The sequence below is a fragment of the Hahella sp. KA22 genome (assembly GCF_004135205.1).
Classification (GTDB): domain Bacteria; phylum Pseudomonadota; class Gammaproteobacteria; order Pseudomonadales; family Oleiphilaceae; genus Hahella.
Genome location: NZ_CP035490.1, coordinates 4,104,620 through 4,162,290, shown reverse-complemented (window position 1 = coordinate 4,162,290; position 57,671 = coordinate 4,104,620). Strand labels below are relative to the sequence as shown.

Annotated in this window: 49 protein-coding genes and 1 pseudogene (2 of these 50 running past the window's edge); 24 read left to right on the top strand and 26 right to left on the bottom strand. The window is 53.0% G+C overall.

Translation table 11 applies throughout. The features are described from left to right. From EUZ85_RS18380 to phnR, 5 genes are all read right to left on the bottom strand, one after another. Nucleotides 1-996, bottom strand: partial view of a 2-aminoethylphosphonate--pyruvate transaminase gene (locus tag EUZ85_RS18380; RefSeq protein ID WP_127970662.1) — the 5' portion only. It extends 114 nt beyond the left edge of the window; only the first 996 of its 1,110 coding nucleotides appear in the window; it begins with the start codon at nt 994-996; its stop codon lies off the left edge, out of view. A gap of 53 nt (nt 997-1,049) precedes the next feature. Beyond that, nucleotides 1,050-2,771 (bottom strand): putative 2-aminoethylphosphonate ABC transporter permease subunit, encoded by a 1,722-nt coding sequence (locus tag EUZ85_RS18375; RefSeq protein WP_127970661.1) that lies wholly within the window; start codon nt 2,769-2,771, stop codon nt 1,050-1,052. Then, nucleotides 2,768-3,850, bottom strand: a complete 1,083-nt coding sequence (locus EUZ85_RS18370) for a putative 2-aminoethylphosphonate ABC transporter ATP-binding protein (RefSeq protein ID WP_127970660.1) — start codon at nt 3,848-3,850, stop codon at nt 2,768-2,770. Before EUZ85_RS18370 ends, EUZ85_RS18375 begins: the two co-directional genes overlap by 4 nt. Before the next feature lie 1,182 nt (nt 3,851-5,032). After that, nucleotides 5,033-6,061: a putative 2-aminoethylphosphonate ABC transporter substrate-binding protein gene (locus EUZ85_RS18365; protein ID WP_127970659.1), complete on the bottom strand. Its 1,029-nt coding sequence runs from the start codon at nt 6,059-6,061 to the stop codon at nt 5,033-5,035. A gap of 152 nt (nt 6,062-6,213) precedes the next feature. After that, nucleotides 6,214-6,930, bottom strand: coding sequence for a phosphonate utilization transcriptional regulator PhnR (phnR, locus tag EUZ85_RS18360; RefSeq protein ID WP_127970658.1), 717 nt, complete (start codon nt 6,928-6,930; stop codon nt 6,214-6,216). Between the two features lie 315 nt (nt 6,931-7,245). Here phnR and EUZ85_RS18355 point away from each other — a divergent pair, with 315 nt between their 5' ends. Beyond that, nucleotides 7,246-7,851 (top strand): hypothetical protein, encoded by a 606-nt coding sequence (locus tag EUZ85_RS18355; protein ID WP_127970657.1) that lies wholly within the window; start codon nt 7,246-7,248, stop codon nt 7,849-7,851. A 341-nt stretch (nt 7,852-8,192) separates the two neighbouring features. After that, on the top strand, nt 8,193-10,193 hold the full coding sequence (locus EUZ85_RS18350; RefSeq protein WP_305000033.1) for a catalase: 2,001 nt from the start codon (nt 8,193-8,195) through the stop codon (nt 10,191-10,193). A gap of 585 nt (nt 10,194-10,778) precedes the next feature. On the opposite strand, the gene EUZ85_RS18345 is transcribed toward EUZ85_RS18350, so the two are convergent. Continuing rightward, the gene (locus tag EUZ85_RS18345; RefSeq protein ID WP_127970655.1) at nt 10,779-11,273 is read right to left on the bottom strand and encodes a hypothetical protein; all 495 of its coding nucleotides are present in this window, start codon (nt 11,271-11,273) and stop codon (nt 10,779-10,781) included. Nucleotides 11,274-11,759: 486 nt separating this feature from the next. On the opposite strand from EUZ85_RS18345, the gene EUZ85_RS31175 reads away from it, so the two are divergent. Further along, nucleotides 11,760-13,085 carry a glycosyl hydrolase family 18 protein gene (locus tag EUZ85_RS31175; RefSeq protein ID WP_164887289.1) on the top strand — a complete coding sequence of 442 codons (1,326 nt, stop codon included), beginning with the start codon at nt 11,760-11,762 and terminating at the stop codon, nt 13,083-13,085. A 35-nt stretch (nt 13,086-13,120) separates the two neighbouring features. On the opposite strand, the gene EUZ85_RS18335 is transcribed toward EUZ85_RS31175, so the two are convergent. Beyond that, a complete protein-coding gene (locus EUZ85_RS18335; RefSeq protein WP_127970654.1) occupies nt 13,121-14,446 on the bottom strand; it encodes a site-specific integrase in 1,326 nt (441 codons plus the stop codon). Between the two features lie 341 nt (nt 14,447-14,787). Then, nucleotides 14,788-16,281, bottom strand: a complete 1,494-nt coding sequence (gene xylB, locus EUZ85_RS18330) for a xylulokinase (protein WP_127970653.1) — start codon at nt 16,279-16,281, stop codon at nt 14,788-14,790. Nucleotides 16,282-16,836: 555 nt separating this feature from the next. On the opposite strand from xylB, the gene EUZ85_RS31925 reads away from it, so the two are divergent. The 3 genes from EUZ85_RS31925 to EUZ85_RS18315 all read left to right on the top strand — a co-directional run bounded on the left by EUZ85_RS31925 (nt 16,837) and on the right by EUZ85_RS18315 (nt 18,973). After that, nucleotides 16,837-18,147 carry a PAS domain-containing methyl-accepting chemotaxis protein gene (locus EUZ85_RS31925; protein WP_127970652.1) on the top strand — a complete coding sequence of 437 codons (1,311 nt, stop codon included), beginning with the start codon at nt 16,837-16,839 and terminating at the stop codon, nt 18,145-18,147. 70 nt (nt 18,148-18,217) lie between these two features. Continuing rightward, nucleotides 18,218-18,601 (top strand): class I SAM-dependent methyltransferase, encoded by a 384-nt coding sequence (locus EUZ85_RS18320; RefSeq protein ID WP_127970651.1) that lies wholly within the window; start codon nt 18,218-18,220, stop codon nt 18,599-18,601. Further along, entirely contained in the window at nt 18,602-18,973 is a 372-nt protein-coding gene (locus EUZ85_RS18315) for a hypothetical protein (protein WP_127970650.1), read from the top strand. Between the two features lie 124 nt (nt 18,974-19,097). Here the strand turns inward: EUZ85_RS18315 and EUZ85_RS18310 are convergent, their stop codons facing one another. After that, nucleotides 19,098-19,802: a BLF1 family deaminating toxin gene (locus EUZ85_RS18310; RefSeq protein WP_127970649.1), complete on the bottom strand. Its 705-nt coding sequence runs from the start codon at nt 19,800-19,802 to the stop codon at nt 19,098-19,100. 496 nt (nt 19,803-20,298) lie between these two features. Here EUZ85_RS18310 and EUZ85_RS18305 point away from each other — a divergent pair, with 496 nt between their 5' ends. From EUZ85_RS18305 to EUZ85_RS18290, 4 genes are all read left to right on the top strand, one after another. Beyond that, entirely contained in the window at nt 20,299-22,893 is a 2,595-nt protein-coding gene (locus EUZ85_RS18305) for a di-heme oxidoredictase family protein (protein ID WP_127970648.1), read from the top strand. Nucleotides 22,894-23,201: 308 nt separating this feature from the next. Next, nucleotides 23,202-24,386 (top strand): glycosyl hydrolase family 28 protein, encoded by a 1,185-nt coding sequence (locus EUZ85_RS18300; RefSeq protein WP_127970647.1) that lies wholly within the window; start codon nt 23,202-23,204, stop codon nt 24,384-24,386. 153 nt (nt 24,387-24,539) lie between these two features. Then, nucleotides 24,540-24,986, top strand: coding sequence for a GNAT family N-acetyltransferase (locus EUZ85_RS18295; RefSeq protein WP_127970646.1), 447 nt, complete (start codon nt 24,540-24,542; stop codon nt 24,984-24,986). Nucleotides 24,987-25,034: 48 nt separating this feature from the next. After that, nucleotides 25,035-25,862 (top strand): HEAT repeat domain-containing protein, encoded by an 828-nt coding sequence (locus tag EUZ85_RS18290; RefSeq protein WP_127970645.1) that lies wholly within the window; start codon nt 25,035-25,037, stop codon nt 25,860-25,862. A gap of 68 nt (nt 25,863-25,930) precedes the next feature. Here the strand turns inward: EUZ85_RS18290 and EUZ85_RS18285 are convergent, their stop codons facing one another. Both EUZ85_RS18285 and EUZ85_RS18280 read right to left on the bottom strand, forming a co-directional pair. After that, nucleotides 25,931-27,520 carry a PAS domain-containing methyl-accepting chemotaxis protein gene (locus EUZ85_RS18285; RefSeq protein WP_127970644.1) on the bottom strand — a complete coding sequence of 530 codons (1,590 nt, stop codon included), beginning with the start codon at nt 27,518-27,520 and terminating at the stop codon, nt 25,931-25,933. Between the two features lie 120 nt (nt 27,521-27,640). Beyond that, the gene (locus EUZ85_RS18280) at nt 27,641-29,254 is read right to left on the bottom strand and encodes a bifunctional diguanylate cyclase/phosphodiesterase (RefSeq protein WP_127970643.1); all 1,614 of its coding nucleotides are present in this window, start codon (nt 29,252-29,254) and stop codon (nt 27,641-27,643) included. A 208-nt stretch (nt 29,255-29,462) separates the two neighbouring features. On the opposite strand from EUZ85_RS18280, the pseudogene EUZ85_RS32035 reads away from it, so the two are divergent. Continuing rightward, nucleotides 29,463-29,594, top strand: a pseudogene (locus EUZ85_RS32035) (luciferase family protein); the annotation flags it as partial. A gap of 65 nt (nt 29,595-29,659) precedes the next feature. Beyond that, nucleotides 29,660-30,016: a DUF3703 domain-containing protein gene (locus EUZ85_RS18275; protein WP_127970642.1), complete on the top strand. Its 357-nt coding sequence runs from the start codon at nt 29,660-29,662 to the stop codon at nt 30,014-30,016. A gap of 172 nt (nt 30,017-30,188) precedes the next feature. Here EUZ85_RS18275 and EUZ85_RS18270 read toward each other — a convergent pair whose 3' ends face one another. Further along, nucleotides 30,189-31,217: an IS630 family transposase gene (locus EUZ85_RS18270; protein ID WP_127970641.1), complete on the bottom strand. Its 1,029-nt coding sequence runs from the start codon at nt 31,215-31,217 to the stop codon at nt 30,189-30,191. A 326-nt stretch (nt 31,218-31,543) separates the two neighbouring features. Between EUZ85_RS18270 and EUZ85_RS18265 the strand changes: the two genes are divergently transcribed. Beyond that, a complete protein-coding gene (locus tag EUZ85_RS18265; RefSeq protein WP_164887288.1) occupies nt 31,544-32,149 on the top strand; it encodes a hypothetical protein in 606 nt (201 codons plus the stop codon). Between the two features lie 64 nt (nt 32,150-32,213). Then, nucleotides 32,214-32,414 (top strand): hypothetical protein, encoded by a 201-nt coding sequence (locus EUZ85_RS18260; RefSeq protein ID WP_127970639.1) that lies wholly within the window; start codon nt 32,214-32,216, stop codon nt 32,412-32,414. Between the two features lie 31 nt (nt 32,415-32,445). Here the strand turns inward: EUZ85_RS18260 and EUZ85_RS18255 are convergent, their stop codons facing one another. Then, nucleotides 32,446-32,631, bottom strand: coding sequence for a hypothetical protein (locus EUZ85_RS18255; protein ID WP_127970638.1), 186 nt, complete (start codon nt 32,629-32,631; stop codon nt 32,446-32,448). A gap of 480 nt (nt 32,632-33,111) precedes the next feature. On the opposite strand from EUZ85_RS18255, the gene EUZ85_RS18250 reads away from it, so the two are divergent. Next, on the top strand, nt 33,112-34,323 hold the full coding sequence (locus tag EUZ85_RS18250; protein ID WP_164887287.1) for a HAMP domain-containing sensor histidine kinase: 1,212 nt from the start codon (nt 33,112-33,114) through the stop codon (nt 34,321-34,323). A gap of 58 nt (nt 34,324-34,381) precedes the next feature. Here the strand turns inward: EUZ85_RS18250 and lptF are convergent, their stop codons facing one another. Continuing rightward, nucleotides 34,382-35,488 (bottom strand): LPS export ABC transporter permease LptF, encoded by a 1,107-nt coding sequence (gene lptF / locus EUZ85_RS18245; RefSeq protein WP_127970636.1) that lies wholly within the window; start codon nt 35,486-35,488, stop codon nt 34,382-34,384. 254 nt (nt 35,489-35,742) lie between these two features. Here lptF and EUZ85_RS18240 point away from each other — a divergent pair, with 254 nt between their 5' ends. Next, the gene (locus EUZ85_RS18240; RefSeq protein WP_127970635.1) at nt 35,743-35,976 is read left to right on the top strand and encodes a UPF0175 family protein; all 234 of its coding nucleotides are present in this window, start codon (nt 35,743-35,745) and stop codon (nt 35,974-35,976) included. A 95-nt stretch (nt 35,977-36,071) separates the two neighbouring features. Here EUZ85_RS18240 and EUZ85_RS18235 read toward each other — a convergent pair whose 3' ends face one another. After that, nucleotides 36,072-38,975 carry a DEAD/DEAH box helicase gene (locus tag EUZ85_RS18235; protein WP_127970634.1) on the bottom strand — a complete coding sequence of 968 codons (2,904 nt, stop codon included), beginning with the start codon at nt 38,973-38,975 and terminating at the stop codon, nt 36,072-36,074. A 261-nt stretch (nt 38,976-39,236) separates the two neighbouring features. Next, nucleotides 39,237-40,130 carry a LysR family transcriptional regulator gene (locus tag EUZ85_RS18230; RefSeq protein WP_127970633.1) on the bottom strand — a complete coding sequence of 298 codons (894 nt, stop codon included), beginning with the start codon at nt 40,128-40,130 and terminating at the stop codon, nt 39,237-39,239. A gap of 122 nt (nt 40,131-40,252) precedes the next feature. Here EUZ85_RS18230 and EUZ85_RS18225 point away from each other — a divergent pair, with 122 nt between their 5' ends. Then, nucleotides 40,253-40,804 carry an NAD(P)H-dependent oxidoreductase gene (locus EUZ85_RS18225; protein WP_127970632.1) on the top strand — a complete coding sequence of 184 codons (552 nt, stop codon included), beginning with the start codon at nt 40,253-40,255 and terminating at the stop codon, nt 40,802-40,804. A 260-nt stretch (nt 40,805-41,064) separates the two neighbouring features. Here the strand turns inward: EUZ85_RS18225 and EUZ85_RS18220 are convergent, their stop codons facing one another. The 6 genes from EUZ85_RS18220 to EUZ85_RS18195 form a co-directional block, all read right to left on the bottom strand. After that, the gene (locus EUZ85_RS18220; protein WP_127970631.1) at nt 41,065-42,852 is read right to left on the bottom strand and encodes an aminopeptidase P family protein; all 1,788 of its coding nucleotides are present in this window, start codon (nt 42,850-42,852) and stop codon (nt 41,065-41,067) included. Between the two features lie 126 nt (nt 42,853-42,978). Then, entirely contained in the window at nt 42,979-43,974 is a 996-nt protein-coding gene (locus tag EUZ85_RS18215) for an ABC transporter ATP-binding protein (RefSeq protein ID WP_127970630.1), read from the bottom strand. 24 nt (nt 43,975-43,998) lie between these two features. Beyond that, nucleotides 43,999-44,988 carry an ABC transporter ATP-binding protein gene (locus EUZ85_RS18210; protein ID WP_127970629.1) on the bottom strand — a complete coding sequence of 330 codons (990 nt, stop codon included), beginning with the start codon at nt 44,986-44,988 and terminating at the stop codon, nt 43,999-44,001. A gap of 70 nt (nt 44,989-45,058) precedes the next feature. Further along, nucleotides 45,059-45,991 (bottom strand): ABC transporter permease subunit, encoded by a 933-nt coding sequence (locus EUZ85_RS18205; RefSeq protein ID WP_127970628.1) that lies wholly within the window; start codon nt 45,989-45,991, stop codon nt 45,059-45,061. A 9-nt stretch (nt 45,992-46,000) separates the two neighbouring features. Then, the gene (gene oppB / locus EUZ85_RS18200; protein WP_127970627.1) at nt 46,001-46,921 is read right to left on the bottom strand and encodes an oligopeptide ABC transporter permease OppB; all 921 of its coding nucleotides are present in this window, start codon (nt 46,919-46,921) and stop codon (nt 46,001-46,003) included. Between the two features lie 86 nt (nt 46,922-47,007). Continuing rightward, the gene (locus tag EUZ85_RS18195; protein WP_127970626.1) at nt 47,008-48,624 is read right to left on the bottom strand and encodes a peptide ABC transporter substrate-binding protein; all 1,617 of its coding nucleotides are present in this window, start codon (nt 48,622-48,624) and stop codon (nt 47,008-47,010) included. Nucleotides 48,625-48,943: 319 nt separating this feature from the next. Here EUZ85_RS18195 and EUZ85_RS18190 point away from each other — a divergent pair, with 319 nt between their 5' ends. From EUZ85_RS18190 to EUZ85_RS18165, 6 genes are all read left to right on the top strand, one after another. Next, complete coding sequence (locus EUZ85_RS18190; protein WP_127970625.1) at nt 48,944-49,405, top strand: hypothetical protein; 462 nt, start codon at nt 48,944-48,946, stop codon at nt 49,403-49,405. A gap of 48 nt (nt 49,406-49,453) precedes the next feature. Beyond that, nucleotides 49,454-49,855, top strand: coding sequence for a hypothetical protein (locus EUZ85_RS18185; protein WP_127970624.1), 402 nt, complete (start codon nt 49,454-49,456; stop codon nt 49,853-49,855). 89 nt (nt 49,856-49,944) lie between these two features. Beyond that, nucleotides 49,945-50,325: a hypothetical protein gene (locus tag EUZ85_RS18180; RefSeq protein WP_127970623.1), complete on the top strand. Its 381-nt coding sequence runs from the start codon at nt 49,945-49,947 to the stop codon at nt 50,323-50,325. Nucleotides 50,326-50,411: 86 nt separating this feature from the next. Then, nucleotides 50,412-50,876, top strand: coding sequence for a hypothetical protein (locus EUZ85_RS18175; RefSeq protein WP_127970622.1), 465 nt, complete (start codon nt 50,412-50,414; stop codon nt 50,874-50,876). 308 nt (nt 50,877-51,184) lie between these two features. Then, the gene (locus tag EUZ85_RS18170) at nt 51,185-51,847 is read left to right on the top strand and encodes a hypothetical protein (RefSeq protein WP_127970621.1); all 663 of its coding nucleotides are present in this window, start codon (nt 51,185-51,187) and stop codon (nt 51,845-51,847) included. A gap of 73 nt (nt 51,848-51,920) precedes the next feature. Beyond that, nucleotides 51,921-52,553 carry a hypothetical protein gene (locus EUZ85_RS18165; protein ID WP_127970620.1) on the top strand — a complete coding sequence of 211 codons (633 nt, stop codon included), beginning with the start codon at nt 51,921-51,923 and terminating at the stop codon, nt 52,551-52,553. 420 nt (nt 52,554-52,973) lie between these two features. Here EUZ85_RS18165 and EUZ85_RS18160 read toward each other — a convergent pair whose 3' ends face one another. The 4 genes from EUZ85_RS18160 to EUZ85_RS18150 all read right to left on the bottom strand — a co-directional run bounded on the left by EUZ85_RS18160 (nt 52,974) and on the right by EUZ85_RS18150 (nt 54,957). Continuing rightward, nucleotides 52,974-53,225, bottom strand: coding sequence for a hypothetical protein (locus tag EUZ85_RS18160; protein WP_127970619.1), 252 nt, complete (start codon nt 53,223-53,225; stop codon nt 52,974-52,976). Beyond that, nucleotides 53,218-53,430, bottom strand: coding sequence for a hypothetical protein (locus EUZ85_RS32030; protein WP_164887286.1), 213 nt, complete (start codon nt 53,428-53,430; stop codon nt 53,218-53,220). Before EUZ85_RS32030 ends, EUZ85_RS18160 begins: the two co-directional genes overlap by 8 nt. Then, entirely contained in the window at nt 53,360-53,653 is a 294-nt protein-coding gene (locus tag EUZ85_RS18155; protein WP_127970618.1) for a hypothetical protein, read from the bottom strand. The genes EUZ85_RS32030 and EUZ85_RS18155 overlap by 71 nt, the downstream gene beginning before the upstream one ends. 440 nt (nt 53,654-54,093) lie before the next feature. Further along, complete coding sequence (locus EUZ85_RS18150) at nt 54,094-54,957, bottom strand: transcriptional regulator (RefSeq protein WP_241566802.1); 864 nt, start codon at nt 54,955-54,957, stop codon at nt 54,094-54,096. A 1,065-nt stretch (nt 54,958-56,022) separates the two neighbouring features. Here EUZ85_RS18150 and EUZ85_RS18145 point away from each other — a divergent pair. Beyond that, nucleotides 56,023-57,671 carry the 5' portion of a beta-ketoacyl synthase N-terminal-like domain-containing protein gene (locus tag EUZ85_RS18145; protein ID WP_127970617.1) on the top strand. The gene runs 3,436 nt beyond the window's last position, so only the first 1,649 of its 5,085 coding nucleotides appear in the window; the start codon lies at nt 56,023-56,025; its stop codon lies beyond the right edge, outside the window.

Sequence of the window (57,671 nt, the reverse complement as noted above, 5' to 3'; positions counted from 1 at the left end):
GGTCAGTTTGCCCGGATAGATCACGAAGCCGCGCTGCTTCAGTTCTTGATAGAAGCGTTTGAAATCAAAGCTGGGATCGTCAGGGGATAAAAAGGTGACGATGATCGGCGATAGCCAGCGTTCTTCCAGCAGTGTACGGAAACCCAATTGACGCATACCGGCGACGAGTTGGTCGCGATTACGGGTATAGCGGGCCAGACGTCCGGGGGCGTCGCCTTCTTCCTCATATTCCCGCAGCGCCTGGGCGAACGCCGCTACCGTATGGGTTGGCGGGGTATAGCGCCATTGTCCTGTTTTTTCCATATAAGCCCACTGGTCATGCAGATCCATGCTCAGCGAGTGAGCGTTGCCTTTGGCCAGCTCCAGCAAGTCCTGGCGAATCAACGCGAAGCCAAAGCCGGGAACTCCTTCGAAGCACTTGTTGGCGGAGGAGATCAATGCAGCGTAGCCCAGTCGCTTTGCGTCTGCGGGCAGGGCGCCAAAGGCGCTCATAGAGTCGATAATCAACTTGCGCCCGGCGGCGTTGACCACTTCTGCGATGGCTTCAACGGGATTCAAAATCCCCGAGCTGGTCTCGCAATGCACCACCGCCACAGCGGTGATGCTGGCGTCCTGACGCAGCAATTCCGCCACGGCGTTCGGGTCGGGAGGCAGGTAGTCGCCGGTGTCGATGCAGACGTAGGGGCGCTTGAGGTAGTCGCAGATTTTGGCGATGCGTTGTCCATAGGCGCCGTTCATCAGCACCAGTAGCTTATCCTGCGGACCAAGCAGGGTTCCCAGGGTCGCTTCCACGGCGAAAGTGCCGCTGCCCTGCAAAGGTACGCAAACATGGGTGTCCTGGGCATTGGCGACGGCCAGCAACTTATCCCGCACCGTCTGGGTGACCTGATTAAAGTCCTGATCCCAGGAGCCCCAGTCCGTCAGCATGGCTTCTTTTACCGTGCGGGAAGTGGTGATCGGGCCGGGGGTGAGCAGATAATAATTGGGTTGGTTCATAAATGAGCCCTCAAAAAACGAAAGAGAAAATCCTGGGGACGCCATCGCGGTCTTCAGGCGCAGCGCCATTTCTGGGTGCGTCGCAGTAACAGGCCGCCCAACAGCCATTGCAGAAGCTTGGCGACCAGACAGGTCAGCATGATCATGACCGCCATCGCCGCAGCGGGGGCGATGTCCCCGGCGTCGTCCATGTTCAGTACGGACACGGACGCCAGCATGGTGTTGTGGGAATACAGAAAGATGACGGCGGACACGGTGGTCATGGCGTTGACGAATAGATAGCCGCCAATCTCCAATACCGCAGGCAGACACACCGGCAAGGACACGCGCCAGAACGTTAACCATTGCGGCGCTTTCAACGAGGCGGACACGGCCTCGAACTCTGGATCGATTTGCTTCAAGGCGGTCACCGCGGTGAGATGACAGACCGTGTAAAAGTGCGCGATGGTGCAGATCACCAGGATCGCCATGGTGGCGTACAGGCCGTTCAGTGGGTTGGACGGCGCGTTGAAGAAAAAGATGTACGCCAGCCCCAGCGCCATGCCGGGCACCGCCAGCGGCAGGATGGCGATAAAGTGGAACAGGGCGCGCAAGGGGCGGAAACCTTGCAGCTTCTCCACCAGATAAGCATTGAAAAAGATAAAAATAGCGCCGAAAAATGCGGTATAGGTCGCCATTCGTAAGGAGTTCCAGTAAGCCTCCCAACCGCCTCCGTCCATCAGGTCGAACTGATAGTTCTTCAACGACAGACTCAGGTTGTAGGGCCAGAACGTCACCAGTGAGGCGTAGATCGCCATAGTGATGACTCCCAGGATCGTCGCCGTCAGCAGCAGCATGAAAAGCGTGCAGCCCTTATCCGCTAGGGGGCGACGGGGCGGCGTCCAGGGCGCCGCCTTTGAGGTCAACGCTGCGGATTGGCGTCGCTGCGCCCAACGGTCCGCCAGAAAAGTCAGGATCGCAGGCAGAAGCAAAATCACACTCACCACCGCACCCATCTGAAAATTCTGCTGACCGATCACCTGCTTGTAGATGTCCGTGGCGAGCATGTTGTATTGGCCGCCAATGACCTTAGGCACCCCGAAGTCCGTGATGACCAAAGTGAACACCACGAAGGCGGCGCTAATCAGGCCGTATTTGGCGCCGGGCAGGGTGACGGTAAAAAACGTGCGAAGGGGCGACGCACCTAGCGCGGAAGCGGACTCGTACAGGCGTCCGTCGGTATTGGACAGCGCCGTCACCAGGATCATCAGGGCATGGGGAAAGGTCCAGAAACAGGAGCCAATAACAATGCCGATCGGACCATAGATGCTTTCTCCCAACAGCCATGTTTTGATGACTCCTTGGTTGCCGAACAGATACACCAGACTGATGGCAGGCAATAACGAAGGCGCCAGAATCGGCGCCGCCAGCGCCATACGGAACGCGCCTTTGCCGGGCAAGCGGGTGCGAGTCAGCGAATAGGCGGCCAGGAACGCCAGGGTGATCACGATGACAGTGCTCAGTAAAGCGATCGTCAGCGAGTTGCCGATAGACGCCACCAGCGAGGGAGTATTCGCGTAGGCGATGAAATTTTCCAGGCCGACAAAATCTCCCGCCCGGTTTTGCAGACTTTTGGACAGCAACGCGTACAAAGGCGCGGCGACTGCCGTCAATAACGCCAGCAAACCTATCAGCATGGCGCCGCCAAGCGCCCATTCGTCGCGGCTACGACGTAGAGTGATGGATAGCGGGATGACGCTGGGGCGGGCTGGCAGGGTCATGGTCGCTCTACTCATGACGCCTCCGCAAACAATCGCAGACGATCACGAGGCAGTTGAAATTCCACGGACTGCCCCTGACGCAATCCCAGCTCCGCCATCTCATTCATGGAAATATCCGCCACCAATACGGCGTTCTGGCTGTCCAGGGCGAGGCGCGAGCGCACGCGGGAGCCAAGAAACTGGATGTCCAGCACGCTGCCGCTCAGTACATTATGGCGATCGCCGTTCAGACGCAGACGGATATCCTCGGGACGCACGGCGATTTTTACCGGCGCGGACTCCGACATATCCGCAGCGCGGGCGCACTGCAACGTCACCGGTCCCGTCTGTAGTGAATGATTCGGGCCGACGCGCCCTGGTAGAAAATTCATCTCTCCCACGAATTCCGCCACAAAGGGCGTGCGGGGATGGGTATAGATATCCTGAGGGGAGCCGATCTGTTCAATGCGGCCGTGGTTCATCACCACAATCCGGTCCGCCATGGTCAACGCTTCCTCCTGATCATGGGTGACCATAATGGTGGTCACGCCGAGCCGCGCCTGCAGTTGTTTGATCTCCTGTCGCAAATGCGCACGCACACGGGCGTCCAGGGCAGACAGGGGCTCATCAAGCAGCAATAAACCCGGGGAAGTGGCCAACGCCCGCGCGAGGGCGACCCGTTGTTGTTGTCCGCCGGACAGTTGCGAAGGGTACTTATCTTCACTGCCGTCCAGGCCTACTACGCTGAGCAGCTCACGCACCCGCTGACGTCGCTCATCCGCTTTCACGCCCTGAGACTTCAGGCCATAACCGACGTTATCCGCCACAGATAAATTGGGAAACAGGGCATAGGATTGAAACACGATGCCGAAATCCCGCGCTTTCACCGGCGCATGAGTGATGTCCCGCCCGCCCTGCGTCACTTGACCCGCACTGAGGACATCCAGTCCAGCGATAATGCGCAGCAAACTGGTCTTACCGCAGCCCGAAGGTCCCAGAAAGCAGATGAACTCACCTTCATTCACGGACAGCGAAACGGATCTCAGCGCCTGGAAATTACCGAAGTATTGATCGATATCGGTCAACTGCAGATAAGGTGCGGGGGACTTGGACATCTTTAATTACTCTTGTTCTGTCTATCAAAATTTAACCGGCGTCCGCTGAAACTAACTGGACACCCACTTTTAATCCCAAACTCGCCCGTTCGCGCTGAGCTTGTCGAAGCACTCTTATGGGGGGCCTGATTACTTCCGGTCATCATCAAGGTCATTACAGGGACACCCACTTTTAACCCTCAAACACACCCGTTCGCGCTGAGCTTGTCGAAGCGCTCTTATGGGTGTCCTTATTACTTCTGGTCATCATCAAGGTCATTACATGGACACCCACTTTAGGCCGCGTTTGTCTGCCGCCCTTCGACAGGCTCAGGACGAACGGTGGTGTTAAATAAACCCCCGCTTTTAATCCTAAATTCAGCGCGAACGAGGTGAGCTTTTAAATTGGATGTCCGGTTAAGAACACACCCTCGAAACAACTGCTTATCCCTAAAAACTCAATCCCAAACCCACCCGTTCGCGCTGAGCTTGTCGAAGCGCTCTTATGGGTGTCCTGCTAATTTCCGGTCATCATCAAGGTCATTACAGGGACACCCACTTTAGGCCGCGTTTGTTTGCCGCCCTTCGACAGGCTCAGGACGAACGGCGGTGTTAAACGGACACCCGCTTTTAACCCTCAAACACACCCGTTCGCGCTGAGCCTGTCGAAGCGCTCTTATGGGTGTCCTAATAGCTTCCAGTCATCATAAAGGTCATTACAGGGACACCCACTTTAGGCCGGGTTTGTCGGCCGCCCTTCGACAAGCTCAGGACGAACGGCGGTGTTAAACGGACACCCACTTTTAATCCCAAGCTCACCCGTTCGCGCTGAGCTTGTCGAAGCGCTCTTATGGGTGTCCTGACAACTTGCGGTCATCATCAAGGTCATTACAGGGACACTCACTTTAGGCCGCGTTTGTCTGCCGCCCTTCGACAGGCTCAGGACGAACGGCGGTGTTAAACGGACACCCACTTTTAACCCCAATCACATCCGTTCGCGCTGAGCCTGTCGAAGCGCTCTTATGGTCCAGTCATCATCAAGGCCATTACAGGGACACCCACTTTAGGCCGCGTTTGTCTGCCGCCCTTCGACAGGCTCAGGACGAACGGCGATGTTAAATGGGCACCCACTTTTAATCCCAAGCTCAGCACGAATGCGAGGGGCGTTTAAAGTGGGTGTCCTGTTAGCGCGGTTAGCGCTGATTACTTGGCTTCGCTCTTGCCGTCGAAGCGTTTTTGCCATTCCGCCAGGATGCGTTCGCGGTTGGCGGCGGCCCAGGTGAAGTTGTTGTCGATCATCAGGGCTTCGGCGTTTTCCGGGAAGTACTGCACCGGTTTGGCGACGCCGGGCATGGCGACGACGGCGTAGCCTTCGTTGTAGGTTTCATTGGCTTTGCGGGAGACGGTCCAGTCCACCAGGGTTTGGGCGGCGTCCATTTTCTTGGAGCCTTTCACGATAGCGGTGGCTTCCATGTCCCAGCCCAGGCCTTCCTGGGGGAAGATAATGTCCAGCGGCGCGCCGTCTTTCTTGGATTTTGCAGCGCGGAAGGCGAAGGAGATGCCGATGGGGGTTTCACCGGCCGCGGCCATTTTACAGGGTTTGGAGCCGGAGTGGGTGTAGCGGCTGATGTTCTGGTGCAGGTCGCTCATGTACTGCCAGCCTCTTTCCTCGCCGAACATCTGCAGCCAGCTGCTCACGTCCAGGAAGCCTGTGCCGGAGGAGTTGGGGTTAGGCATGATGATATGGCCCTGATATTCCGGCCTGGTCAGGTCTTTCCAGGAAGTAGGCTTGGGCAGATTGAGTTTCTCCGCTTCCACGGTGTTGAAACACACTGCCGCCATCCAGGCGTCCATGCCGGTCCATACAGGCTCCGCATTGTTATCGCGGAATTTAGGGGAGAGGGCGTCATAGCCTTTGGGCTTGTAGGATTGCAGCATGCCTTCGTCGTTAAGCAGCATCAGGCTGGTGGCGGCCAGGCCCCAGACGACGTCCGCCTGCGGGTTTTCTTTTTCCGCCAGCAGTTTGGCGGTGATGATACCGGTGGAATCCCTCACCCAGTTGATTTTGATGTCCGGATGCTCTTCGTTGAAGCGCGCCGCGTATTTCTTCAAATCTTCCGCTTCGATAGCGGTATATACGGTCAATTCAGTGGTCGCCGCCTGGGCCGCCAGGGAACACAGAGCTGCGCCGGCCAGGACGCTCACACGCTTCAACAGATACTTCAACGTCATTTTCAGTCTCCTTGGTGAGGGTTGGAGGTTGCTTCTGGTCTATACCAGAGGCAACGGTAGCGACTGAATGTTGCAGAAAGGTGACGTTTTGAAGAACTTTGTGATTAACCGGCGTATGCACCGTATTTGAGTGGCGAGCGGTTGCGAGAAGATTAGTCGTTGACGTCGATCTGGATCGTCACTGCGTCATGACGCCAGTATTCGTAGTCCAACTCCAATACCCGACCGGAGGCGTCGTAGTTGGTTCGCTCGATATGGAGGCCGGGCAGACCCGCCGCTGCGCCTAGTTCCCGGGCGGCGTCTTCATGCAGCGCAGTGGATTTAAAAATCAGGTTCATGCTGTGATAGGCCTGCCCATACTTGCTGCGCAGCAGGTGGGTTAATGACTGCGACATGTCTTCCTTTTCGATGCCGGGCAGCAGCGCCGTGTTGATATAGATGTGCTCGATCAGCACGGGGCGCCCGTCAATGGAGCGGCGGCGTTGCAAGAACAACAGGCGCGCGCCTTTGTCGACTTTCATCAGCTCCGCCATACGCGCGTCCGCAGGATTGACGGTGACGCCGATCAGGTCAGTGCTGGGTTCAAAGCCCTGACTGGACACGTACTCAATAAAACTCTGCCGCCGCGCCGGGTTGTACACCACCGCCGGCGGCGAGACGAACCAGCCGCGCCGGTTCTGGCGATAGATCAACCCTTCGGCTTCCAGGATCTGTAATCCCTGGCGTACCGTCATGCGAGTGAGATTGAAGCGTTCGCCGATATCCCGTTCAGAAGGCAGCTTCTCTCCAGGCAGGAGGGCCTGCTGGCGGATCAGATAGCTGAAGTGCTGTTGCAGGTAGCGGTAATGGTTGTCGATCTGCTTTTCCATCAAAGATTCTTCTGGTCTATTCCAAAAATACGACAAGGCTATTGAAGCTATATGACGATTCTATGACGGTCCGTCGAAGGTCAACGCCGCTAACCGGTGAGTCGACGTCGCTCTTTTCCGAATTCAGCGTTCCCGTCGCCTTTTGACTTTGTTTGCGAAGCTTAGCAGAAACCACAGGCTGCCGTCGCAACAGGAAAAGAACGATCAGGAGGCGGTAAGGGAACTTGCGACGCTGACGCCTGTCGGAAGTCTCGGCGTCGTTCCCAAGACGCGGTAACTCCAAGTGGAACGTTTTAATTTTCAAGGAAATAACGCATGACTGTTAATGCAGAACGAGTGGGCCAGGTGATCCGCAGCGGCGGGCTGGTCTGGTACAACGCAGCCAACGAGAAGCTGGTGTCCAAGCAAATCATTCAGGCCCCGCAACGGGACGGCATGATGGACAACTTCACTCACGCGAAAGTGGAGTTTGGCGACAATGAAGTGCTTCTGAAGTCTGTGCCGGGGCCGGAAGGGGCGGATGCGGTGAACATCAAATATCGTGATCGCCAGGCGACCTTCGCTGACCTGGAAGCCCCTGGTTATATCTATTCCGACAGCTTCTCCGGCTGTGTGTTCTATCTGTTCCGCGGACCGCTTGGATACCTGCACGCGGTGCACGCTTATCGGGGCGGCGGCAGGCTGGCGGACCCCACTGAATACTTCAAGGCCAGAGGCGGCAAGCTGCTGTATAAATGGGACAGCCTGGGCATGTTGACGCAGGACGAACTGATGAGTTACCAGACCGGCGCGGTATTGGCTTGCGTCAGCCGCGATACCATCGATGTGTTCGCTTTCGCCACCAAGAACCGTGAGGTGAAACGACTCATCGATCACACAGCCATCCCTGGCTGGGTGGCCAGCGCCGGGCTGCCGGTCTGAGCCTGCGTTGAATTAAAGCTCACTTGTTGCGCCGCTGCGTTAGCGGCGCTTTTTCATCAAACTTCCCATGCCAATTTCCCTCCTCGCCCAGGCATTTTCTGACCTGGTGCGGTTCTTGCCCCTGTTCAGGGTGAATTAAAGGCGGTTTTGTTTAACCATTCCAACAGGTTACCGCCAAGTTCTTGCAACCCCCGTACTTAATACGATTCTCGTACTTAGGGACAGACTTCAGGAAATTGATCATGGCGACAAAAAAATCCACATCCGTTAAAACAAGTAAAAGTTACAAAGAAAATGTAGGGAAGGGCGGAGAAACGCATCAAGAATCCCGGAGCGCACCTGTGCTCAAGACACCTCAAGGGACACCCATTGCAGACAACCAAAACTCTCTGCGCGCCGGCGCCCGCGGACCAGGCTTGCTGGAAGACCGGCAATTGCGGGAAAAGCTGTTTCATTTTGATCATGAACGTATTCCCGAGCGTGTTGTACATGCGCGGGGCTTCGGCGCTCACGGCTACTTCGAGGCGCTGGACACCCTGGATGGCGTGACCTGCGCCGATCTGTTCAAACGCAAAGGGCGTAAGACGCCGGTGTTCGCACGCTTCTCCACGGTGGCGGGTAACAAAGGCTCCGCCGATCTGGCCCGCGATGTGCGCGGCTTCGCCGTGAAGTTTTATACCCAGGAAGGCAACTGGGATTTGGTGGGGAACAATATTCCAGTGTTCTTCATACAGGACGCCATGAAGTTCCCCGATTTGATTCACGCCGCAAAGGCGGAGCCGGACCGCGGTTTCCCCCAGGCGCAAACGGCCCATGATAATTTCTGGGACTTTATTTCCCTGACCCCGGAAAGCATGCACATGGTGATGTGGATCATGTCCGACCGGACCATTCCCCGATCCCTGCGTTTTATGGAAGGCTTTGGCGTGCACACCTTCCGTTTTATTAACGCCGCAGGCAAATCCACCTTTGTTAAGTTTCACTGGAAGCCGGCGCAGGGCATGCAGTCCGTGACCTGGGACGAGGCGCTGCGCATCAACGGAGCCGACCCCGATTACCATCGTCGCGATATGTGGAATGCGATTCAGTCAGGGGACTATCCCACCTGGGAACTGGGCGTTCAGCTCTTTGACGACGCCTTCGCGGAAAAATTCGAGTTTGACGTGCTGGACGCCACCAAACTGATCCCTGAGGAACAGGTTCCAGTGAAAATCGTCGGCAGAATGGTGCTCAACAAAGCGGTCGATAACTTCTTTGCGGAAACGGAACAGGTCGCCTTCTGCACCCAGAATCTGGTCCCCGGCATTGATCAAAGCAACGATCCGCTGCTGCAGGGGCGCAATTTCTCTTATCTGGACACCCAACTTAAACGCCTGGGTAGCCCCAACTTCACGCACATCCCCATCAATGCGCCTAAATGTCCGGTGCACAACTTCATGCAGGACGGCCATATGGCCATGCACAACCGCGCGGGGCGCGCCAATTACGAGCCGAATAGCTGGGGCGGCGAGCAGGGCGGGCCGCGCGAGGATAGCGAAACGGGCTACGTCAGCTATTCTGAACCGATGACGGGGGAGAAAGTCCGGCAACGCAGCGAAACCTTCAGTGATCACTACAGCCAGGCCAATCAGTTTTACCGTAGTCAAACCGAGGCCGAACAGGCGCATATCGCTGACGCCCTGGTGTTTGAATTAAGCAAGGTGGAGCGTAGCGACATTCGGGAAAGAATGGTCTCACACTTGCTTAATATTGACCGGGGACTGGCGAAAAACGTCGCCAACAAATTAGGGATCAGTAACATGCCTAAACCGGCCCCGGCGGCCAGGAAACCTATTATGGACTTACCTGTCTCGGATGCGTTGAGTATCAATAAAAGCTCACAGCCGACCCTGGCTGGGCGCACGTTCGGCGTATTTCTGTCCAACGGCGCAGATAACAAGCTGCTGAAAAACTTAAAACGTCTGCTTAAAAAAGAGGGCGCGGATTACGACTTGATCACCCCCGCCATCCAGGGAACGACATTAAGCGATGGCGAAGTCATCACCGGCGACGAAACCTACGAAGGCGGCCCCTCAGCTTTATACGACGTCGTCGTAGTGATAGTCAGCGACGAACAACGGAGTCTGTTCACCACGACGCCAGCAGCCAGACATTTCATCGAAGATGCGTACCGGCACAGCAAATACATCGCGTACTCCAGCAATCTGCAAGAGACCGTGGAACAATTACTAAACGGCCGCGAATGCGACCAGGCCATGTTCAGCCTGTCTAAAAAAGCGGATATAGAACGCTTCCTGACCAGCGCCAGAGCCCTGCGTTATTGGGACAGGGAAGACGGATAGGGCGTTCAGCAAGCTTTTAGCCAGCCCAGTATTTGGGCTGGCTTTTTTATTAATCAGGCAGTCAAATAGCTTCCTTCTATTTGTCTGCAACGACAGGGCCTGCACAGGTCAGGTTCTGTCTCCCGCGGCTAGCCGCCGCGCAGGCGCATCCATGCGCCTAGTTATTAACATGCCAATATCATTGCCATATTAATAACTGCGAAGCCCGCCTGTATTTGCGCGCATTTAAATGCGGGGGCTGTAACAACCGCAAAATATGATTATCCGGCATCTCCGCAATCTACAATAAGTTTGCTATAAAGATCAGTTGGTTAATGTATAGGCCAGAGAAAGGAATGGTTAACCATTTCCGATGAGGCCTATGATGCTTATATGGGAAAGATAGATTCCGAAACTTTATATCAGGATATGAGAAGCATCCTGAAATGCGTCAAATGTGGAAGATTATGGGTGTTTTGGGAAGGGTTCGAGTCAGAGCCTGCTTGCTATGCCCTAGAGTGAGGTTTAACGTCGAAAGATGCGCAAATCAACAGAAGAAGCGCACACAGACCTCAAGAAATTCCCAAAAGCCTGTGTGCCGTGCGCTTATGCGGTGGCTATTTTGTCCGCATCAAATTGTTTGAACACGTCTTTGATCATGTCCTTGGTGTCGCTGGTGTAGCGGACGCCGACCAGGACAGCGCCTTTTTTGATGGCGTCTTCGTAGTATTTGATCTCGTGCTCAGGGATCGCCAGGCCGATGGCTCCGCCGATCAGACCGCCTACAGCGCCACCGGCTCCGCCCGCCGCCAGAGCAGCGACGAAGGGGCCCGCCGCCAACAGGCCTGCGCCCGCTGTAGCGACCGCGCCCACTGCGGTCAGGCCGCCGGCTACCGCAGCCAGTACGCCGCCGGTGGTCGCGCCCACCGCCACGCCCTCGGGCAGTTTGCTGTGCTCAGTCAGGGCGAAGCTGTCTTTGGTGTACGTGCTGTTCGTCACCAGTGAAATGTCGTCTGACTTAATTCCTTTGTATTCCAACATATGAATCGCCGCACTGGCGTTAGTGGGAACTTTAAACATACCTGTAATTACGTCGCTCATGGTCATTTCCTCTAATCAATATCCTGTTTGAAGGTTTACTACTCATACTGTCAATAAGGCTTGAGCAATCGCTGGGCCAACCTCTCACAAACCTTGAATTCAAAGGGGCGCGAGCTGCATAGGGCGATTTTTTTGTCAGTAAAAAGAACCGGTTACAAAAGATGTGAGAGTAAGCCTTGCAAAATTTGTTGAAAGAATTACGCATGTTTCCCGCTGGATATTCGATGCGCTGAGCGTCTTTTGTTCATCAGAGAGGGCTTCGCAAATACCGGTGAAACTAGCCTGACTTACGCCGGTTATAGGCTTTTTGAGTGATTACCTTATCCATGATGATTGAGTATGTTATGAAAACGCTTGCATTGTCGCTTTCTCAATAAACGCGGGTGATCAGCAAAAATCCAAGGCCAAAAAAACGAAAAATACGCCGCAAGCGCCTTCCATCCGACCAGCACGACAAACATGACCTTAAAAGGACAGGTGATAATTATGGCTATCAAGCTCAAACACATTGCATCGGCAGTCGCGCTGACCACCGCCATGATCGCCGAGCCGGCGATGGCTGAATTCAAAGTCGTGGGATACTTTCCAACCTGGCAGGGAGACGTGAACAGCATCCCTTACGATAAAGTCACTCACATTAACTATTCCTTCGCCATACCCACCGCCAATGGCGGTTTGCAGCCCCTGGAAGGCGGGGAGCAGCGCTTGCGCACGCTGGTGCAGCGCGCTCATGGCGCCGGGGTGAAAGTGCAGATCGCCGTGGGCGGATGGAATAACGGCGATGACTCCGCTTTCGCCGCGCTGTCCGGCAACAGCGCCAGTCGCGCCAACTTTATCCGTAATCTGATGAACATGGTGGACGCCTACGGCCTGGACGGCGTGGACCTGGACTGGGAATACCCGGAAGCCGGCGCCGAAGCCAATAACTTCAAAACTCTGATGCGGGAACTCGGCGCGGCGCTGCACAGCCGCAACAAGATTCTGACGGCGGCGGTCACTGCGTCGGACTTTCCCGGCAGCGTGGACGCAGACGTTATCAACAGCGTGGATTTCCTCAACCTGATGGTGTACGACCTGGGCTATCCGCATTCCACCTATCAACATGCGCAGAATGCGCTGACTCACTGGAAATTCAACGAAGGTCTGCCCCAGCACAAAGCGGTGCTGGGCGTGCCGTTTTACTCCCATAAAGACTGGGTGGCCTATAAAGACGTAATCGCCCGTTACGGCGCCGGCGCGGCGCAACGGGACGACGCAGGCGGTCTCGACTATAACGGACAGCCGACTATCCGGGCGAAGACCGAGCTGGCGCTATCCGAAGCGGGCGGCGTCATGTTCTGGGAAATTTCCCAGGATACCCGTGACGATACCTCTTTGATGAAAACCATCTGGGAGACAGTCGACGGCGGTAACCCCCCGACCCCGGGCGGCATCACCGTTCAGGCGGAGAACTACACCTACATGAGCGGCGTGCAGGTGGAGCCCACCACCGATGCGGGCGGCGGCCAGAATGTCGGTTATATCGACGCCAATGACTGGATGTCCTACGCGGCGGTGAACATTCCGCAAGCAGGAACTTACACCGTGGAATACCGGGTGGCCAGCCTGAACGGCGGTGGCAGACTGCAACTGGAGAAAGCCGGAGGCAGTCCGGTCTACGGCAGTGTGTCGATTCCCGCCACTGGAGCTTGGCAGAACTGGCGTACGGTGCAGCACAAAGTGAATCTGCCCGCCGGACCGCTGCAATTTGGCGTCAAGGCGCTGGCTGGGGGCTGGAACATTAACTGGTTCAAGGTCAGCAAGAGCAATTAAGCCAGATATGTTCTGAGGCCTTGAAATGAAGGCCTCTAAACCTTGCGCGAGCGGCCGGTGGCGGCTCGTTCTTTCATGTCGGACTGAATATATACCCGGTCGGTCGTGCCCATGCTGGCGTGGCCAAGGTCGTCCGCCATGTGCTTGAGCGGGCGGTTGGCGATGTCCTGGGACGCGCCGGTGTGACGCAGCCAGTGGGTAGTGGCTTTGCGCAGCTCTTTGGCGTCATTCTCGAAACCGTCCTTCATCATACGGTGATAGGCCAGCTCAAAAGCCTCCCGCACCAAACGGGCGATCTGGCGACTGGTGAGCCCGCCGCCGCCACGCATTTTCTGCAGCAACGGTTCTTTATCGCCGGGAGACGGCGATGCAGTGAGGCCGCGGTGCTCGCGGTAGCGACGGATGTACTCCCACATGGCGCTGGAAACGGAGACATCGCGGATCTTGAGACCTTTGCCGAAGGCTTTGAACCACCAGTTACCGTCATGATCCTTCCACACATGCTCCCACATGGGGGTCCATTTAGGGCGGTCGGAGAGCTCGGAGATACGCAGATACAGAGATTTCAGGCAGGCGATAATGAAAATGGTGCGTTCATAGTTCGGCTGCTCCGCGGCTTTTTCCTTCAGGGTCTCCAGCACATATTCCCATTGCAGCTCAGACAGGCGCTTGATCTGCTTCACCTGCGCATCTTTGATCAGATAGGGAGAGGCCTTGCGGATGCCGGGTATAGGGTTGCCGAGAACGATGTCCTCCTGCACCAGATGATCATAAAACACGCTGATGGCGGAATAGGCCAGGGCGGTGGCGCTGTTGCTCAGGCGGTAGCCTTTCTTTTCCGGCTGCAGAATGTCCTTCTTATCGCTCTTCGCCGAAGCGACGGCGTCTTTGCTGTCCGGCTTGGAATCGTTGGCTGAACGCGCCGCCTCCCGAATCACGAAGGGCCGCCACAGCGGGTTGCTGCGAAACAGGCCCTGTCCGCCAATAAACTCAAAACGGCGCACGCTGCCGGAGCCAATCCAGCCTGTTGGCGGAGCATGCAGAAAGTCAAAGTAATTCTCGATATGAGAGCGACGAAGCTGGGACACCGCTTTGCCTTCCACCGTCCAGGCCCACAACAGATAACGCTCCACCTCATTGCGGAAACTGGTGAAAGTCTTCTCGCTTTTACGGGAGTAACTCTTCAGAAAACGCTGGGCGCTGATGAAGTCCTCGTTGACCCCGGGAATGGTTTCCTTAAGCCGAGCGAGAAACTGTCTGCTGTCCGGGTAGTCGTCCAGCATGGCGAGGCCAAGAGGGAGCTTGACGAACTCGCGGTGAGCGTCAAAGAGGGGGAAAGCTGGAAAATCGGGAGCGGACATGGTTTTGGGTGACTGCTATGTTTTGTTTGTGTTTAAAAACAATAATTTAAGATTTAAACTTAATGTTTAGTATAAAGCCTGGGATGAGAGAAAAGTGCTATAGGGCTCGAGGATTTAAGTACAATTTTTCATCAAATGGCATAAATACTCCTTATTCATGCTTGGGACCGGTGATTGAGCGGGCTTAAACGCCCCGATGGCAATGCTTGCTTTCGCGAGTTCGCGAGAAAGAAAGAGCAAGCATAGCGGAATGATCAACCGTCGACAATTGAAAGACAGAAAATAACTGCTTTATAAACAGATGGATAAAAAGGAAACTTAAAGTACAAATGAGGTGCTGGCTAAGCGATAGGATGCATCTCCATCAGTCTTGTTCTGTACAACTTATAAGCGTTTTCGTATTCCTCCACGGCGTCTTGCGTTGGCGATACGGCGGCGTCTTCATCCAGTTTTACAAAGCGCCGGCACAGGTCATGCAGACGGATGCCGTCGCCCTGGGCGTGCGCATCACACCAGGCCGCCTGAATCGCTCCGCCCAGTGCCGCACTCTCGCCAACCTGGGGGCAAATGACGCGGGCGTTCATCATGTCCGCCACCATTTGACGCCATAACCGGCTTTTCGAGCCGCCGCCGATCAATCTGATTTCCTGGCAATGGATGCCGGAAGTCCGCAAAAGGTCCAGGCCGTAACGCAGCCCAAAGGTGACGCCTTCCAGCGCCGCGCGGCAAACATTGGCGGGGTGCAGGTTCTGCATATTCAGACCCAATAAGCTGCCTGTCGCATCGGGAAGCGGCGGCACGCGTTCGCCATTGAGGAACGGCAGCAGGGTGACGCCCTGTGCGCCGATGGGCGCTTGCGCCGCTTCCTGGTTGAAGCGGTCCAGGTCGTAGCCGAACAGACCTCGAACCTGGTTAACCACCGCCGTCAGATTCATGGTGCATATCAGGGGCAGCCAGCCGTCGCTGGAGGAGCAGAACGCCGCCAGGGATGGGTGTCCTTGTTTTGGCGGCTGGTTTGAATGAGCGTAAAGCGCGCCGGAAGTGCCCAGGCTGAGGGTCACCACGGCTTCATCTATATTGCCTGTGCCAATGGCGCCCATCATGTTGTCGCCGCCTCCGCTGGCCACCAACACGTTATCCGACAGGCCCAGCAAGCGGGCGATGGCGGGGCTGACCCTGCCTACGGGCTGCTGCGCCTGCAGCAATGGCGGCAGGGCGCTGGCCAGGCGTCTATCGGGGGCGATAAGTTCGAGGGCTTGCGGGACCCAGCGTCGAGTACGGATATCGAAATACCCGGTCCCCGAGCTGTCGCCATATTCGGCGGCGATCTCGCCGGTCAGCCAGTAGTTGAGGTAGTCGTGAGGCAGCAAAATATGGGCGATGCGTTGAAAGGCGTCGGCTTCATGTTGACGCAGCCAGAGCAGCTTGGAGAGGGTGTAGCCGGTGGCGAGGGTCAGTCCCAGCAGTTCGAGAGAGCCTTGCTCTCCGCCCATCTGCTCTAGCAATACCGCGTTCTGCGGCGCGGTTTCCGTATCGCACCATAACTTCGCCGGACGAATCACCTCACCATGACGGTCCAGCACGACCAATCCATGCTGCTGTCCGGATACGCCGATGGCGCGAATACGACGACTGTCGACGCCGGAGCGCTCCAGCGCCTGCCGGTAGCTGTCGACGAGGGCCTGCGTCCACCAGTCGGGATGCTGCTCGCGGCGGCCATGGGCGTCGCTGATCAGCGCATGAGGCGAGTAGCCCTCTCCCAGAATGGTTTCTCGCTCCGGGTCCAATACCACCACCTTGGTTCCCTGAGTCCCGCAATCCACCCCTACGTACATACCTGATTCTCCTCGGTTTCCGGCTGCAAGCCATTGATCGGCCACGGACAATATGACAGGGAGTGTACGCCGAACCCGCCGGTAATTGCGAATGCGGGACATAGCAGGACGGAAGTTTGCTGAATGGCGGCTTGTTGGATGGCGCTGCGCTTATCCAACCTACAAAGAAGGAACAACCGATAACTAGGTAGTTCGGAAAAGCGCAGCGCCTTCCGACAAAGAAGGTCCGTTCGTCGCAGCGGCCCGTATTATTAATCAGGCAGTCAAATAGCTTCCTTCTATTTGTCTGCAACGACAGGGCCTGCACAGGTCAGGCCCTGTCTCCCGCGGCTAGCCGCCGCGCAGGCGCATCCATGCGCCTAGTTATTAACATGCCAATATCATTGCCATATTAATAATACTGTACGGTTCAAGGAAATGATTTTGCGGATGACCAGCTCATCCGGACTGCGCGAATGGACGAGCTACCAACGGCGATGGATTGTTCTATGCTTAAATTATTCCCGTTCGCATTCAGACTTAACCATAGGGCAACTATTTGAGGTATGGCGTTATATGTTCTCCACCAAGAAAAACAAACAACAACACGACGCCCACAATTTAGCCAAAGCGTTGCAGGCTGAGCTAAGTAGCATCGCCAAATCCTGCGCCACCATCTATTTCACCCCGACAGGAGAAATTTTGGACGCCAGCGAGCTGTTTTTGGCCACGGTGGGATATAAGCTGGATGAAATTATCGGACGGCATCACCGTATCTTTTGCGCCGATGAGGTGGTCGATGCTGAATATCGCCAGTTCTGGGCCGATCTGGCGAGGGGCGTTCCCAAACGGGGGACGTTCAGGCGCAAGCACAAGAATGGCTCCGATGTATGGTTGGAGGCCACCTACATACCTATTGTTCAGGATGGGCAAGTGGTGCGCGTGATGAAAGTCGCCAACGACGTCACCAAAGCCTATGAGCAGTCTGCGGATAATCAAGCCCTGATCAAAGCCATCGATCGCTCCAATGCGGTCATAGAATTCAAGCCGGATGGGACGGTGTTGAACGCTAATAAAAACTTTGTCAGAGCTTTAGGCTACAGTGATCTGAAGGAACTCAAAGGCAGGCATCACGAGATATTCTGTCCGGACGATTTTTACAGAGAAAACCCCAACTTCTGGCGCGAACTGGCGAACGGCGAAATCAAAAATGGCCTGTTTCGCCGCATCAGCAAGCAGGGCGGCTCCGTCTGGATAGAAGCGACCTATAACCCGGTGTTCGATTACCAGGGGCGGGTGGTCAAGATCACCAAGGTCGCCAGCGACGTGACGGAAAGAGTTGAGCGTCAGTTGGCGGTTCAGAAGGCGGCGGAAGTCGCCCACAGCACATCCGTGGAGACCGCGCAGGTTTCTGAGAAAGGCGCGCGCATTCTCAAAGAAAATCTGACCAACTCCGAAAAAATATCTTCCGATATTGGAGAGTCCGCCAGGCTGGTAGAAGAATTGAATGACCAATCCAATGAGATTTCCAATATTGTCACCACGATCAAATCCATTGCGGACCAGACTAATCTACTGGCGCTGAACGCCGCTATCGAAGCAGCACGGGCCGGCGAACATGGCAGGGGCTTCGCCGTGGTGGCGGACGAGGTTCGAACTCTGGCGGGCAGAACCACCAAATCCACCGAAGAAATTAACCAGATGGTCGACCGCAACAATCAACTGGTCCAGCAAGCCGGCGACAGCATGGCCAAAGTCACCAAACAAGCAGCGAAAAACGCTGAGCTGATCGCAGAAGCCTCCAGAATAATCGACGAGATCTTCAAAGGCGCGGAATACGTCTCCCATGTGGTGGGTGACCTGGTGGACAACTCCAGCGAGTCCTAACCTGAAACTACCTGCTACGTTGCAGGGACAAACTGACGACCTTCGAGGGCCGCGTGAGGCGTGAAAAGTCATGGCGAATACAGATGACAAATGGGCGGCGGCGTCGAGTTACGAAGCATTCATGGGACGTTGGAGTCGGCGCATTGCTCTAGAATACGTGTCCTGGCTGAATGCGCCGCCCGGTTTGCACTGGCTGGATGTGGGCTGCGGCACGGGAGCGCTGACTCGTGCGATTTGCGATGTCGCTCGACCTGCCAATGTGATCGGCTGCGATCCCGCAGAGCCTTTTATCGCATTCGCCCGAGAACAGACATTGGGGATGCCTGCGTCCTTTTTGGCGGCGGGAGTAGGGCGCCTGCCACATTGCCCCGAAGGATTTGACTGCGTCGTTTCCATGTTCGCTCTTATTAATCCGGCAGACAATTTACTGTGTAGAGGGAAAAGGTATCGGTAAATGAAGCTCTTCTATTTTTGGGTTTGCCTTTTTGTCTCCTTATCAGCCCTGGCTGAAGAAATTACGGGTGTTAATGTTGCTCGATATTTAAACGAAAGAGAGGAAAGCTTGGTGCGTATTCCTTTCGGTGAATTGGAGAATGTCATCCTAAAGGAAGTGTGGCGTAGCCCTGGCGGCATCGTCTGCAAGATTAGTTTGTATGGCGTAGTTCAATTGCAGGGAACTTTTGAGTGTGAAAGTAAGGAAGGATACAAAGCGCAAATTGGCGTCAATTGCCTGGAAAACTTAAGCAAAGAATCGAGTGCTTACTTATTTTTCGGACTTGTAGGTGAGTCGCAAAATGTCGGTAATTTTTATATCTGGTGCAATTAAAACGAACCGCCAGGTAGGTCGGAAAAGCGCAGCGCCTTCCGACACCAGCGTTATGGGAGAGCAAGAAGCCGGATAGCGCTTTGCTTATCCGACTTGCGCAGATATTTGCGCTTGTTTGCTTGGTTTAGTCTGCTAGCACTGCGGTTGTAATTTCATACCAAGGGTAACGTTTTTCTCCTTGTTCAGACGCATCTTGGTAAGCAAGAGTGAGAAAACCCTCACTCACTAAGCCAATAACGGTTGCTCTGGGCACTCCGTGTGTTTGGTACTTCGCAGGTTGAGCCGGCCTACCGTTTTTAAAAAGTCCGTGCCCTCTTGGAGGAACAGCGGCTTTGGCCTCTTGGCGTACGATTGATCCATACTGCGTGACTCTGCTATTGGCGTCAGAGCGTACGCCCGCGCCTTCCGCCCAGGCGTCAAGGGTCAATCCCGTGGATCTTTGCAGGGGGCATAGAAAGTCGCTGGTTTGACGAAGATCCGCCGGAAAACTACTGAAGTCTCCATTGTAGTGAAAGACTTCGCTAGTCTTTCTGTTGAAACCCACAGTGCAGCCAGATAAAGCGGCGGTAACAAACCAATAGTCATTTGCTTGCCTGCGCAGTTTAAGTCGGGTGATTTCACCTTCCTGCCATGGTAGCCATAGTACGGTTCTGGCATTAGGTCCTCGGCCAAGGACAAGATCGAAGCGCGAGGATGACTCAAGGGCATTGATATTGATGGTCTGCTCACCCTTTGGAGTAGCTCCGGGGACATCCACAAAGTACCGTGTTGTATACGAAGTCTCTGCTTTTCCGATAGTGCTTATAACTCTTTCCAACTCATTCCACATATCTTCTCCTTGTATTAATTTACCGAACAATTTGTCCCGTTTTATCGGGCCCAAGTTAGCTATCTACGCTGATTAAATGCAGGCCTTAAAAAAGGCGATTTATCACTCTTTTACCTGTCAACTTCTTCCATTACTTTTTCGTAGGGCGTTGTCGCTGGCGAAATTATGAACTGTGTTGTTTAGTCATTTTATATCAGCGGCTTACTAGTCCTTTTATCCATGCTCTCTCGTCCGTTCTGGCGATTGTTTAAGAGATGGCGGATTGTTAGCTTTCAGAATTGCAAGCGTTTTCATTTCTGGCTGCAAGCTTCTGTTCGCCCATACAGTAAACTCTACAAAAAAGTATCAGCAGAGGCCGGTTTCCTGTTTGTTTTTGAATGCCATGAGCATTCTAATGAAAGCGTTGTCATTATCAATTAACCGCTGTGAATTTTTATGCCCAGACTCAGACAACTTAGAAAAAAACAAAGAACGGGAGCGTTAAAAGGAGGTCAGTATGTATACGAATGATTCGTGCCGAACGGCGTTTCGGCGTCAGCTCGCCGGAACTCTTATTGGCGTCGCTGCTGCGGCGTCTTCAATTTCCGTTGCACAGGCAGCCGTCAATCTGGCGGCGGGTAAAAACACTTTCGCCAGCACGGAGTTGCGCCAGGCGAGGCTGGCCGTGGATACGGACAGTCGGTCGCGCTGGGAATCCAATCATGGCGTGTCGCCCAGTTGGTTGACCGTAGACTTGGGAAAAGTGAGCAGTCTGGAGCAGGTCGTCATCGACTGGGAGGCGGCGAACCCGGAAACCTATGAAATCCAGGGCTCCAATGACAATGAAACCTGGACCACGCTTTCCGCCCAGAGCGGCGGCGTGTTCGGCGATCGCACAGATACGGTGGATGTCAGCGGGGACTACCGCTACGTGCGAATCTTCGCCACCCAGCGCAGTCGCGGCAACGGCTGGGGATACTCCATCTTCGATCTGGAGATATACGGAACGCCGCTGTCAGGCCCGGACGATCCAGATGAACCTGATGGTCCCGGTGATCCAAACGTTCCCGACGAGCCGGATGAACCGGATCTGCCGGACAACCTGCCCGCCGCCTTTCAACCGCTGTATCCCAAGGGCACGGATGTGCTGGAGCGGATTCAGTATGTGGATGCGGACGGTACCCTGGTCACTCTGATGGGCGCCCGACCCACCGAGCGTCACGCCCGTGAACGGGGCGAGCCCTGGGATGCGCCGGATCAGGGGCCGGGGCGCTATCTTACGTTCCCGCCGTTCTACTTCCAGAACCGCACTTTCGGACTGGAAATACGTGACTCGGTTCCCGCTGGCGGCGATAAAATTGAAGTCTGGCTGCATGTGAACGCCAATACCTTCCGGGGCACGACCTTCAGTTTGTTCCGTAACATCGAAAACCCGAACGTGAAAGACTTCGGCTGGTCCCTGAACTACGGCTTCAACAATCCCAATGAGGGCGGCCAGCCCATCTGTCATGCAGGCAAGCGCGAATGCATGATGGACTTCAACTCCAACTGGCGCACGTCGCCGCACAGCCCTTTGCGGGTCGGCGATAAAATCGAGCTGGCCCCGGCGCCGCGCCTGCAGACGCCGGTGATCGACGGCGGGGGAGAGCGCTATTACTCTTTCGAGCAACTTTATGTGGTGGGTAAAGGCATGCGTCCCTGGTACGGCATCGCGCCAAATCTGGACTCAGAACCGCTGCCCGCGGAGACGCTGCTGGGCGGACAGGCGAGCGTGTCCTACAACTATTCGGAAGAGCCCCATCGCATGTTCCAGCAGATGGCCAACAACATCGGCATCAAGAACAGTCAGCGTTTCGTGGAAGGGCGGCGCCTGTTCCACACCTCATTCGCCTCTGGCAAGCACTCCGAGTTCTCCGACACTAACCCGGTATTCGACGCTCACGTAGGGCAGCTGGGGCCGCGCTATAACAACGAAAGCTGTATCGGTTGTCACCAGAACAATGGACGTAGCGAGCCCGCCAAAGCAGGCCAGACACTGGAAGGCTATTCGGTGTTGACCGCGGCGTTTGGCTCCCAGGACGGCGCTGCGCCTGATCCTTTCTATGGCTTTAACGTGCTACAGAAATCCAGGGACGCCAACCAGGAAAACTACGCCGTCAATCTCAGCCATTATGAAGTGACCACAAAGGAACTGAATGGCGGCGAAGTGGTTGAGCTGCGTAAACCTAACTACGCCTTCCAGGGGCCGACGCCGGAGCGGTATTCTGTGCGGCAGGCGCCGCAGGTGGTTGGTATGGGGCTGTTGGAAGCTGTGTCCGAGGCCACGATTCTCGCCGGAGTGGATGAGAATGACGCGGACGGCGATGGCGTGCGCGGTCAGCCCAACTGGATCAAAAATCCCGAAACCGGCGCGGTGCAATTAGGGCGCTTCGGTTGGAAAGCTTCCAAGCTGAGTCTGCGTCATCAGGTGGGGACCGCGTTCCTGCAGGATATGGGCGTCACTACGCCGACTTATCCCGAGCGCTCCTGCCAGAAGACCGAAACGGACTGCCATGGCGCCGCTGTCGACACTCATATCGATAACGCTGAAATGGATCGCGTCGGTCAGTATCTGGCGCTATTGGGCGTCCCGGCGCAGCGCAGCCTGCGCAGTGGTTATCCCGACGGGATTCGTGTCTCGCCGGAGCATGACGTCGATCCGCAACGGATCAGTCAGGGCGAAGAGGTGTTTACGCAAACGGGCTGCGTCGCCTGTCACACCGCTACCCTGAAGACCGGTAACACGCATCCGATGGCGGAACTGCGCAAACAGACGATCCACCCTTATACGGATCTGCTGTTGCATGACATGGGGGCCGGCCTGGCCGACACCCTGCCGCAGGGCGACGCTGTGGCGTCCATGTGGCGCACGCCTCCGTTGTGGGGACTGGGCAGCCTTAAGTTTGTACAGGGCGGCCAGGAAAACGTGCGCTACCTGCATGACGGCCGCGCCAGAACCCTGGACGAAGCGATTCTCTGGCACGACGGCGAAGCCGCCGGCAGTCGCCAGAATTACGAAGCGCTGAGTTCGGCTGATCGGGACGCCCTGAAACAATTCCTGAATTCACTCTAGTCACGCTTTTGGAGAGGGCGACCTCTCCTTCAAAACACTGCGGTTTGGCAAGCCAGCTTGGCCGCAGTGTTTTCCCGTTTAGTTTTTATGGCTACGACTGGCCCCATAGAAAATCACGCTATAGCCTTGGGCGTTTTATGCGCAATGCGTCTAATCAAAGTGTGACGAGACGGAGGTGGGGAGCCGATAATAGAGCCTTGTTCATCAACCTGTGAAAGGAGGTAAAACAGAGCTGCGCGTCGCAGAGGACGACACGCCATTCCCCAGGAAAAACCTCAAACACTCAATGGCAGGAAGAGGGAGTCATCATGAACAGGATGATAAGGATCAAACTACTCGCTGTTGTTGTTCTCATGTGGAGCGGTCTCGCGCAGGCGGATGAAAATCCGGTGTGCTCGGAGCCGGGAAACATGTGCTGTTATGCGTCGGATTATAACTATAACTTGCCTTCCGCCATCGCTAACTGCTGCGCGGTGGGAGATTCGGTGAAGAAGTTCGTCTTCATGGACAATCAGGACTCGAAAGTGGACGGTCAGGACGTGCCGATCCAGCTTTGCAGTAACCTGAATCTGTATATTCTGCACAAGTTGAAAGCCCCTTCCAAAGATGACTGGCCGCCCATTCCAAGCGGTGAAAAACGCTTTCCGCCGCTGTTTAAAGGCGAAAACCTGGAAAACGTAGTGATCGCTGGGGACGGCGAAATCGACGGGCGCAATAATACCTGGATGGGGGACAAGGACTGTGGCGACTACTCTGGCAAAGTCAGGCCCATCATGATGGATCTGCAAGGCTCTAAAAACCTGTTGGTGAAGTCCATTACTTTATCCCACGGACCTGGATTCAATCTGCATGTCGAACACTCCCGCGGCGGCGTCGAGATTGAAGACGTCACGGTCAATACACACCATAACGGCTCGAAGAGCTCCTGCAATCTGGACGGCATGGATATCAGCGGAGACGACATCAGCATCAAAGACTCGGAAGTCCGCAGTCGCGACGACTGTATCGCCGTCAAAGCCAACTCGTCCAATGTGCGCATCTCCAACGTGACCTGTCATAACGGCCATGGCCTTTCAATCGGCTCCGTCGCCATGAACAGCGTAGTTAAAGATGTGGAAATCGAGAATGTGACAGTGATGGACTCACACTTTGGCTTGCGCATTAAAATGCAGAAATATGCCAACGGCAAAGTAGAAAACATCAAATTCAAAGACAGTTTGGTGAAGCGTATTTCCAGTAATCCGATCCTGATCAAAACGGACTACCACAATGATCATTGTGACGACCCAGGCAGCAGCAAGTGCGATAAAAACGCCCGCTCCAGCATTGAAAACGTCACCTACAAAAAGATATCCGTGCATGGCGGTGAAATTGATCTCAACTGCAAATACGCCGATGTATGCACGGTGAAGCTGAGAAAGCTGCACTGCAAAGACGGCGCAACCATTTCCTGCAAAGATGTGGACGTGGATGGAGAGTGCAGTTGCGATTGACGCGCGTTGGAAGCGCTTAAGACGGCTCTCGTACATGCGTTCCCAGGCTGATGCGCGTCGGCCTGGGAACAAATGGTAAAAATTACTTTGACAAAACAAAGCCGCTCCTGAAAAACTCTGCCTGTACGCTTGCGGAACACGGGAGATAAAACTTTGAAAATCCGATACGTCATGGAGGCCGACAAAGCCAACTGGCTGGCCTTACGTCAGGAACTCTGGCCTGAAACCCCGCCGCAGGAGCACGAAGCGGAGATTCTCGCTTATTTCAGCATGCCGGACCTCGCCACCTTTGTCGCCATCGACGATAACGGCGACATGCTGGGCTTTCTGGAAGCCGGGCTGCGCTCATACGGGGAAGGCTGCGCGAGCCATCCGGTCGCCTATGTGGAGGGCTGGTATGTGCTCCCTTCCCATCGTCGCCAGGGTGTCGGTCGCCGCTTGATGGACGCGGCCGAAGAATGGGCTCTGGATCGCGGCCTGCGGGAAATCGGCAGCGATATGCTGGTCAATAATGAAATCAGCCTGAAAGCGCACACGGCTCTGGGATATACCGAGGTGGAGCGCTTGATTCATGTGGTGAAGAAAATCGATCCCAGCTGAGACGCAGGCGCGGCGACATTCATTGAATTGACCGTCAGGAGGACATTGATGCTAAGACGGGATGCGTCAGAGCAAACGCAACTCATCGCAAAAGCCCAAGCCCTGCTGCAGCAGGGCGAATCGGATGAAGCCCGGGAACTGCTGCTGCAAGAAGGTTTCGTACAGGGCGACAACCCTTTGCTGCAAAACGCCTACTACGAACTGATCCCGATAGGAGAGGCGTTGGCGGCAAAGCTCAATCCACTCAAATCCGCCCTGCAGCCGCCTTATGACGACAGCGCCGTCAAAGCGGTCGCCGCCGTCGCCAAAGAAGCGGCGAGGGCGGTGAATAAAGCCACTCACGCCTGGATTCGCGACCCCCGCGTCACCGATGTGCTGATTGACGCGCTCAGCCATGGCAAAGCCAGACTTGTTAAAGAAACCGCTCTGGCGTTAGCGCACATCGTGCACCGCTACTTCGCCGATTATCGTGTGCGCGCCGCCTTTGTTCCGCTACTGAGTAACGGAAATAAAACAGTGCGTCGCGTCGCCTGCGGCGTGGTGGGGCGCTGGCCGGATGAAGCTATCGTGGCGATGCTGGCGCCGTTGATGGAAGACAAGGAGGCGGAAGTGCGTCAGGAAGCGACCAAAATCCTCGCGGGATTGCCACAAGAGAACATACCCGAGCTGGCGTCGGCATTGTTCGAAAGCGCGCTGATCGCCCGACTTCAAGATATGGACCCTACCGTACGCGATATCGCCGCCTTCGGACTGGGCGAGCATCAGGTTAAACAGGCGATTCCTGAACTGGAGGCCGCCTTGCGCGTTGAAATCTCGCCATTAGTTGGAGAGTCTATCGAAGGCGCGCTAGGTAAACTGACCGCATCCGCAGGATAAATCTACGCCTCGATGAACTGGCTGAACTCTCCTTGATCCCGGCGGACGCGGACAGCGCGCACGCAATTTTATGACTGACTTCGTTTGCTCCAGAACTGTTTCGCCAGTTCCTGCAAAGCGGAAGTGAGTTGCGCCACATCCTCCGCTCGCTTGCGGTTGTACTGGCCCACGGTGGCGTTGGCGCTGGCGGCGTCCCGGATTGTAACGATGCTGTTGTTGATGCCTTCACTCACGGCGCCCTGTTGCTCCACTGCGCTTGCGATCTGGGTGCTGATATCCGAAATCTGATTAACCCGGCGACCGATGGCGGTCAATTTTTCCGCCGCCTGATGGGCGTGGTCGACGCTGTGATTGGCTTTCTCACGGCTTTTCTCCATGGCGGCCACTGCAGAGCGGGCCCCATCCTGCAGAGAGTTGATCATCTTTTGGGTGTCGGTGGTGGATTGCTGCGTACGAGACGCAAGTTGCCTCACTTCATCCGCCACCACCGCAAAGCCGCGTCCCATTTCTCCCGCTCTGGCGGCTTCAATGGCGGCGTTCAGGGCCAGTAAATTGGTTTGCTCGGCGATGTCCTGAATGGCGTTGAGGACGGTGGATATTTCTTTGCTGTGTTTGTCCAGGTCATGAATCACTTCCGCAGCCTGATGAATCTCATCCGCCAGTGAACTGATGATGCGTTTGGTGCTGGTGACCAGTTCCTGCCCCTGGGAGGTCTCTTTATCGGCATGGTCTGCTGCGCTTGCGGCTTCCTGTGTGGTGGCGGCCACTTGCTGAATGGTCGCCGTCATTTCGTTGATGGCGGCGGCCACCTGATCGGTTTCCGACTGTTGGCCATTGGTCTTGTTATTACAATCTTCTATTTCCGACACCAGCTCTTCGGTGAGCGCCTCCAGTTGATTGGCGGCGTTGGCCATGCGGCCGATCACGGCGGTGGTTTCCGCCTGCGCCATGGCCATGGCGAATTCTATTTCACCAAACTCGTCATGGCGCCCTGTGTACAGAACCTGGCTCAGCGGGTTGTCGCAAATGGTGCGGGCTTTTTTCACCAGTTTGTGCAAAGGGGACAGCCATAAATAGATAAACAGCACGTTCAGCAGTCCCAGTGAGACGCCCATAATAGCTGTGTCGGCGACGCTGATCGGCAGCAGGTGAGAGAGGAACAGCAGGACTGGAATCAGGCTCAGTGTGGACAACAGGGAAACTTTGAGGCGCACGTCCAGGCGCGGCAGTCGCCAGGCCAGGGGCGTTTTGCCGTTGCGTATGCTGGCGTACAGCTTCTCCGCCGCATCAATCTGCCCCGGCGCCGGTTTGGTGCGCACGGACTGATATTCCACAGTGCGCCCGTCTTTGGCGATGGGCGTGGCGTAGGCGCTGACCCAGTAGTGATCGCCGTTCTTGCAGCGGTTCTTCACCAGTCCCATCCAGGAGCGGCCGCCTTTCAACGTCTGCCACATGTGCTGGAACGCCATAGGCGGCATGTCAGGGTGACGAACGATATTGTGTGGCTGGCCGACCAGTTCATCCTTCGTGAAGCCGCTGATTTTGATGAAATCCGGGTTGACGTAGGTGATGTGGCTGTCTGGTGTGGTGGTGGACAGGATGTTGGCGTCTGGCGGCAGTTCCAGGTTGCGACCCGTGACAGGCTGGTTGACCCGCATAATGAATCTTCCTCGTTCGGCATAAAATTTGGGCGCGAGAATTAAGTATATGCTTGTATTCGGATTTTGTGATCAGAGGGGCGCTACGGAATTTTCTACTCCGAAATTACGTAGTATTACTTAGCCTCTGGGGCTCTGTTTTTCCGTTTTGGCGCTGCTGGCCGATGTATGTTCGATCATGTGTGTGATGTCGCTTATTTCTTCTGCGCGCACCGGACGACTAAAGAAATAGCCTTGCACATAGTCACAACCGAATTGCTGCAGCATCTCCATTTGTTCGGCCGTTTCCACGCCTTCTGCGATGACGGTCAGATCCAGGTTTTCTGCGAGAGAGATAATTGCCTTGATAATCTGTCTGTTGACGTCCAGGTCCTCGGTACCGGACACAAAGCTGCGGTCGATCTTGAGCTGGTTGACCTGAAGTTCGCGTAATCTCACCAGCGATGAGTAGCCAGTGCCGAAGTCATCCAGAGAAATCTTGACGCCCAATAGATGCAGCTCCTGCAGTTTCCTGCGATTGGACGAGTGCTCAGAAGTGGCGACGGTCTCTGTGATTTCCAGTTCCAGACGATGTGGCGTTACTTGCGCATCTTCCAGGATTTGCCGCACTTCATCGATAAAGTCGTCCCGCTGAAGCTGGCGGGCGGAAACATTAACAGCGATCACGGCGTTATTTTTTGCGGTCCAGGCTTTACTTTCCGCCAGCGCCGCCTGCATGACCCAGCGCCCTAATTCATGAATGAATCCTGTTTCTTCCGCAATTTTGATGAAGATATCCGGGGGAACATGATCGCCTTGATGACGCCAGCGACAGAGGGCTTCATAGCCGATTACCCGGCGCTGCCGCAGATCAATTTGCGGCTGATAGACGAGATAAAGTTCTTTGTTCTTGATTGAATGCTTCAGGCCTTTTTCCAGCTTATAGCGTTCGGTGAGACGGAGGCCGATGTCGTCACAGTAAAACTGCACTTGCCCCTTGCCGTCGCTTTTGGATTGGTACATGGCCATATCCGCCGCTTTCAGCAGGCTCTCCGGCGTATCTGCGTCCTTGGGGAACAACGCCACGCCGACGCTGAAGCCGACTGATATTTCTATATTTCCAAGTTGATGGGGTTGCTTTTGTGTTTTGACAATGCGCGATACGGTGGGGAGGATGTCTCTATCTGAGATATCGAGGTCGATCAAGATCAGAAACTCATCGCCGCCCAGGCGCGCCACGGTATCGCCCTGGCGGATTTGCAGCGCCAGACGCTCGCCAACGCTTTTGATCAACATATCGCCTTGGGCATGCCCGTGATTATCGTTGATGGCTTTGAAATTATCGAAATCCAGAAACAGCACCGCCACCTGTGAACGACGGCGTTGCGCGCTGGCGAGCATTTGATTCAGTCTGTCGATGGCGAGCACACGATTGGGCAGACCGGTCACGACGTCGTAATAGGCGTGAGAAGCGATTTCCAGGTTCAGGGTTCTGATATCCAGCAGGCGACGTACGCCGTATACCACGGCGACTATTCCGACCCAGCCAAGCGCAATAATAATTTCGTCCAGCTCCCAGTCTTCGTGAGCGCGGGAATATTCGTAAAGGCCTTCAAGGAGATCAATTTGAAAGAAGCTGGTCAGGGCGGTCAATCCGATGACAACCGCGATGCTCACACACAGGTCGACGCGGGCGGAATGGCGCAGACGTTCAGACGTATTTGTCTGTGACAACTCCTTTCGAGGCTTGATCATGAGTCGCAGCGCTCTTTAATTCGATCAATGGAAGAACCCGGAGAGAAGGACGGAAGAAACTGCCGTGTAATGGTAAAGTCTAGCACGGTGAAGGGCGCGCGCCAGCGGCTGGCGTAGTCTTGCAGCGCCCGGAGGAGATAATCAAAGTCGCACAAATAGATTGTGATGTTCTGGAAGTTAAAAAGGATTCAATAAAAAAGAAAAACTCACGCATCCCCAGGACTCGACCGTCCATCCCAAAAGATCGCTGAACTCGCAATGGATCAAGCTCAGGTTTCATACCCAGGACGAAGTAAACGAAGTGGCCAGATTAGTGAAGCTGGCCGTCAGCGAATTATGAAATTTTTACTTCAGAGACCTATCCTATGCGTGTAAACCCCTTATGACGCAATAGGTTTCGGGCTTATGACGACGTTGCAACAAGCCTTCTCCGCAGAAATGAACGCCGCGCAGGATAACTGGCGCCAGGGCCTTCTCGACGTCGCGTTTGCACATCTGGAAAACGCCCACGTCCTGGGACAACGCCGCCTGGGCCGGCACTTTCACGTCCACCTCTGGATGCTGCGGGTAGGGTGGGCGAAGCGAGACCAACGCGAAATCCGCGGCCAACTATGGCGCCTGCTCCTAACCCCACTCGGCCACCTCACCGGCCGCCTCCCCATCGGCAACACCGGCGGCGCCAACGTTAGCGCGTTTACGCCCATGCCAGTGCGGAAGGAGTTGGAGGAGGTGTTGCGAGAACATTCATCTTTGGACCGTTAGTTTTAACTTATTGCTTAAATTACTACATCTTTAGTATGTGTTATGGAAGGCTTGGATGCTGTATGTGACCTTCTTTCCTTTGCCTCGACTAGTTCTAACTTTGCTAGCTAGAGATTGTCTCAACTTTTCATCCTCTCTCGATTTTACTAACCCGTAAATAAGTATCCGATCACTAAGCCATAATATATTTAAGTTCTGGATGCCTAAATAAACTTTGAATCAGTGATGGCGCTTTTTTCATCCTCCGAAGAATCTTTAAAGCCATCTTTCTTAATTGGTCTGGACTTGCAACCTTCATCTTGCCCAGACGTTGATGCTTCAAATAGCTCCACACAGACTCATCGGGATTAAGTTCGGGAGAATAAGGCGGCAGGAAGAATAGTTGCAACCGGCCTTCCTGGGCGGCGACATACACCTTTACCTTCCTGGCTTGATGGGCAGGGTGTCCATCGACGATTAGAAAGACCGGGCGTTCCGATTTATACGTCAAGTCCTTCAAAAATCCGATGAAGCTCTCCGTGTTTAGCTTTCCTTCTATCACCTTGAAATGAAACTCGCCTCTGCCCGACACCCCGGAAATCAGGTTAAGCCCAAAGCGCGCCCCTGTCGTCTTCACTTCCGGCGTCAAACCTTTGATCGACCACGTCGTTCCGCTGTGGTAATCCGAGCGAATGCTCGCCTCGTCCGCGAAGAGGATCTCTGCACTCGCTGCTTTCGCCAACTGACGAATACATGGGTATTCCTCTTGTTTCCAGCGAGCAACCCTGTCTGGATCTTGTTGGTAAGCGCGAAAAAGCGGCTTCTGCGGCGTTAGCCCCATCGCCCTCAGGAGTCGCCCCACCGATACATCAGACAGGCTGACCCGGAACTTTCGCTTGATCAGGTCCCGTACCAATCCGCGAGTCCACAGCGCATACTCAAACTTAAACTGCTGAGGCTGATATCCCACTACCCAGGTATAGACCTGACGTAATTGTCGGCCATTTAATTTGCGGGGACGCCCATATAGGCGTTTCGCTTTAAGCGCTTCATAGCCGCTCTCCAGATAAGCCGCCAGCCACTCATAAATACCCGGCCTGCTGAAGCCTAGCGCCTGTATAACCGCTTCGGAGCTTTCTCCCGCTTGGACTTGTTGCACCGCGCGAATGCGAATAACTTCTAATGTTTTATGGTCAAGCTTTCTTCCATCATTTGAGGGCATAGCGTCCACTCTCTTTATTCAAAGTCGGGTCCATGACATGCTTGAATAGTGAAGTCTATAAATACGCTTGGATATTTGAAAATTAATCAAACTCTTTGGCCGAAATTATATTTGATTTGTTGCAATCTGCATTAATCGCGAGGTGATTTTTGTATGTGTGATTTAAGAGAGTGTCATGTAATAGGGCGGGCTTTAATACAATCCTACAACTGTAGGATTGTATTGATTTGTTAATGGGATTAATGTTTTATCGCCTAAACCAGACTTGGCTGAGAGTCGGTTTTGTGCAACTAGAGAAATTAAGGTATTTAAGAAGGAAGAACGTTATGCCAAAATTTGTTGTAGAGAGACATGCCCCCGTTGGTATAGGCCCTCAGGCACTGAATAATAATGCTTATTATGTCGGGTTTACACCCAATGATCTAAATCCATTAGATATAATTGCTCGTCAAATTATAGCGACGAAGTTCTCTGGTATGCACGATCCGAGCAATATTGTTCTGCAGGCTATGAGAGACGTCGAAACAGTAGCTTGCGCAGTTGTAGGGACTGGCACTCTTTTGGTGGCGTATAACTATGGACATGGTAATTCCACTGATAATGCAAACCATATTGATTTTGCAGCTCGAAGCGCTCTACAGTCTCTACATGCTGAAGGTTTTACTAATGTAACTCAATACCATGTTCTTCATGTATCGAAAAATCGCAAGAAGAGCTTTCATGCTGAAATGAATATAATCGAACACTGTGGCAATAATAATTTGCCAATCCAGGGAGCTGTTATTGGAGTATCAAAGCCCTGTTGCGGAAAGTGTGCGGAAGTTCTAAATACTTTCAGGGTTGACTATTCACTCTATAGCGCGCCCCCTATTGGTCAATGGGAGAGACCAAACACAGTGATGGTCCCGACAAGCCCGCGCTCACCTTTTTGATTGCATCATTCATCGGAAAAATTCACCTATTTCCCGTGCTTGAGTGTTCATAAACGGTTGGGTTGTGGGGCGGAATGATGCGAAGGATGATAAGCTACTGACTGCGTTTGACCTCTTTGTCGCCAAGGAGTTGGACGAGGGGAGTTCAACTATTGGCTGGTGTAACATGATTCTGAAGCACTTCGGGGAACAGGATGCAATGGCTGCGTTTTATCGGCTATTGCGCCAGTTTCAATCCGCTTCTCTCACTCATGAGTCTTCTTAACTAGAGCCTGAGGGGGCCAGGATCAGTTAGCTTACTGAGCCCCTTGCTCCAACCGCTCCCGGTTCTTCTCCATGGCTTCTTCAATCTGCTTCTGCGCCTGATCGATCTGTTGTTCGGCTTTCTCTTTCTGGCGTTCCGCTTCTTCGCTGTGTTCGACGGACAGGAAGGCGACGTAAAGGAGCGCCAGTAGGATGCTGATAATGCCGAGTGCTTTCATAAAGTGGTTGCGCTTATAGGTTTACAGGAGTGTTTTGGGCGGCCGGAGCGCTCTTTTCTTATGCAATTATAGACCTTGTCCCGCCCATCTCGCTTATTAGCTGATCTTCAACCCTCCATATTCCCCACATTGATATTTTCTTGACGTAATTTTGATAATCCATTGTTGCGACCCTGATTAGTATGTAAGGAAAAAAATCGGATCGTAGTCCTATCGTGAACGAACCCCTGTCACACAGCGCTCGATGATGGTTGTCGACGGACACTGTCTTCGTGAGCGTCAGCAAGTTAGCCGCCGGCATTGCAGGCACGGCGCGAGGCGTCTCGTTTGTCGCCGCTTATGCAATCGTCTCCCCGCTGAGAGAGTTGCTCGCGCTTATGCCGATATAAAAAGAATTTGTATGTTGGAAATGGAAGCAGGATTTTTAAATAAACCGGTATGACATCTATCGCGAACAGGATCAGAAAAACCTACATATTAATGAGCTTTTACACCATCAGTGTGATGGTCGCTATCGTGTTGCTGTTAAACGAGGAGCTGGAGAAAGCGACGCTGGACCGAAACTTTTCTGAAGAGAAGGCGTTCGTCGCCAGTCACTACGGTTTAGAAAGCCCTTACGCATGGGAAGCGGGGGATATCGATATTGTGTTTGTGCCCGCCAACTACCGCGACAGCGTTGCGCTGCCCAGTATCTTTGACGGCCTGGACTTTCCGTTCCAAGGGGAAGTGGAAAAGAACGATCATACCTATCTGGTGAATATTGGCGACGAGTCCGCTGGCAAATTCTATATCGCCAAGGATATTTCCAGACTGGAAGCGAGGGAGATGATATTCGACGGCGTTTTATTGCTGGTCAGCTTGCTGACCCTGGGCGGCAGTCTGATTCTGTCGCAAGTCAGCAGTCGTCGAATCATCCGTCCGCTGCGGGACTTGGCCAGAAGCATCAAAGGCACGGCGGTGAAAGAAAATATGCCGCGTCTGCAGACCCAATATTCTGACTGCGAACTACAGGCAATCGCCGATGTCTTCAATCAATTCCTGAATGAGTTGGAAACCTTTATCAAGCGGGAGCAGGCGTTCGCGAACCTGGCCAGCCATGAACTGCGCACCCCGATAGCCGTCATCACCGGCGCGCTTGATGTGCTTGAAAGGCGGGCGCAATTGCAGGAGAAAGACGCCGCCACTTTGATGCGCATTCGTCAGGCCAATAAAGAAATGGAGCGCAATGTTAAGGTGCTGTTGATGATGGCGCAAAAGTCTGAGGAAGAAGAGGGCCGGCAGACGGTCTCCATTCCCGGGCTGGTGGAAGAGGTGCTGGAAGACTTGTATGAAGACTATCCCGTCTATACGCGCGTGGACCTGGAAATCACCCAGAAAGTCGCGCTTTCCACCAATAGCGTCATGGCCAAGATGATCATCCGCAATATTGTGCAGAACGCCTTGCAGCACACTGACGACAACATCGTCATCCACATCACCCCTGAAAAAATAGCGGTGACGGACGCGGGCTCAGGCCTGGCGCCGGAACTGCTCGACGCCCTGTCCAATGGTCGCGAACTCACCCACTATCGCTCTGGCTTGAACGGCTTCGGGCTGTATATCGTCTCCATCATGTGCAGTCGCCTTGGCTGGCGGCTGACTGCGGAGAATCACTCAGACGCGGGGTCGACCATTAGTGTGATTTATGCGTAAGCAGAGGTTTGAAATCGACGTTGAATCTGAAGATGTCGACGACGCGTGCCCCTCGCATTCAAACCGACGGCGTTGAGCTTCGCGGCTGCAGCCGCAAGCGGATCTCCTGTCCGTACAACAACAGCAGTCCAAAGCAAAAATAGGCCACATGCACTGACCATAGGCCAAGCCAGTCAGGCAGTGACTGCTTCGCGACGGCCTTCTTGCAATAGATCAATAATCCCAGATAGCTGACGTACACCAGCAATGCCGTAAGGAGGCGGTGGAAGCGTCCCTGTCTGGGGTTCACTCGGCTCAAGGACACCGCCAGCAGGGCGACGATAGGCGCGAGCATAGGCAGCGACAGACGCCATTGCAGCAGCGCCGACGCTTTGGGCGAATCGCTCCGCCATAGCGTGGCGGTGGGAATGGTCTCGTCGAAGGCTTCGCGCTCCAGGTCCGGCTCATCAAGCCGGATGCCGTAGGTATCGAACGTGACCGAGCGATAATCCGCCTGTCCCGGCGTTCCCACATAGCGAGCCCCGTTATCGATCACCAGAAAGCGGTTACCTGTGGCGGCGTCATAAAACAAATGCCCGGACTCGCCAGTCAGCACTGCGGTTTGTCCTTTCTCCTTGTCGGTTTCCGCCATAAAAACGTTGCGCATCTCGCGGTCATCGTTGCTGAGCGACTCCACATAAGACACCCGGCCATCCTCCCCCTCGGAGAAACGTTGAAAACGTCCAGGAGTAACCAATTCAAAGCGGGAGCGCTTGGCTTGCTCCAATAAAATCCGTTCCGTCTGTTGCCGGCCGAGCGGGTTCAGATAAAGACTCATCGACCCCACCACCAGGGCGATTGCAAACCCCGACCCCATGGTCACGGCGACAAGCCTGGACTTGCTCACCCCACTGGCGAATATAGCGGTCATCTCCGCATCCAGATACATGCGCCCGTAGCTAAGCAATATCGACAGGAAAAGCGCCAACGGCAATATCAACTGCAGGAAACCGGGAAGACGATAAGCCATGATCGGCGCCAGCACATCCGCAGAAATCTGCCCCGTCGCCGCCTCAGTCAGGTACTGAGCGAAACGCGTACTGGTGAACACAAACAGCAACAGAAACGTCAATCCAAAAAGCGACGTCAGAATCTGACGATTAAGATAACGAAACAACACCCACATCCGACCGCCTCCAACCCTCTCGTATAGCCAAACCGCCTTGTTTGATAAGCCTTTTAAGGAATTGTAGAAAAGCAGGGACCAAGCAAAAATCAAGGAGATATCAATGAAATATCAAGGAGGTGGAGTACAGAAGAGGAGCAAAAGGCTGATGGGGTGCGGCTGGGCAGATGCTAAGATGCTCAGCTTAAACACCTCCATATCTGCCTTAACGCATCCATGCCAGCCAACTTTCAGAAACTTGTGAAGGATGAAACGTGAAAATCGAAATAGATGACGAAATAGCCCAAAAGCTGCAACTCACAGAGAAAGAAGCGCTGGAACTACTGGCAATCGCCTTGTACAAAGACCGTGGCATTCACGGCGCTTTCGCTGGAAAAATCGCGGGGATTTCCGAGTTCGAATTTCACGGCCTACTGGCCAAAAAGGGTTTTAGCGTGAACTACGATGTCAGTGACTTTCTTGAGGATATTGAACGTAATGATTTGTGAGGGATGTTATCTGAACTTAAATAGTTGGTACCACGCTCAGAGAAGGCTCGATGGATTTATAGTATTGGTAGCACTAAGTATCTTAAAAGATTACTTTAGCTATCAAAATGTTCCGTAAAAGGTAGGTCATCGCTTAGTGCTTGACCAGGAGAGGCGAGCCAGTTCCATAATTGTTCTTGTCGAATACTTTTTTTGCAATAACGTAATAAGGCCTCACCAAAGTCGTGGCTCTCTACGACGCATAGCCTTCCGCAACTAGTGATATTCATAGGAACACTTGGGTCCACTCCAGGATGACAAAGTGTGACGCAAAAGTTATCTTTGTAGCCATGAATCTCTGATGCAGATAGGACTTCGGTTGCATCATTATATCCAACTAGCTTGTCACCTTCTTTAGACTTTAATTCCATGACTATTGGTGGGGAGTTTTCAAATGTTATAAGATAATCTGGTGCGCCAACTCTATTGCCATTATCTAACTTCTCAAAACAAATTCCAAGGTGGGTTAAAATGCTCTCATAAACTTCTTCAAATGAAGTTCCTCGATATAAGTAAAAATTTTCTATTAATTGAACTTCACTGCATCCTTTGGCCCTTCTTTGATGGCGCTCAGAAGCTTTTGCCCTTTGGTCAGACTTCCATGATCGGCATCTGTCTCTTAGCCAGTTTGACTTAGCTTTTGGAGATGGCTTAATACGGGAAAAAGCAGCACATCGTGCTTTATCTGCCTCTTCGGTACCTAAAACCAAAGATTCAGGGCTAATCATATTAGTCTTCCGAAGTTTTAAGATTTCTTCTCTGGTAAGCTTAAATCGTTCTCCCCTGCGATTCAGGCCCTCCATCCAAAGTACGTCATCTGGCAGTCCGCTTGATATACGGAAATTTAACCGAGTTATAACACGCGGTATTTTTCGGAGAGAGTATAATAATTCACTGTTTTCTCTTAATTTTTGTGGTCTTAATGGGGCCGGGGTTCTGGAGTCTGTAATAGAGGAAATAATAGATGCTATTCCTTGTAGACTCCAACCTAAGTTTCTATACATATCTAAAATTGAGCCAGCCCTCAAATCGCTATGGGTCTTCTCTTGCTCACTTAGCAACTCTCCGTTAATCCAGCCTAACGCTAACCATGCGGCACTTGTCGGAGCAGGGTTTGCATACCAAGTAGGCTCAAGCAAGTCACTAGCGTAGCTGCCTGGGTTAGTAGCAATATCCTTGAGTTGCCAAGGTAGAAAGCGAGAAGGTTGCACACCTCCTTGTGAATTAAACTCTGGCGTAGAAAATGCTGCAGAGAATACTATGAATGAAAATCTATCGATGTTTTCCTTGCTTAATGGAGTTTCAAGAAGATTTGATAATAATGGTGCTTTGTCAATAAAGTAATTGGTTAAAATAACTGCTGAAATTGGGCGAAATCCAGAATACGAAACTGCCTTCCCAAAAGACGTGGCCAGTAATGTTTCATCTGACTGTTGGATAAGCATTTTATTATCTATCAGGAAGTCGATGGCCTCTGCTATTAATTTGGGCCAATTGGAAAAATTGAGCGTGTTGTTGTCTTCTTCACGTAAACCGCTAAATGAGGAACAAATTAAGGTGTTTACACTATCTCTATCGTGACAGAGGCCCGCAGAAACAAGCTGAAGGCTTAGTTTATCAAAAGATGCTTCATTGATACGACAGGTAATTGGTGGCATATCGTTTAAATTTAAATATGCCTTATATGCTTGAAAATTCGTGTTTTTAACAGGAAAGAAAACAACTCTTCCTTCCTCATGATGAGCGCCCATTCGACCAACACGCCCTGCCATATTATGGAACTCAGAGGCGTCTATTGGGATGTGCATTCTTTTGCTACTATCCCAACGTGTCCAGCTGTGAAATATGGCGGAACCCAACGGGAAGTTAACACCTGCTGCCAATGTTGATGTGGCAAATACAATGTCAATTTCATTTTTGACAAGGCAGTCTTCTACTATCTTTCTTTCGTCGTCTGTTAAATCTGCGCAATGAATTGCAATTTTATAAGGAAGTAATTTAGAGAGAAGCGACATTGTGCTTGTGCTAGGGAACGAGTCAAAATCTATCGATAAATTATTTGGCTTTCCGGTGGATTTCTTTCTGTATTCGGACTCGGCCAATTTATATATGTCATCTTTTTTCATGCAGAAAACTATTGCAGGAAAGGAAGATGGGCTTTGAGTAGATAAGTGTTCCAATACTTCGAGCGTGCGATAGCCCTTAGCGGAGGGTAAACTTGCTTTTTCTAATGTTGAAGGTGAAGATGTCAAGACGCGTTCTATAAAATCTTCTCCCCAATACTCATATCTAAGATTTTTCTCTCTATTAGGTGATCGTACAAGCTTAACATTTAGCCAGTTAGATAAGTCTACTCCGTCGTTTTTTTCTAAAACCGCTGACAGGCCTACAAATTGTCTCCATCCAGCGTTTTTCATAAGAGTTAATAAAACTTCTACATTTTGACCTCGGTTTTTATCACCCAGCAATTGAATCTCATCACATATAACAACCGTGTTGTCCATTGATGATGGAACACCTGTGGAAGAGATCATGGCAAGATACTTCTCATATGTCGCAACTAGTAAGGGGGTTGAAAGTGGATCGGCGGGTATATCTCCTCTGCAATCAATCACTGAGTCTCCGGTTGCCAAAACTATTGATAATGGGTCTCCTCCAAGAAACGTACTGAGCAACATATCCTGAAAGTCTTGGAACTTCTGTTTCGCTAAAGCTCTATGTGTGACTAGGTATACAGCGTTTAACCCATTTTCTAATGCATTCGCAATTGCCCAAACAGCTATTTGAGTTTTACCAGTAGAAGTCGGTGATAAGATCAGTAGACTTTCTCCTTTGCCTAAACCGGCCTCCAAAGCAGCATATTGAGCATCCGTTAGTATGAGACTATCGTTTTCATTGAACATCAAGTTAGCAATAATCTTTTCTGAGAGGGCATGACTTGATGGGAGTTTATATTTCATACATAAGTCCCTTTCTTGGTGGAAGGAAGGCCTTGCTTAATAAGCTTATTTGACTTCTATCACTACTCTGGATTGAGTAAATGATAGCTCAAAAAATTAGCTCTCAAGTGAGTCACGTAAAAATAGATGTAAATAGTTGTAACTTACGGGGTGGTGTGGCCCTCACTTTTGTCAACCGTGGCTTAGAGACCATTTAGGAAAACTTATTACTATATTAACGATTTGTTCCTAAATCCTTTTATATATCAACAACCCATCCAACTATCCCCCAGTAACCTCCCGAATCACCCCAGCCACATGGCTCACCGCCTGATCCGCCTGTCTTCTCACATGCCACGCCAGGTGCAGTGGGAAGCCTTCTACTGGTATGGGGGGTGGGAAGACGGTGAATTTTGTGGTGTCTTGGGGGACGCAGTGGATGGGGAGGAGGGCGATGTAGTCGGATTGGGCGACGAGGTCGGGGGCCATTTGGAAGTAGGGGACGACCAGGGCGACGCGGCGGCCTAGTCCGTGGGCTTGCAGGGTCTGGTCGACGGGGCTGTCGGCGTCGCCGCGGCCGGAGACCAGGACATGGGGGTAGGCGAGCCATTGTTGCAGGTTGAAGTCCTGGGCGGCGGGATGGTCTTTGCGCATCAGCACGCAGTAGTCTTCATACAACAATTCAACGCAGCGAAATGAGGCGCCGACATTGGGGAACACTGACACCGCCAGATCGGCTTCTCCTTTGGCGAGCTGTTCCAGAGCGGACTTGGCGCCATGCCAGGGCTGCACGATTAAATCCAGGTTGGGGGCGCTGGTCATCAGGCGTTGATGTAACGGCCCCAGCAGCGCGGAAACGGGGAAGTCCGCCATCAGGATGCGTATGGTCTGACGCAATTCCGCCAGGGGCGTATCAGCCTGATTGATCACACGCTCCGCCTGGGCCAGCAGCGCCTTGATCGGCTCACGCAAGGATTCGGCTTTGGCGCTGAGGCGCATTTCACCACGACCGCGAATCAGCAGAGGATCGCCAAACAGGTGGCGACAGCGTTCCAGGGCGCTGGAGGTGGCCGGTTGCGACAAGTGCAGGCGCTTCGCCGCGCGCGTGACATGACGTTCGTCCATTAACGCATCCAGAATCACCAACAGATTTAAATCGACGCCGCGTAAATTCATAAAACGAATAATCAAATATATAAACTATCAATTAGATTAATATAAGCGAGTGGCGCAATCTAGCACCTATCGACACACAGCGCAGCAACGCGCTGAAAACACACTGAATAGGACTGCCAACGATGAAAACCACACTGCTGATGTTCCACTCCCGCTATCGCCCTTCACGCATTAATGCTGCACTGATGGCGGCGGCGCAAACCCTCGACGACCTGGATGTGGTGGATATGAATCGGCTGTATCCGGATGAGTGCATTGATGTCGCCACAGAGATCGACCGACTGCTGCAAAGCGAGCGCCTGATTCTGCAATTTCCTATTCAGTGGTACTCCACGCCGCCATTGTTGCAGCGCTGGCAGGACCTCGTGCTGACCCACATGTATTACCTGGACTACGAAAACACCGGAAAACGCTTCGAAGGCGCGCCGATCATGATCGCCACCACCGCCGGCAATACCGAGGCGGCTTATCAACCTCGCGGGCAGAATCGTTTCACCATGGAAACCCTGCTGACGCCGCTGCAGGCCACCGCCAATCGCTGCCGTCTGCCCTGGGGCGATCCGTTTGTGGTGTATCAGGCGGATTACCTGACCGACGCGGATCTGGATGTCGCCTGTCAGCGTTATCTCACCCATATCCAAAACTGGCGGAGCGAATTCGTACGCGGTCAGTAAGCGTTTCGCATCCCACAAAAAAAGCCCGGCGAACGCCGGGCAATACATGGATGGACCTTCTTGTACTTCTACTACCTGTACTGCTTGTTTACCCGCATGACGAGGAGAAGCCATGCGGGTAACCGGACGCATGAATGCGTCTGTGCGGCGGCATGCCGCGGGAGACCGGGCCCGAACATGAAACAGGCCCGGCCGATGGCGGACAAATAATCGGAAAGGTATTTGTCCGCCAGGTCTGGTTATGGGTTGGAGTGAGGCTGTTAAACCGGTTTGGTGGCGTTCCTCAACCAGGCGGTTTGCGCCGCTTCCAGATAAGGGCTGAGCGCTTCATACACGCGCCAGTGATAGGCGTTGAGCCAATCGGTTTCCTCCGTGCTGAGCATGGACATATCCAGAGCGTTGACCGCGATGGGCGCCAGGGTGATGGTTTCGAAGCCATAGAATACGCCGAATTCGTTTTCCTCCAGCTCCACCACTTTCATGATGTTTTCGATGCGCACGCCATACTCGCCTTCGCGATACACGCCGGGTTCATTGGTGATGACCATGCCGGGTTTGAGGGCGACTTCTTTGGGATTCTGCGAGAAATTCTGCGGACCTTCATGCACGTTCAGACACAGACCGACGCCATGTCCGGTGCCGCACTTGTAGTCGATGCGATGACGCCACAACATGCCCCGCGCCATGATATCCAGATTGGCGCCGGTGGCCCCTTTCAGAAACACGGTCTGCGTCAGCCGTATCACCGCCTTGAGCACCAGCGTGTAGTCCTTGCGTTGTTGCGCGGTGGGCGTTCCAAAATGAAAGGTGCGGGTGATGTCGGTAGTGCCGCCGGGATACTGGCCGCCGGAATCCACCAGGAAGAAGTTGCTCTCATCCACGGTGGCGTTGCTGTCGGCGCCGGCGGAATAGTGCATCTTCGCTGCGTGAGGACCAAACCCGGCGATGGTGCGGAAACTGTCGCTGATATAGCTGGACGTGGCGCGACGATACTCCCGCAATTGCTTCTCCGCCGATAACTCGGTGACCTTGCCGCCGGGAACCTGCGTCTGCAGCCAGTACATGAAATTCACCATGGCCACGCCGTCCAGACGCAGCGCCTGCTCGAAGTTCTCCATTTCCGTGGAGTTCTTCTGCGCCTTCATGTCGGTGACCGGGCAGGGCGTTTCCAGCAGCGTGATCTGAGGCTTGATCTGGTTGACCAACAGACTGTTGGCGCTGGCGGGATTGATGGACAGCTTGCAGCCTTCCGGCAATTGATTTACCGCCTCGACGACAAGCTCATAACTGTGCGCCGTCACGCCATATTCCGCCAGGGTGCATTCCACCGCTTCGGGCAATTTGTCGCGATCGATGAAGACTTGACTTTGCTGCGCGGTGACCAGCAGATAGGACTCGGAAATCGGGCAATAGGGCGTATCGCCGCCGCGAATATTCAGCGCCCACATGACATCGTCCAGCGTGGAGACCAGCAGACCGTCCACCTGTTGTTCCGTCATCCAGTCGCGAATGCGCTGCATTTTTTCCTGGGCGTCCACGCCGGCGTAACGTAACTCATGGTTGAACACTGGGGCTTTGGGACGGGCGGGGCGGTCATACCAGAGCGGCGTGATCAGGTCCTGATCCAGAACCAACTGAATCGACTTGGGCGCGAAAGCTTCCAACAGCTCCTGATAAAATGCGCGGCTGATCGAGCGACCATCCACGCCCACGCGGGCGTTTTCCGGCAGGGTGGCGGCCAGCCACTGGGGAATGGTCGGCGTCTCCGGCAGCCTGGCTTTGAACAGTTTGAGGCCAGATCCCGCCAGTTGCTCCTCCGCCTGAATGAAGTAACGACCGTCCGTCCACAGGCCGCCGCCATCGCCGGTGACGACCACATTGCCCGCCGAACCGTTGAAACCGGAAATCCAGGTCCGCGTCAGCCAGTGATCGGCGGAATATTCGCTGGAATGCGGGTCGTTGTTGGTGACGATATAGGCGGCGAACGCCTGCTTGTCCATCGCTTTGCGAAGATGTTCGAGTCGTTGTGTGACTGGGGGCGTATTCATGGCTAAAAACTTCCTAATGACAGACGGTTAATTCGACGGAAAAACTGACAACGACAGACCTGGCGCATGCCTGGCCCTGTCTCCCACGATAAGCGCATCCCGGCGCCGATGTGTTGGCGAGTGATCTCATTGGCCCGCCAATAACAAAGTGTTGGAACAGAAAATATGATGCTCGTCGGAGCCGCTCTGAGTGGGCGGCTGGCTCCCGCAGAGGTCGGTGGCCTCCGGGCATCTGGTGCGAAAGACGCAGCCGCTGGGTGGGTTGAGCGGCGAGGGCAGATCGCCGGGCAAAAGCTGCACCTCCCGTTGCCGCGCCAGTCTGGGATTGGCGATCGGGACCGCGGACAACAGCGCCTTGGTGTAGGGATGCTGCGCCTGATCGAAAACCCGGTCATACAGGCCGACTTCCATGGGCTTGCCCAGATACATGACCATGACTCTATCGCTGATATGGCGCACCACGCTCAGGTCGTGGGCGATCATTACTAGCGTCAGTCCCATTTCCTGTTTGAGGTCGTCCAGCAGATTGATCACCTGCGCCTGAATGGAGACGTCCAACGCGCTGACCGGTTCGTCGCACACCACCAGATCCGGGTTGAGAACCAGGGCGCGGGCGATGCCGACGCGCTGACACTGGCCGCCGGAAAACTCGTGGGGATAGCGATTGCGATGGCTGGCGGACAGGCCCACTTTGTCCATCATGGCGATCACCTGGCGCTCGATTTCCCGGCGTTTGAGTCCCGGCTCATGGGTTAATAAAGGCTCAGCGATGCACTCCGAGACGGTCAGGCGCGGGTTGAGGCTGGCGGTGGGGTCCTGAAACACCATCTGGAATTCACGACGACGGCGCACCAGGGCGTGTTTGTCGAAGCCGCGCAGGTCTTCGCCTTTCCAGCGCAACTCGCCCCGGGTGGGCTCGATCAGCCGCAACAGGGCGCGCGCCAGGGTGGACTTGCCACAGCCGGATTCACCGACAATGCCCAGGGTTTCGCCGCGATAGACATCCACGTCAATGCCGTTGACCGCCTTCAGGCGCGGGCGTCGGCTGGGCAGAATGTGCTTGCCGATGGGAAAGTGCACTTCCAGGTTTCGGGCGGAGAGTAAGACTTCTTTTGCGTTCATCCAGCAGATCCTGTGTCGATGGCGTCAGGCGGTGCGCGCCAGTGGCGTGGTTTTGGTCTGCGCCAGTGCGTGACAGGCGGCCAGTTGCGTGGCGCCGAGTCGCGTCAGGGGCGGAAGGGCGGCCTCGCAGGTCGGTTTTTGCAAGCTGCAGCGCTCCCGGAACGGACAACCTTTGCTGTTGATCAACGCGTTGGGCGGGTTGCCGGGAATGGTGGGCAGGCGCGGCATATCTTCGGTGATCGACGGAATCGCTTTCAGCAGGCCCTGAGTGTAGGGGTGGGCCGGACGCTCGAACAGGGTTTCCGTGTCCGCCTCTTCCATCTTGCGGCCGCCGTACATCACCAGCACCCGGTCGCACATTTCCGCGACCACGCCCATATCGTGAGTGATCAGCAGAATGGCGGTATTGAATTCCCCCTGCAGCTCCCACAACAACGACAGAATCTGCGCCTGCACGGTCACGTCCAGAGCGGTGGTGGGTTCGTCGGCGATCAACAGTTCTGGACGACACAGCAGCGCCATGGCGATCATGATGCGCTGACGCATGCCGCCGGACAGCTCGTGAGGATACTGTCCCATGCGCGCCTGCGGGGAGGGAATACGCACCGCGTCCAGCATACGGATGGATTCCGCCCGCGCCGCCGCTTTGCTCATACCCTTATGAATCATCAGCACTTCGGTGAGCTGCTTGTCGATTTTCAGGAAGGGATGCAGAGAGGTCATCGGGTCCTGAAAGATCATGCCGATTTTCTCCGCGCGAATGCGGTTGAGTTGTCGTTTGCTCATGGCCAGCAGGTTTTCGCCATGAAAGTTGGCCACGCCGGACACCCGGCCGTTATCGGCGGTGAGTCCCATCAAGGCGAACACCGACTGGCTCTTGCCTGAGCCTGACTCCCCGACAATGCCGAGGGTTTCGCCGGCGCGCACGGTGAAGGAAAGATCGCTGACCGCCTGCACCAGTCCGTCCGGCGTTTCGAAGCGAACATTCATGTTTTCGATGGACAATATGGTCATGAGAGCTCCTGGCGCTTACTGGATGATTGCTTTTTTATTAGATGCATGAGAGGTCCGGGGCGCATGAGAGTTAACGGTCCTTCGGATCAAGGGCGTCGCGCAGGCCGTCGCCGATGAAGTTGAAACAGAACAGGGTGGCGACCAGAAACAGAGACGGAAACATCAGCAGCCATAGCGCCACATCAATGGTTTTCGCCCCTTCGGCGATGAGAATTCCCCAACTGGTGTCCGGCGGCTGCACGCCCAGTCCCAGAAAACTCAGGAAGGATTCAAACATAATGAAGCCCGGAACCATCAGCGAGGAATACACCATCACAATGCCCAGCACGTTGGGCAGCACATGACGACGCACGATGGTGAGTTTGGACACGCCGATGGAGTGCGCCGCTTCGATAAACTCGCGCCGCTTGATGCTGAAGGTGACGCCGCGCACCACGCGGGCGATGTTGAGCCAGGACACCATGCCGATGACGATAAATATGAGATAGATATTGTTGCCGAACAGGGTGACGAACAGGATCACCATGAACATGAACGGCACTGAATCCAGCACTTCGATGACCCGCATCATGACGCTGTCCACCAGCCCGCCCACATAACCGGAAATAGCGCCCCAGACGGTGCCGATCACAACGGCCACGAGGGCGCCCATAAAACCCACCATGATGGACAGGCGACCGCCCTGCATGGTGCGGGCGAACAGATCCTGGCCCAGATCGTCGGTGCCGAAATAATGTCCGGTTTCCAGGGAGGGTTTGCCCAGCTCGTAGGGATCGGCCACCACGTTCCAGTCGATTTCATCGTGGCTGAAAGGCGCGACATGGGGCCCGATGACGATACAAACGACGATAAACAGCAACACGTACACCGACGCCATGGCGGCGCGGTTCTTGCGGAAACGCATCCAGGCGTCCTGCCACAGACTGCGTCCCGCCACCGCTTCAACAGGGGCGGTGACTTGATCGGAGAACCATTGCGGATCGAGTTTTCTGGTTGTCAGCACGACGGCCTCCTAAATGCGAATGCGCGGGTCGATGACGGTGTACAGCAGGTCCACCACCAGATTGAAAAAGATGGTCAGCGAGGCCACGATCAGGGTGATGCCCATTACCAGTCCGTAGTCCCGGTTCAGCGCGCCGGAGACAAAGTGCTGTCCCATGCCGCCGGTGCCGAAGAAGATGTCGATAATCACTGATCCGGTAACCACCGCGACAAACGCGGGACCCAGCATCGCCACCACGGGAATCAACGAGGGCCGCAAGGCGTGATGAAACAGCAGATAGGGTGTGGAGAGGCCTTTGGCGATGGCGGTGCGGATATAAGGCTGGTTCAGCGTCTCAATCATGGCGCCGCGCATGACCCGGGCGATGCTGGCGACGGAACCGATAGCGAGGCTCAATACGGGCAGAATCAGAAAGGCCGCTTTGCCGCCTTCCCAGCCGCCGGCGGGCAGCCAGTCCAGCTGAATGGCGAAGATAGTGACCAGCACCGGCGCCAGTACAAAGGCGGGAATTACCACCCCGGTCATGGACAATGACATCAGAAAGTAGTCGAGCTTGCTGTTGCGATTGAACGCCGCCAGAGTTCCCAGCAGCATGCCCACCGGCACGGAAATACAGAAGGACAACACGCCCAGCGTCGCCGACACCGGCCAGGACTGGCCCACCAGTTGCGTCACGGTGAAGTCCTGATACACAAAACTGGGTCCCAGATCGCCTTGTACGAAGTCGCGAATATAGATGAAAAACTGGGTGAAAAACGGCTCGTTCAGGTGATACTTGGCTTCGATATTGGCGCGCACGATTTCCGGCATGGGGCGCTCCATGTCGAAGGGGCCGCCGGGCGCGACGTGCATCAGCCAGAACGACACCAGGGCGATGAACAGCAGCGTCGGAATGGCGATCAGCAGGCGACGCAGAATGTATAACAACATAATGACGCTCTCAGGAATCCGTTAAAAAAAAGGCCTGGAGGCGCCGGCTCTGTACTTCCGACATCCAGGCCAAGAGATCGCCCACTTTAATGGGCTTTCACATACACGTTTTTGCGGTAGTAAGAGGCTTCCGGATTGGTGCGTTCATAGCCGCCGATATAGGGCTTGATCAGGTATTGATCATTGCCGTAGCGATACACCGGGATGATCGCCATATCGTTGATCAACAGGGTCTCCGCCTCACGGTATTCCTTGGAGGGATCGCTTAATACCTTGGAGGATTGCATCAGTTGATCGTAGCGCGGGTTGCTGTATTTGGAGTCGTTGAATTCGCCGGAGGAGACGAAAACGTCCAGCCAGGAGGAGGCTTCATTGTAATCGGCGACCCAGCCGCCGCGGTGAATGTCGCCGGTGTCTTTCAAGGCGTAGAACACCTTCGGCTCCAGTTGTTTGATCTCCACCTGCACGCCCAGCACGCTCTTCCACATCCCCGCCATAGCGGTGGCGATCTTCACGTCATTGGAGAAAGTGGGTACGGTGAAGGTCAGTTTCAGTGGCTTGTCTTTCCCATAGCCTGCTTCCGTCAGCAGTTGTTTGGCTTTTTCGTTGCGTTGCTTTTGCGTCCAGGTGGCGTATTCGGGGGTGTAAGGCTTGTAGCCGTCAGTCTGCGGCGGCACCAGGGTGTACATAGGCACGCCGCCGTTATTCAGAATCGCCTTGGTCATGATGTCGCGATCAACGGCGTAGGACAGCGCGGTGCGCACGCGCACGTCCTTAGTGGGGCCGGCGACGGTGTTCATATAGTAGTAAACGGAACCCAGTGAGGCGCTGGTGTTGGCCACTTCATCAGGGAACTTCTTGAGCAGTTGTTTCTTCTGTGCGGAAGGAATGGACAGCGCCTGATCGATCTCGCCGGCCAGATAGCGGTTCAGGGCCACATTGGCGTCGCCGATGGGCAGCCAGGTGATTTTTTCCAGCACCACATTATCCGCATCCCAGTAATGAGGATTTTTCTTCAGCACCATTTTTTCGTTCACTTTCCACTCTGACACGGTAAAGGCGCCGTTGGTGACGATATTCGCCGGCTGCGTCCACGCGGCGCCGTATTTCTCAACGGTAGACTCATGCAGAGGGACCAATACCGGATGGGTGATAAGCTTGAGAAAGAAAGGAACGGATTGCTCCAGGGTGACTTCAAAGGTGTAATCATCCACCGCGCGCACGCCCAGGGTGGCGGGGTCCGCTTCGCCTTTCATAATCTGCGCCGAGTTCTTGATTTTCGGCATGGCGGCGAACCAGGCGTAGGGCGAGGCGGTTTTGGGATCGAGCAGGCGGCGCCAGCTATAAACAAAGTCGTGAGCGGTCACCGGATCGCCGTTTGACCACTGGGAGTGGCGTAATTTGAATGTGTAGACGGTGTTGTCGTCATTGACCGACCAGCTCTCCGCCACTCCGGGAATGGTTTTACCGGTCTTGTCCTGAATCGCGAGCCCTTCAAACAGATCGCGACCCAGATTAAAAGCGGGCTCCGCCGCATACTTGGCGGGATCGACAGACGTGACCTCGCCGCCATTGTTCAACGTGATTTCCTGTCGGGCTGCGAGTTGAGTTCCTGGAGGGTAGGGCTTCGCCACTGCGCTTACCGTACACACGCTGCTTATCAGAGAAATAGCGCCCAGCATCAGTAGTTTGCTTATCTTCATGACTACCTCGTCGTATTATTTTCGTTATGCAACGAGGGAATGTATATTGTATACAATTCGTTCTCAACACCCTTTGAAGTCCTCAATATGAAGGATCAGAATCAGAGCTTGCCGGTCTCAGAAAGTGAGACTGGCTGGAGGATGACGAGTCGATTTTTGAAACATTAGAAGCTTGAGTTTCGTCTCAAGAAACAGCGCCCTGTCATCGGCTCAATCTGGATTTTGTGTTGTTGCAGAGTGTTGAAGTCGGGCGAAAAAGCGGTTGGGGAGTTGGGATTGGTGTGGTTGAATAGCTAGTCAAAACGTTAGGTGGCCGCCATTGAAAGTTTACTTCGAGAATATTGAGCATGGCTGGGTGAATTTTCGGCTTGAAGCAAATGGAAAGAACCAAATCCATGAAGGTTTTTCCCATACCCCTTACGACTCATTTTCAGAGCTGGTTGACGCCCTGTTTGACATGAAGTCCCAGCAGTGGCCTGTGCAAAAGAAAGCCACTTTTAATACTGAACCATATGAATACGAGTTTAACTTCAAAAAAGAGAACGAAAAAGTTCACCTCAATATAGTCGGTTATCCTGACCATCGAAGAATGGACAAATCTGAGACTATTTACGCAGCCGAAGGAACCTACGAAGAGATCTGCCTCCCGTTTTGGAGGGGCTTGCGTAGACTTCAAGGGATGCACAGCGCAGAAGAACTTGATAAAAGGTGGCAAAGGTCATTTCCTTCGGCAGATATTGATGCTTTGACCAGGTTGTTGAAAGAGAATAGAGGCTACTAAGGGTCTTACCTTGCGGCTCCGCTCTATTGTAAATACTGCGTACATATTATGAAGAACACACTAATAGCCAGCTTAGCCATGCTGCTCACGGTATTTTTGCTGGTATTTCTCACAGCAGTGATTGACTCCATTAATAATGAGTTCTCTGATTTCCGAATTTCCGCCGTAATTGCTGGCGTGGCCACATTGGTGGCGCTAGTGGTTCTGGTAATCTGGGCGATTCCCGGCCATTTTCATCTAAACAAACTGGGGAAAGACAAGCTGATTTGGTATATCGCGCCCGCGCTTCTTCCTGGTTTTGTGTTTGTATACTGGCTAAAGCCTTTCGGTCAGGATGCTGAGCCTTCCTTATTGACCCAGGCGCTTTTCTGTAGCTTCGTTGGCGCTGTGTCAGCCGTTGTGTTTTGGTATTTTGCTGTTTTCAGGCCTCGTCGTATAACAAAGCCTTAAAGTAAACTTTTGTTTTTCATGCTGTCTGCAGCTGGCGTTAAATTTCGGGGTTAGCTTCAGTTCAGTAAACGTTGGATATACGGGGATTTATGGGCGCATGCGTATTCGCCTTCATTGAAATTAATCACAACGGGGAGTGGAACATTGCGGATAACCTCGTTGAAGATGAGGAGTATGAGGGGAAGCCGGTTCCGAAGAACGTCGCTCCGTGGTGGTGGGGCAAGAGCGCATACGCAGACATTTACGAATTATCGGGTGAAAGGGGTTTCCCTGCTGACCTCAGCGCTGAGATGTTGAGCTTCATAAAAGAGTACTGGCAGGATGCAAACCGGCCGTCATGGTTGTTAATGTCGGAACTAAAGCATTTACAAGAAGACGCAAATAGCCGCTGCCCTGCTATCGACTTAACCCTGTTCCCAGGCGCCTTGCCAGACAGCGAAGTCAGGCTGGTGTTTTGGGCAGACCAGTGAGTCCGCGTAAATTACGAAATCACGTGGGTCAACTTTCGCTGCATCAATGACTACTTGTACAGTGTTGGAGATTTTCACATTCAGTTATGAATCATGCCGAATTAATAGAAAAGCTCAAAAAGTCGGGATTCGAACAGCTAGGGACAGCAAGTGCTTTTGGGTACGCTGGTGAGTGGGTGATAGGGTTCATAGGGCTAAGCGGACGGTTTCAGCAAGCAGGGACAAAGGCTTTTGTAATTTGCGCAAGACCAATCAGCTTTGACTATATGGAAAGGCCGAAGGGGAAATACCACGACGACCCCATGGAGTATCCATTTAAATTAACGCTGAATAGCTTTGGCGAAAAGTTAAAATACCAGTCACAACTATTGCGCTTCGAGCACTCAAGAATTGATACCGAAGGCGATTGGTCAAAGGTTTTCGATTTTCTTGTAAAGGACTTGCCTGAGTCGCTTTCAAACCTTGGCGTGTCAGGGTTGGTTCAGCAGATCAAAGAGATTAAAGAGCCTGGATATATAGAGAAAATATGGCTAGGAGAATTGGGGGCATAAGGCCACGGAGTAGCGCGCAGGATCTTGCTTCGGGCCCGTCTCGGCTGGACAGACGAAGAAATGCTGCTGAATGCCTCGCCAAGTCCGTTTACTACCCTAATTGTAAAGTTGTAACTCATACAAACCTAATTGCCTTGCGATGGCGCTCACGCCACTATGCTGAGCTGGGGAGCCTTTGAAAACTGCCAGAACAAGGAAGAAGTTGGCGAAAAAGCGGAGTTAATCGCGAATAAATGAGCATTCAGAACGAACTTTTGACCGTGGGTGGTTATTCAGAGGCCCCTAGGTTTAATTATTAGAGTCAACATATGCCAGTACAATACGATTGCCAATCTTGCAACCTGACATTTAAGGTTGGTGGCTACCATGGTTTCACTCCATACGAGGATTACGATGGTGGCGTGTGCGCAGTTTGCTTGGGATGTGGCGTCCAGTATTCAATATTTTATGGAAATGAATATCGCGGCCCTGAGTACTTTGAAGAGAAAGGGGTTGAGATAGTTGGTTATGCCCAAGAGTCAAAGATAAAACTAATAAAGCTTATTAGGCAATGGTATGGGCTAAGCCTTCATGAAGCAAAGAATAAGCTTAATGATATGCCATTTATATTCGTCGACAAGTATGGCGACCCTGATCGTATAGCTTCGAGCCTGCTAGCGGAAGGAATTGAGGCGAGAGTAGTTGTGTTGTCCAGGGTTAAGAATCCTTATTTCGGAAAACCCAAAGCAAGGGATATCCTGAAGAAGTTTGATTCGCTTCTATATGTGGGTATGCAGGACGCTGATGACGAGGCGCATGAGGCGCCATATTCCTGCAAATCGGGAGAGCAGGGGCGCCTTGACTTGGAGGCCACGCAATGTATGGACTGTGGCGCTATAGGGGTAATTCAATTCCATTTTGAAGATGAGCTGAAAAAATGCCCAAGTTGTAAAGTGGATGCTTTGGTTGAAAGTGGGGGTTTTGTCTCCTAATAATAAAGCCAAGAAACATAGCCCCTTGGTTAATCGTATGTATCCTATCAATACTTCTTAGAGGAAGTTGTTAATGTTTAAGAAATTATTTGGAAAGAAAAGTAAAGGCCCAGACAAGGATGACACTTCTAATATTAATAAAGAAGGTCAAGCGAATGAACAGGAAAAGCCTAGAAAACACCACTATGAGTTTGGTAAGTTCACTCTTCCAATGATGGTTCTAGGTCATCCAGAACCTTTTATTTCAAACTTTTTACTTGAAGATGGACAACAGAAGTTACGTAATGCATGGAATAACATAGGAGAAAAACTTCCGCCAAGCGACCGGATGCCTGATGATGGACTTGAGCTCGTAAAGCGTGTAGCGAAGAATGTGATTTGTATGGGGATAATAATGCCAAAAGCTATATCGCCCAATGAGCTTCATTTTTCATATGTGATATGCGACAAAGAAGATTACACTAAAATTAGAATATTTGGTCTGGAAAAGGGTAGGGAGCCATGTCCCTACGAGAATCCTACTGTGTTGGCGGAATGGAATAAAATGGGGCGGCTTACCTATGATGCTGCACCAAAACCTGATTTTATCGAGTTTGAAAAGTATGTTTTTTCTATCATGGCTGATGAAATTCAGGTCCGCACTTTTACTGATTTTAGGCCAATGGGATGGTTCTCTGACAGTGACGAAGCAAGTCCAGAAGCATAGCGACTTAAGATATGCACTCTTTGATTAATTTATGATTCTCCTATTTTCGAAGGTGTACACCGGAAGATATTAATACTTGAAAATAAAACCAGTTGGTAGCAGAACCGATAACGAGTATAGGTCGGAACTGGCTAGCTCCTCCTCCAACTATTCGGTTTCAAATGGCCGTCATCCCCAACACGGGGGGTAGTGACCAGAGACATAAAATAATTGGAGGCCAGCGAGTGGAGGGCTAAATAGCTAAAAATGGTAGGTGACAGATGGCGGATGATCTAATTCCAATACCGATTCCGGCATTGGTGGCGGTGCTCCTCAATAAAGAGCGTGAAAAAGGCGAACCTCTTAAATCGAAGTAAGAGGCAGCGCCTAGCAGACTATACATAAAAATGGATAATTCGTTCAGTTTACACTTTTGATAAATTATCTCTTCACGATTGCTTCATAGGGCGGCAGATCCGCCCCTTTTGCCAGCTGTTCTTTGTAAACACTGGAGAGAACTTTGAAGGCTTCATCGTATGACATGAGTAATTCTGTAATATTTTCCGGGTCGCTGAGCGTTTCTGACTCCAGCAAAGCTTCAAATCTATTTATGCTTTCAAAGACAGCTTGCAGTGAAACCATTAAAGTATCATTATCATTATCATTATCATTATCATTATCAATATCAGCCATTGCTCATCTTTCTCTTTTTCTTCTGGATGTTTGTATAGAGTTCGTCCAGTAGATTCTTAAAGGTACTAACCGACATTGCTCTGTTTGGAACGATAGAGTAGTGGGTTGCTTCAAATCTTTCGTTATAATCATCTCTAACGATCAAAATGCCTTCGGGAATATCTGTCCCCGCCGGTATTTCCAAGTAAGCCCAATTTTTCCCCATTTAATTGCTTGATGGTTACATCAGCGCGTCTGAATTTTCCATCTCTTAGCTCCCTTTTCTCAAAGTCTGGATACAAGGGGTTTGTGGCGTGTTCGTCTGTTCTAAATGCGCGCCACAAAAATAGAACTAGCTCTTTGTCTGATTTGTATATTCTATCGAAATCTCCGATCTCAATAAAAAAGCTTTCAGTTGTTTTGCTATCTCTCAGTAAATGTTCTTCCATAATAGAGTCTTACTCCAAATAAAATGTAGTCAAAAGCTTGAGGGATTATTGAATGGCTGACTTTATCATGGCTCATGAAATTTCTTCAACATAAGCTTCCTCAACTAAATTCAGCACACGGTTTGAAGATCGTAAACCACACTTGACTGCCTTTAAATCAGCCTATTGGCTTAAGTTTCACAAAGCTCTATGTCTGCTAAGTTGAAGGCCGAAGCGTCGTCTCTCAAAGTGTGTAAATAGCTATAATTGAGAGAACGTATGCTGCCTCGAAAGGTTCCGTTTCTGTACTGGGTACGCCCTTTTTTCTGTGTCGTTCAACATGCCAGAAAATAACAGGATTCAGCTAACTGTTCTTGTAAAACGCCCCTACGTATTCTTTTTAAAATCTGGTGCGTTGGCAAAATACCCGCACCCTCCCTGCGCGATCACGCCCAATCCCCCTAAGCCTTAGCAAACATCTCCGACACATACTTCAGCAATTGCCCGTCTATATCCGGCAGGCCGTCGGAAAACTGGGTTAGTTTGCCTGGGGTGCAGCGCATGAGTACGTTGGTGGGTTCGCCTTCGTCGTTGGAGGAGTTGACGGCGTTGAGTTCGATGAGTTTGTCGTAAAGGTCGTCTTCGAGTTGGACTCTCTGGGCTTCCGTCATTCTGATGCGGCCGACGCAGACGCCGGGGTGAACGGGATGGGACAGGGATTCTTCCTGGAAGCGGCGTCGAAACAGGCTGTCCAGGGCGGAGCCTTCCTCCAGCAGATAGCGACGTCCTGACTGATAAAAGGAGCCGTCGCCAAAGTCATCGATGTAGCCGAGGATCTCGGCGATGCGCAGGTAAAAGCGCAGACTGGTCTCGCTGAGCCCATGTTTCTCCGCCACAGCTTCCGGCGTCATATTATGAGAAGTCACCATATTGATGAAGTCGAGCAGATAGGGGTGCTCCAGAAACAACTCGCTCTGTTTGTCGGAAATAAACAGCTCGTTCTCGTGCTGCAGCTTATTGGCGAGCTTGGTCAGCTCCACCAGGTCGGTATTGAGGTAGCCGACATACATCAGGATCTTATCCAGTCCCAGAGACGGGTTATGCAGGTGGCGCTTGATGCTTGACAGCGGAATGCCGGTCTTCTCTGACAAGTAGCCGTAACTCAGCCCCTCGTCTTTAATTCTTCTTCTAATGGCGGCAAGTAAAAACTTCGGCCCGATATGCATCTCGCCAGACTCCGTGATTTTTGTTGTTGGGATGCTCGCCCAAGAGGCGTTTAACTCCTTCGGATCATACCAGACGTCTTCGTAATTCGGTGCTAGCAAAAAAGCGTAAGCCCAGGGCCATTATCGAAAGCCCGCCAGACTCCACACCCCCAATTACGACTGCAGTCGCCAACACTTCACAACGAGACGGTTATGGCGCTTTGCCCCCTCTTCTTTACTGCCCTGCGCTGAACTTACAGACGATCCAAAATGCGGACGCCGGTGAGGTTACGTTTCTGTCAGGTAATGGGGCCGTGGCGCTTGAGCGTTGAAAAGATGAGGTAATGTCGTGACTTGAATGGCGTGTATTTATTAACTAATTTTTAAGATTGATTATAAATAGATCTACTACATTTATAGGTAATCCGTTATTAGTAGCAAATTCATACTGCGCAACGTTATTTTCTACGGTTGACAAAGATAAAAATTAAAAGAATGCGCCAAATCAAATTAATATAAGATCAATTTAAGTAAACGTTCCCAAGTATTAATAACCTTGTTCTTTACCGGTTGAACTGTTTTAAATAATGCGCTAACGTGAGTTGGCCATTTGTGAACAATTGGTTGCAAATGGTCTGTGGAAGCTGGCTGTATATTGACGGCTGTGACATAGATTGCAGAGGGTGTGTTGTAGCGCTAAAAGAGCGCATTGATGTATCCGCTTCCTAACATTTTTTAATGTTAAATTCATGAATCTATCTCTGAAGACATAGCAGAATAAGCATGTCTCCAGATGTATGTAATTAAAGGAAAGCATAGTTTCTTTTTTTGCATGCAGTCTCAAATCAATGTTGTGACTAGAAGGGTAGCAAGCTGGGGTTTCCCCGCGAGGAGTAAATAAGTGATGGATGTACTTTTCCGACTTTCGCCAGGACGCACTCGTCCGCCCGCAATTTAATCTCAAAAAATAAGCTAACAAAAACAAGTGTCTAGATATATTCTGGGCGGCTTTTGGCTTGTTTTACGCGGATGGCGCGGGCCATTCAAACATTTCCACCGCTTCTGAGAGGGACGGCGACTGCATGCTGTTTCCTCTGGTGTTGCATTGTCGCTAGTTGTTCCCTGCAACTTTGCGTCGGCATTTTATCAAGTGAAATTAGGGATTTTAATGCTTGAGAAAACTTCATGAAATTACGTAAGGCAACCCGTTATGAACAGTTTCAGTGGCTGCGCTATCGACGTAACCCTGATGATCCTGGCCTGACACTAAAGTATCGGTTTGAATTAGCCGGAAACATTGAGTTTCAGGTGTTAAATGAAGCTTTAAAAGTAGTGCTTTTAAATGGATTTAACTGCCTGTTAAGTTTCTTTTCAGAAAGAGATGATGCGCTCTTTGTCGGCTGTAATAGATTGCCCGATAAAGTGCTGGATATCGTTACCGATAAGTCGCAATGGATGCATTCAGAACCCATTGATCCCGCCGGCGACAAGTTGTTCAGATTTGCTTGTTTTACTGAGGATAATAAGGTCACTGGGCTGAAGTTAGAATTTAGCCATTTGGTCTTTGACGGCGAGTGCTATCAACCCTTTATAAATACATTGTCTGACTATTGGCGTCGTCGGGAGCGCCTGGATGATCAGGGCAGGGAAGAAACGAAAATATCGTTTACGCAAATCGGCGAAACGCCGGTTAATGAAGCGTCCGTTGACTACTGGAAGGCGAACCTGCAAGGCGCGCGACTGTCGCAGACGCTGCCGTTTTGTTTCAAAACCCCGAAAGAGAAAGGCGTGTATCTCTCGGTTAAGCGTACGCTGGCGATCAACCCTACGCTGGCTGGCAAACCTTTGCTGACCGAGAGACCAGCACTGGACGAAGGGAGCGCCGCTCCAATCGGAGCCTTGTTGGAACAGCGCGATCTCACCCTGTTTCAGTTCGTCGTCGCGGTTACCGCCGCAGTTGTAAAACTGTACTCAGCGACGGAAGAGCATGACGAGGAACGCGTCACTATCGCTCATACGGTCAATTGTCGGGGCGAGCAGCAGGCCTTTGGCTGCTTCACCAATCTGATTCCGCTATTCGTCAAGGTTAACCCTGATCAAGACGGCGCGGCATTGCTCAATAGCGTCAAACAGGCGCGACAGGCCGTACGCCCGCATCAACACACGCCCACGCTGCAATGGGTTGAGTGGGCGGACCCGCGCGCTAATCATGGCGGCCGATTGCTTAATCTGGTGGTGAACGCCTCTGATGGACTTGTGCCTTACGCCGCGCCGGCGTTGGCGGGATGCCAAGTGAAGCTGAGCGAACGTCCGGATACTGGAGGCCAGAATGATCTCGCCATCAACTTCAGTTGCGACGGCGATCAACTGTTTTTGTCCTTCGATTCATCCTCCCGTTTTATGGCGAGGGAAACCCTGACGGCGCTGGCGGATAATTTTGTCAAAGTCGCGGCCTTTATCGCCGCAACGCCAGAGCGTCCACTGCGTGAATGCCGCCTCAGCCAGCCTTTGACGCCGGTTATCTGCGGCGAACGTGACGAGTCCGCACCGCATACGCGCATTCTGCAAAGGGTGGCGCATGCCGCCAGACTGTACGCCAATGCGCCCGCCATCAGCGATGAGCGGACGAGCCTGACGTATCGTCAAACCAGCGCCGCCATCGGACGCCTGTATAGCGAAATCATGGCGCTTTTGGAGGCCCCTGCAAATGGCTCTACAAATGGCTCTTCAAATGTCTTTGCGGCGCACAGTAGCCTAGGCGTATTTCTGGAGCGGACGGCGGCGCTGCCGGTAGCTTATCTGAGCGCCCTGGCGTGTCAGCGCGCCTTTACGCC

Bases quoted from the DNA above. Each gene is read 5' to 3' on its own strand.
- EUZ85_RS18180 (WP_127970623.1), top strand. From the start codon at position 49,945: ATGGGCGCATGCGTATTCGCCTTCATTGAAATTAATCACAACGGGGAG.
- EUZ85_RS18170 (WP_127970621.1), top strand. From the start codon at position 51,185: ATGCCAGTACAATACGATTGCCAATCTTGCAACCTGACATTTAAGGTT.
- EUZ85_RS18310 (WP_127970649.1), bottom strand. From the start codon at position 19,802: ATGTGGAATGAGTTGGAAAGAGTTATAAGCACTATCGGAAAAGCAGAG.
- EUZ85_RS31175 (WP_164887289.1), top strand. From the start codon at position 11,760: ATGGCTATCAAGCTCAAACACATTGCATCGGCAGTCGCGCTGACCACC.
- EUZ85_RS18225 (WP_127970632.1), top strand. From the start codon at position 40,253: ATGAAAACCACACTGCTGATGTTCCACTCCCGCTATCGCCCTTCACGC.
- EUZ85_RS18185 (WP_127970624.1), top strand. From the start codon at position 49,454: ATGAAGAACACACTAATAGCCAGCTTAGCCATGCTGCTCACGGTATTT.
- EUZ85_RS18155 (WP_127970618.1), bottom strand. From the start codon at position 53,653: ATGGAAGAACATTTACTGAGAGATAGCAAAACAACTGAAAGCTTTTTT.
- EUZ85_RS18250 (WP_164887287.1), top strand. From the start codon at position 33,112: ATGAGCTTTTACACCATCAGTGTGATGGTCGCTATCGTGTTGCTGTTA.
- oppB (WP_127970627.1), bottom strand. From the start codon at position 46,921: ATGTTGTTATACATTCTGCGTCGCCTGCTGATCGCCATTCCGACGCTG.
- phnR (WP_127970658.1), bottom strand. From the start codon at position 6,930: ATGGAAAAGCAGATCGACAACCATTACCGCTACCTGCAACAGCACTTC.
- EUZ85_RS18265 (WP_164887288.1), top strand. From the start codon at position 31,544: ATGCCAAAATTTGTTGTAGAGAGACATGCCCCCGTTGGTATAGGCCCT.
- EUZ85_RS18285 (WP_127970644.1), bottom strand. From the start codon at position 27,520: ATGCGGGTCAACCAGCCTGTCACGGGTCGCAACCTGGAACTGCCGCCA.
- EUZ85_RS18230 (WP_127970633.1), bottom strand. From the start codon at position 40,130: ATGAATTTACGCGGCGTCGATTTAAATCTGTTGGTGATTCTGGATGCG.
- EUZ85_RS18365 (WP_127970659.1), bottom strand. From the start codon at position 6,061: ATGACGTTGAAGTATCTGTTGAAGCGTGTGAGCGTCCTGGCCGGCGCA.
- EUZ85_RS18255 (WP_127970638.1), bottom strand. From the start codon at position 32,631: ATGAAAGCACTCGGCATTATCAGCATCCTACTGGCGCTCCTTTACGTC.
- EUZ85_RS18375 (WP_127970661.1), bottom strand. From the start codon at position 2,771: ATGAGTAGAGCGACCATGACCCTGCCAGCCCGCCCCAGCGTCATCCCG.
- EUZ85_RS18290 (WP_127970645.1), top strand. From the start codon at position 25,035: ATGCTAAGACGGGATGCGTCAGAGCAAACGCAACTCATCGCAAAAGCC.
- EUZ85_RS32030 (WP_164887286.1), bottom strand. From the start codon at position 53,430: ATGGGGAAAAATTGGGCTTACTTGGAAATACCGGCGGGGACAGATATT.
- xylB (WP_127970653.1), bottom strand. From the start codon at position 16,281: ATGTACGTAGGGGTGGATTGCGGGACTCAGGGAACCAAGGTGGTGGTA.
- EUZ85_RS18275 (WP_127970642.1), top strand. From the start codon at position 29,660: ATGACGACGTTGCAACAAGCCTTCTCCGCAGAAATGAACGCCGCGCAG.
- EUZ85_RS18220 (WP_127970631.1), bottom strand. From the start codon at position 42,852: ATGAATACGCCCCCAGTCACACAACGACTCGAACATCTTCGCAAAGCG.
- EUZ85_RS18345 (WP_127970655.1), bottom strand. From the start codon at position 11,273: ATGAGCGACGTAATTACAGGTATGTTTAAAGTTCCCACTAACGCCAGT.
- EUZ85_RS18175 (WP_127970622.1), top strand. From the start codon at position 50,412: ATGAATCATGCCGAATTAATAGAAAAGCTCAAAAAGTCGGGATTCGAA.
- EUZ85_RS18300 (WP_127970647.1), top strand. From the start codon at position 23,202: ATGAACAGGATGATAAGGATCAAACTACTCGCTGTTGTTGTTCTCATG.
- EUZ85_RS18280 (WP_127970643.1), bottom strand. From the start codon at position 29,254: ATGATCAAGCCTCGAAAGGAGTTGTCACAGACAAATACGTCTGAACGT.
- EUZ85_RS18165 (WP_127970620.1), top strand. From the start codon at position 51,921: ATGTTTAAGAAATTATTTGGAAAGAAAAGTAAAGGCCCAGACAAGGAT.
- EUZ85_RS18210 (WP_127970629.1), bottom strand. From the start codon at position 44,988: ATGACCATATTGTCCATCGAAAACATGAATGTTCGCTTCGAAACGCCG.
- EUZ85_RS18370 (WP_127970660.1), bottom strand. From the start codon at position 3,850: ATGTCCAAGTCCCCCGCACCTTATCTGCAGTTGACCGATATCGATCAA.
- lptF (WP_127970636.1), bottom strand. From the start codon at position 35,488: ATGTGGGTGTTGTTTCGTTATCTTAATCGTCAGATTCTGACGTCGCTT.
- EUZ85_RS18305 (WP_127970648.1), top strand. From the start codon at position 20,299: ATGTATACGAATGATTCGTGCCGAACGGCGTTTCGGCGTCAGCTCGCC.
- EUZ85_RS18235 (WP_127970634.1), bottom strand. From the start codon at position 38,975: ATGAAATATAAACTCCCATCAAGTCATGCCCTCTCAGAAAAGATTATT.
- EUZ85_RS31925 (WP_127970652.1), top strand. From the start codon at position 16,837: ATGTTCTCCACCAAGAAAAACAAACAACAACACGACGCCCACAATTTA.
- EUZ85_RS18320 (WP_127970651.1), top strand. From the start codon at position 18,218: ATGGCGAATACAGATGACAAATGGGCGGCGGCGTCGAGTTACGAAGCA.
- EUZ85_RS18195 (WP_127970626.1), bottom strand. From the start codon at position 48,624: ATGAAGATAAGCAAACTACTGATGCTGGGCGCTATTTCTCTGATAAGC.
- EUZ85_RS18270 (WP_127970641.1), bottom strand. From the start codon at position 31,217: ATGCCCTCAAATGATGGAAGAAAGCTTGACCATAAAACATTAGAAGTT.
- EUZ85_RS18315 (WP_127970650.1), top strand. From the start codon at position 18,602: ATGAAGCTCTTCTATTTTTGGGTTTGCCTTTTTGTCTCCTTATCAGCC.
- EUZ85_RS18355 (WP_127970657.1), top strand. From the start codon at position 7,246: ATGACTGTTAATGCAGAACGAGTGGGCCAGGTGATCCGCAGCGGCGGG.
- EUZ85_RS18215 (WP_127970630.1), bottom strand. From the start codon at position 43,974: ATGAACGCAAAAGAAGTCTTACTCTCCGCCCGAAACCTGGAAGTGCAC.
- EUZ85_RS18160 (WP_127970619.1), bottom strand. From the start codon at position 53,225: ATGGCTGATATTGATAATGATAATGATAATGATAATGATAATGATACT.
- EUZ85_RS18335 (WP_127970654.1), bottom strand. From the start codon at position 14,446: ATGTCCGCTCCCGATTTTCCAGCTTTCCCCCTCTTTGACGCTCACCGC.